Raw genomic sequence first — 57,671 nt, forward strand, 5'->3', positions numbered from 1 at the left:
CAGGCCGGAAAGATCCGCCTCCAGAATTTCGGGCGGGGTGAAGGCGGGCAGCGCCGCCGTCTGTTCGGCCCGCCACAGCCGTATCGCGACGCCCGGCTGCGTGCGCCCGGCGCGGCCCGCCCGCTGGTCGGCGGAAGCGCGCGACACGCGCACCGTCTCCAGCCGCGTCAGGCCGGAGGCGGGCTCGAACTTCGGCAGGCGGGAAAGGCCGCTGTCGATGACGACGCGCACGCCATCTATGGTGATCGACGTCTCGGCGATCGCGGTCGCCAGAACCACCTTGCGGCGGCCGGCGGGCGCGGGCCGGATCGCCGCGTCCTGCGCCTTGCCGTCGAGCTGCCCGTAGAGCGGCACGATGTCGACATCGCCGCCGACGCGGCCGTCCAGCCGCTCGGCTGTGCGGTCGATCTCGCGCTGGCCGGGCAAAAAGGCGAGCACGCTGCCGGTCTCCTCGGCCAAGGCGTCACGGATCGCCTTCGCCATGTCGTCCTCTATCGGCGTTCCGGCGGGTCGCTCACGATAGCGGATGTCGACCGGAAAGCTGCGGCCCTCGCTTTCGATCACCGGCGCGTCGCCGAGCAGCTTCGCCACCCGCGCCCCGTCCAGCGTCGCCGACATGACCAGCAGCCGCAAATCGGGTCTCAGCGCGCCCTGCACGTCGAGCGCCAGCGCCAGTCCGAAATCCCCGTCGAGCGAGCGCTCATGGAATTCGTCGAACAGCACGGCCGAAACGCCGGGCAGTTCGGGATCGTCGAGGATCATGCGGGCCAGAATGCCCTCGGTGACGACGAGGATTCTTGTCGCCGCCGACTGCCGGCTATCCATACGCATGGCGTAGCCGACCGTGCCGCCCGGCTCCTCGCCGAGAAGCTGCGCCATGCGGCGGGCGGCGGCGCGGGCGGCCAGCCGGCGCGGTTCGAGCAGGACGATTTTCCCGTCGCCGCGCCAGGGCTGGTCGAGCAGCGCCAACGGCACCAGCGTCGTCTTGCCGGCGCCGGGCGGGGCGACAAGCACGGCGCGCGGCCGTTCCGCCAGCGCGCCGGTCAGCGCGGGCAAAACAGCCGTGACCGGCAGATCGGGAAGAACGGTGACAGGCATCAGGTGGGCCGACTAGCAGGACCCGCGCCCGGCGGGCAAGCGGGCGTGAGCCCGGGACGTCTCAGTGAACCTCCACCCAGCGCCCTTCCTGAAAGGATTTGCCTGCCGCTGCGACGGTGCGTTCGATCAGGATGCCGTCGTCGAAGGTGATGCCGACGCTCTCTTCTCCCCGAATGCGGCCGATCAGCTGGCGGCATTCGATGACCTTCAGGTCGTTGAAGCCGAGATTGTGGCCCGGGGCGGGAATGAAGCGGTCATAGGGCGGGTGATGCGGGGCCGAGAGGATGGTGCGAAAGCCCTGCTCGGTCGGTCGGTCGGACGTGACGTAAAGCTGGAACTCGTTCATCCGCTCCTGATCGAATGTGATCGTTCCCCTGGAACCGAAGATCTGGATGGCGATGCGGCCCTTGCGCCCCCATGCCGTGCGGCTCGCGGCGATATAGCCCGACGCGCCGTTCTCCAGCCTGAGCAGTATGGTGACGAGGTCGTAGACCTCCACGTCGCGGTCGCCTTCCGGCGTCCTGCGCGTCGGATAGGGTTTCGACATGTCGCACATGACCTTCACCACCTTGCCGAACAGCATGGTGACGAAGGACAGCGGGTGGACGCCGAAATCGTCCAACGCTCCCCAGCCGTTCGCCGCCTCGTGGCGCTGCTGGAACGGCGCCTCGGGATCGGCCATGAAATCCTCGTCCATCTCGATGCGGACATGGTTGACCGCCCCGATCGCGCCTTCGTCCAGCAGCTTGCGTATATGACGGACGAGCGGATTCTGGATGTAATTGTAGCCGAGCACCGCAGCCTTGCCGGACGCTTTCGCCGCCGCCAGCATCCTTTCCGCATCGGCGAGGTTCGGCGCCATCGGCTTTTCGCACCAGACATGCTTGCCGGCCGCAAGCGCCGCCGTCGCCATTTCCAGATGGAACTTGTTCGGCGTGGTGATCGAGACAACGTCGACATCCGGGTCGGCGATCACCTGCCGCCAGTCGCCGGAGGCGCACTCGAAGCCGAATTCCGCGGCTTTCTTCCGCGCCAGTTCGTCGCCGGCCTCGCCGAGATGCAGGAGCCTGATCCGGGGCGTGTCGCCGAACACCGGGCCGACCGCGTTCCAGGCGAGCGCATGCGCCTTGCCCATGAAGCCGCTGCCGATCAGGCCGACGCCGATCGTGTCCTTAGCCATGCCGTCTCCCCCGCCGGCCGCAGTCCAGCCGTTGCCGGCCACGCAGCGGGCTCGGCAATCTGGGTCGATACAGCGGCGCAATCATTATTTCAGGATGGAACTTTCATTCCATTTCTGCTCTGGTGCGTCAAGGGATTTGATCGGGCGACCATCCATGCCGGAAACGGGCGACAGGCCTCCAAAGGATTTTCAGGCGCTGCGCGGCCTGATCGCCGAGCGGGCCGAAAGCCTGCCCAAGCGGCTGTCGCAGGTGGCGTCCTATGCGCTCGCGAATCCCGACGAGATCGCCTTCGGCACGGTGGCCAGCATCGCCGCCGAAGCGGCGGTGCAGCCTTCCACCCTCGTGCGCTTCGCCCACGCGCTCGGCTATTCAGGCTTTTCGGATCTGCAGGAGGTCTTCCGCTCCCGTCTGCGCGAACGCGTGCTGAATTACGACGAGCGCCTTGCCCGCATGCGCGAGCACGGCATCGCCGCCAGCAAGGCCGGCCTGCTGCTGGACGGGTTTCTGGAAGCGGCGGAGCGGTCCGTCGCGGACCTGCGCGGCAAGGTCGATCCCGAGCGGCTGGACAAGGCGGTCGGCATGCTCGCATCCGCCGAGACGATCTACCTGATAGGGCTGCGGCGTTCTTTTCCCGTCACGTCCTACATCAGCTATGCCATGGGCAAGTCCGGCATCCGCAACATCCTCGTGGATGGCGTGGCGGGGCTGGGCGCCGAGCAGGTCGGCTTCATCGGCAGGGGCGATGCCGTCATCGCCGTGAGTTTCGCGCCCTATGCCAGTCAGACCGTTTCGCTGGTCGATATTGCGGCGGCGCGGGGCGCGGGGATCGTCGCCGTCACGGACTCTGTCTTCTCGCCCATCGCCCCGCCGGCGGATGTCGTGCTCGAAGTGGTGGAAGCCAATTTCGAAGGATTCCGATCGCTGGCCGCGACCATGGCGCTGGCGATCAGCCTCACCGTTGCGGTCGCCGCGCGCCGTGGCGGCGAGCAAGCGCCGGCCTGATCGGGCCCAGGTTTCCGCCGCGTAACCGTTTTCGGGAAATTCCGCCTTTCCGGCGGCGCGCGGACGAAACATGCGTTGCGTAAAAGGCACACAGGGCACGAACCTCTCGAAATGCACCGAAATGCCTGGAAGAATTCGTATTTCGGTCATGATCGGCGGTGTTTTTGACCGAAGATTAACGCGGCGTTCACCCGATATTCACGACCGGCCCGCTATAGTCACACCCGATCGGAAGGGACATCCGACAGGGACGCCAGGACAGGGACAATGAGCATTTTCCTGCAATTCGCGCGCTATGCGTCGGCCATCCGCGAGTTTGTCGCGCCGAGCTATCGCCCGGAGCGCCACTATATGCGCGGGCCGGGACCCGCTTGCGCTCGCCGCGTCGGCGAGATCGTCACCTCGCGCGCATCCTTTCAGTGAGCGCCATCGCTCCGCCTCCGGCGTGGGCCGCAAAAAGCCGATAGCGAAAACATGAACGAGCGAACGTGGCGGGAACGTCGCGTCTGCTGTTCGTCGTGCCGTGCTTGTGGTCTCAAGCCAACGGCTCTGGCTTCATCGAAAGCTGCCCGAGGCCCACTTCTCCCGCCTCGGGAACGCAGCCGTCAATTGACAGCACCGATTTGGACTCGTTACCGTCCTGCGGATATAACGTCAGCAGTTTCCAGTCCGATTTCGGGAGAAGATGATGTCGCACAATCTGCAGTTCTATATCGACGGCGCCTGGGTTGATCCGGTCACGCCAAACGTTTTCGATGTCATCGATCCGTCGACCGAAGACGCGTTCGCCCAGATTTCGCTGGGTTCCAAGGCTGATGTCGACAAGGCGGTCGCCGCCGCCAAGCGCGCCTTCCGCACCTTCGGCTTCAGCACGGTCGAGGAGCGTCTCGACATCCTCAACCGCATCATCGAGGTCTACAAGAAGCGCAGCAACGACCTTGCGCTGGCCGTGTCGCGCGAGATGGGCGCGCCGCGCCAGTTCGCGCTGGAGAGCCAGGTCGGTATCGGCCTCGCCCACCTGACGCAGATGGCCAAGACGCTGAAGGAGTTCGAGTTCCGCCACGTCAAGGGCGACCATCTGATCGTCAAGGAGCCGATCGGCGTCGTCGGCCTGATCACGCCGTGGAACTGGCCGCTGAACCAGATCACCTGCAAGGTCGCGCCGGCGATCGCGGCGGGCTGCACCATGGTGCTGAAGCCGTCCGAGATCGCACCGCTCGACGGCATCATCTTCGCCGAGATCGTCGACGAGGCCGGCGTGCCGAAGGGCGTGTTCAACCTCGTCAACGGCGACGGCCCGACCGTGGGCGAGGCCATGTCCGCGCATCCTGACATCGACATGATGTCCTTCACCGGTTCGACCCGCGCCGGCATCCTTGTCGCCAAGGCGGCGGCCGACACGGTGAAGCGCGTGCATCAGGAACTCGGCGGCAAGTCCGCCAACATCCTGTTCGACGATGTCGACCTGCCGGCCGCCGTGACCAAGGGCGTCGCCGGCTGCTTCGGCAACAGCGGCCAGTCCTGCAACGCGCCGACGCGCATGTTCGTGCCGCGCGAACGCCACGACGAGGCGGCTTCGATCGCCAAGGAAGCGGCCGAGAAGTTCACCGTCGGCCCGGCCGACGGTCCGAACACCAGGCTCGGCCCGGTCGTGAGCGAAGTGCAGTTCAAGAAGATCCAGGACCTTATCGAGAGCGGCATCAAGGAAGGCGCGACGCTTCTCACCGGCGGCCCGGGCCGTCCGGCCGACCTCAACCGCGGCTACTACGTGCGCCCGACTGTCTTCGCCAATGTGACGCCGGACATGCGCATCGCCAAGGAGGAGATTTTCGGCCCTGTCCTGTCGATCATGCCCTATGACACGGTCGAGCAGGTGGTGGACGAGGCGAACAACACCGTCTACGGCCTCGCCTCCTATATCCAGACCAAGGACATGAAGAAGGCGCGCGAGGTCGCTTCCCGCATGCGTTCGGGCAATGTCTACATCAACTACCCGACCTGGGATGCCGGCCTGCCCTTCGGCGGCTACAAGCAATCGGGCAACGGCCGCGAATACGCCGAATACGGCCTTGAGGACTTCCTCGAGATCAAGGGCATCGCCGGCTATCAGGCCGCCGAATAGCCTGTCTGATACCATTTTAGAAGCCGGCCGTGGATGCCACGGCCGGCTTTGCTTTGTCTGGGCGATCGGTCGCGGCGGAGATGCTTTGCCTGCCGGCAAAAACCGACTATGACACGGTGAGCCATCGCTTCCCGAGAGCCGCGAGACGTATATGACCGAAATCCTTGAAACCCCCAAACTCGTGACCGTTTTCGGCGGTTCGGGCTTTGTCGGACGCCATGTCGTCCGCGCGCTCGCCAAGCGCGGCTACCGGGTTCGGGTGGCGGTGCGGCGTCCCGATCTCGCCGGCCACGTGCAGCCGCTCGGCAATGTCGGCCAGATCCAGGCCGTACAGGCGAATTTGCGTGTGCGCTGGTCTATCGACCGGGCGGTCGAAGGCGCCGATCACGTCATCAACCTCGTCGGCATCCTCTTCGAGGGTGGACGCCAGACCTTCAATGCCGTGCAGGATTTCGGTGCGCGGGCCGTGGCGGAATCCGCTCGCGCCACTGGCGTGCCGCTTACGCATATGTCGGCGCTCGGCGCCGACGCGGAATCCGAATCCGTCTACGCCCGCACCAAGGCGGCGGGCGAGCGGGCGGTGTTCGAAACCGTGCCTGACGCCGTGGTCCTGCGCCCTTCCATCATCTTCGGCCCGGAAGACGGCTTCTTCAACCGTTTCGCCGGCATGGCCCGCTACTCACCCGTCCTGCCGCTGATCGGCGGCGGGCAGACCCGCTTCCAGCCGGTCTTCGTCGGCGACGTCGCCGAGATCGTCGCGCGCTCGGTCGACGGCGTCGTTCCCGGCGGCCGGATCTACGAACTCGGAGGCCCCGAAATCTCGACCTTCCGCGAATTGCTGGAGGAGATGCTCGAAGTGATCGACCGCAAGCGGCTGCTGGTGCCGGTGCCGTGGTTCGCCGCCGAACTGCAGGGCTCCATCCTCGGCATGCTGCCGAACCCGTTGCTGACCCGCGATCAGGTGACGCTGCTCAGGACCGACAACGTCGTCTCCGACGCGGCGATCAGGGACGGGCGCACCTTTGCCGGCCTCGGCCTCTACCCGCAGTCGACGGAGGCGATCCTGCCGGCCTATCTCTGGCGCTTCCGTCCCGCCGGCCAGTTCACCCGCAAGACCGAGGCCTGACCGGTCTGGACACGCTTGCCGCCTTTCTTCCAGACGGCATCACGCCGGCGATAGCCGCGTTGCTCGTCGTGGCGAGCTTCTTCACCTCCGCGCTCACGGCGTCCTTCGGCGTCGGCGGCGGACTGGCGATGCTCGCCCTGATGGGCATCTTCATTCCGGTGGCCTCGCTCATCCCCGTGCATGGCGCCGTGCAGCTCGGCTCCAACAGCGGCAGGGCATGGCACCAGCGCGCCAACATCCGCATGGATATCGCGCTGCCCTTCCTGATCGGCAGCATCATCGGCGCGGTCGCCGGCGCGTTTGTCGTGGTGCAACTGCCCGACGCGCTGCTGAAGATCGTGCTCGGCGTCTTCATCATCCTGATCACCTGGGTGGCGATACCGGGCATCGGGCGGATCGGACGTTCCGGCCTCGCGCTGGTCAGTTCCGGCGTGGCGGTGCTCTCCATGATGGTCGGCGCGACAGGCCCCATCGTCGCCTCGGTGCTGGCGCAGTTCCTCGCCGGCGACCGCAAGGCGCTGGTGGCGACCTCGGCGGTGACCATGGTCGTGCAGCATGCGCTGAAGATCGTCGTCTTCGGCGTGCTCGGTTTCGTCTTCTGGCCGTGGATCTGGCTTGTCGCCGCGATGATCGCCAGCGGCTTTCTCGGCACGGTCTACGGCACGCGGCTGCTCGACCGGCTCGACGAGAAGAGCTTCAAGTTCTGGTTCCGCGTCGCCATCACGGTTCTGGCGCTAGACCTCCTGCGGCGCGGCATTCTGGGGCTCGGCTAAGGCCGGCGTTCAGCTCCAGACCAGCAGCGCGATCAGGCCGACCGCGCCGACGACGAGCCGCCACCAGCCGAACAGCGCGTAGCCGTGGCGGGAGACGTAGTCGAGCAGGTAGCGTACGACGATGATCGCCGCGACGAAGGCGGCGACGAAGCCGACCGCGATGATCGGAAAATCGGCCGCCGACAGCACCTCGCGGTTCTTGTAAAGGTCGTAGGCGAAGGCGCCGGCCATGGTCGGCATGGCGAGGAAGAACGAAAACTCCGCCGCCGCCCGCTTCTCTACGCCCATGAGCAGCGCGCCGACGATGGTCGAGCCCGAGCGCGACGTGCCGGGAATGAGCGCCAGGCACTGGAACAGGCCGATGCCGAGATAGACGGCGAAAGGAAACTCCTTGATGTCGCGATAGCGCTGCTGGAGCGGCATGCGGTCCACCACCAGCAGCACGACGCCGCCGAGGATCAGCATGATGCAGATCAGCATCGGCGTCTCGAACAGAACCGTCTTGATGAAGCCGTGCAGCAGCGCGCCGAGGACGGCGGCGGGCAGGAAGGCGATCAGCACGCCGAGCACGAAGCGCTTGGAGCGGCGGCTTGTCGGCAGCTTGACGAAGATGGTCCACAGCCGACGCAGGAAGACGCCGATGACGGCAAGGATGGCGCCGAGCTGGATCAGCACCTCGAAGGCCTTGCCAGTCGATTCGAAGCCGAGGAAATGCCCGGCCAGCAGGATGTGGCCGGTGGATGACACCGGTATGAATTCCGTCAGCCCTTCGAGCAGGCCGAGGAGCAGGGCTTCGACAATCGTCTGGCTTTCCATGAGAACTTCCGGATGGACGACGGGGCTTTGCTTGTCAGGGCGTTCAACTGACCCTATAGGTCGAAGCGCTTGCGCCGGGGAATCGGGGTGCGCAAAAGTTACAGGCGCGGCCCGGTCTTGGCCAGTGCCGACACAATCATTGCGGGATCATGCTAACCCTTTTCCACCATCCGATGTTCGCCGCCTGTCGCTTCGTCCGCCTCGCCTTCGGCGAGTACGGCGAGGAGCTGGCGCTGATCGAGGAGAAGCCGTGGACGCGGCGCAAGGAATTCCTGTCGCTCAACGCAGCCGGCACGCTGCCCGTGCTGCTGGCCGAGGGTGACGTGCCGATCGTCGGCGCCTCCGTCATCGCCGAATATCTGGACGAGACGCGCGGCGTGCTGAAACGCGACAAGCGCCTGTTCGTGGAGGGTCCGTTCGAGCGGGCCGAAATCCGCCGCATCTGCGACTGGTACCTGACAAAGACGGAAGGCGAGGTGACGCGCCACATCGTGCGCGAGCGCGTGCTGAAGCCGCACATGCCGGCCGACAATGGCGGCGGCTCTCCGGACGCGGCGGCGATCCGCGCGGCGCGCGCCAACATCAAGCAGCACATGAAATACACCAACTGGCTGGCGGGCACGCGCAACTGGCTGGCCGGCACGCGGCTGACTTATGCCGACCTTGCCGCCGCCGCGACGATCTCCGTGCTCGACTATCTCGGCGAGATCGACTGGCGCGACTATGCCGCGGCGCGCGAATGGTACACGCGCATCAAGTCGCGGCCGGCCTTCCGTCCGCTGCTGGCCGACCGCGTGCGCGGGCTGACGCCCGCCTCCCACTATGCGGACCTCGACTTCTGAGGCCCCGCCTAGGGCCGAAAAGCTCCGTGCGCTGATCGAACGCGAGGCCCGCGCCGCCGGCTTCGCGGCCGTCGCCGTCACCACCCCGGACGCCATACCGCAGGTGCCGGCCCGGCTGGCCGAGTTCGTCGCCGCGGGCATGCATGGCTCGATGGAATGGATAGCGGAAACGCTGGCGCGGCGCGCCGACCCGCGCGTGCTGTGGTCCGAGACGCGCTCGATCGTCGTGCTCGCCATGAACTACGGTCCCGACAGCGACCCGCGCGGGATTCTTGCGCGGCGCGACCGCGCGGCGATCTCGGTCTATGCGCAGAACCGCGACTATCACGACGTCGTCAAGGGCAGGCTGAAGGAGATCGCGGGAAAGATCGCGGCAAGGACCGGTGACGACGTCAAGGTGTTCGTGGACACCGCGCCGGTGATGGAGAAGCCGCTGGCGGAAGCCGCCGGCATCGGCTGGCAGGGCAAGCATACCAACCTCGTCAGCCGCGAATTCGGCTCGTGGCTGTTTCTCGGCACGATCTTCACAACGGCCGAGCTTCCGCCGGACGCGCCCGAACGCGATCATTGCGGCTCGTGCCGCGCCTGCCTCGACGCCTGCCCGACCGACGCCTTCCCGGCGCCCTACAGGCTCGATGCGCGGCGTTGCATCTCCTACCTCACCATCGAGAACAAGGGGCCGATCCCGCTCGAATTCCGCGAGAAGATCGGCAACCGCATCTATGGGTGCGACGATTGTCTCGCCGCCTGCCCGTGGAACAAGTTCGCGCAGGCAGCAAGCGAGGCCAAGCTCATGGCGCGCGACGACCTGCGCGCGCCGGCCATCGCGGAACTGCTCACGCTCGACGACGCGGCTTTCCGCCAGCGTTTCTCCGGCTCGCCGGTGAAGCGGATCGGCCGCGACCGCTTCATCCGTAACGTGCTGATTGCGGCAGGCAATTCCGGTTCGCCCGAACTCGTGGCGTGCTGCCGGGATCTGCTTGGCGATGCCTCGCCGCTCGTGCGCGGCGCGGCGGTCTGGGCGCTGTCGCGGCTTCTCGACTCGTCCGCGATGAAAAAGCTGCGCGCGCAAACAGATGCGCTGGAGGCCGATGATGGGGTATGCGCCGAATGGCGCATCGCAACCGGATAGGAAGGTCCCTTGCGGACTTAGCCGGGTTGAGTGCGAGGTTCGGCATCGAGGTGAAAGCGCCTAAACCATTTCCAGCAAAAGTGCGAAGCGGTTTGCGTCCGAAAATGCCGATAAAACAAAGAGATAAAGCGGCTTGACCGATTCCGTAAAAGCCGGAACCGCTCAGGTCAATGGATCAGGCCGAACACAACGGCGACGGCGAAACCGAACGACAGCGCGAAGGCGGCATAGCAAAAAAGATTGGCTGCGCCGATGCCGCGAGGCAGCGCGACACGGGCCGTTTCGGCAAGCTTGGGAGTGCTGGTCGTGTGGGTATAGGCCATGTCCTTACTCCATTGGCGGATCAATCTACAAAATCAGTAGACTTTGTCGATTGCTATTTTCGAGCCGATGCGAGAACCCGTTGCCCCGATTTGCGAGGCTGAAAGAACATGAATCCGCGACACATGGCCCAGCCCTGCGGCCGGAGCGTCGAAGCGACGAAAGCAGCCATCGGTTGTAGGCGGTTGCGCCCACCGACCGGCTGCGTATCTTCGCGTTGCGGGTCGAATCAGGCGTCACGCACAATCTGAACAGACGAGGCGGCCGGCGTGACGCGCAGCGCGAAAGACCTTGTTGCCAGCGCAATGCTGGCGCTTCTCGCCGTCCTCGCATGGCCTCTGGCGCCGTGGAGCGAAACCGAAATCCATCGGGTTGCGATCACCGCGACGGGAGCGAAGGACGCGCGATCCCAGGGTTCCGAGGTGTGGCTGACCGGACTGCCCGACGGGCTGGATTTTCCGGAGCTGCTCGCGGGCCGTCGACATCCGGCGGCTGGGAGATGCGCGACGGCGTGGCCGTCTCCTACCGTGGCCAGCCTTCCACGCTGCGTTTCGAAGGGCCTCTGCTCGGCGACGGTGCATTCACCTTCGTGCGTCACGGCTGGTCGGGCGAGGTTACGATCGAGATCAATGGCACGATGGTCACGGAGAACCTCTTCGACCCGGCGCCGGATGGCAAGCCATTGACGCTGGGCCTGGAACGTTTTCCGGCCGGAATCACGGTCGCGACCAGCCGCTGGCCGATGTTCCTGACAGCGTGGCTGGCGACGACCTTTGCGATTTTCCTCGCCCTCAAGGTGTTGGCGCGAATGCCGGCCGCCGCTCAGTATGAGGAGCGGTCGTCCTATGCGCGCGATACGCTCCGCCATCCGCTGCCGGCGCTGGCGATATTCGTCGTCGTCCTGCTCGGGACCTGGCCCGCGCAGATGTCGCCGGACTCCGTCAGCCAGTGGGGGCAGCTTGCCTCCGGCGCATACAACAACGCGCATCCCGTCCTGCACACGATCCTGATCGGCGGACCGGGTTACGTTCTCGGCTCTCCCGGCTGGTCGATTTTCCTGCAGATCGTGCTCCTGGCGCTCGCCTGCGGGGCGCTGGCGGCGGAAATCCGCCGCTGGAACGTGTTGCCTGCCGCCGTATGGATCGTCTCCTTCCTCGTGCCGTTGCTGCCGGCCGTACATCTCATCTCCACCGTGTTCTGGAAGGACGTGCCTTATTCGGCGGGGATCGCCGTGCTGACCGTCATGACGATGGCGCTGGCGCGAACCGGCGGCGCACTGGCCCGGCGTCCTGACTATGTGCTGGCCTTCGCACTGACACTGTTCCTTGTCGCAACGTTCCGCCACAACGGCATTCTCGTCGCAGCCGGGACGCTCGTGCTGATCGGCCTCGTCATGCGCCGCCGGGCAGGCAGGCGTCTTCTGGCGGCCGGCCTTGTCGCCGGCGTGGCGCTGCCGGTGCTCTGGTCGGCGGTCGTGCTGCCGGCAGTCGGGGTGGGCGGCGTGGGCCGGCACTATGGCGGCATCATCCCGCTGCACCTGCTCGGCGGCATGGTCGCGGCCGATGCCATCGGCGATCAGGATACGCTTGAGCGGCTCGACGCGATCCTGCCGATGGAGGAGTGGCGCGAGACCTATGATTGCCTGAACGTGGTGCCACTGTTCTGGGCGCCCGGCATCGACTACGGGAAGATCGACGCCAGCCTCTTCCTGCCGGCGCTCCGCGCGGCAATGGCTGCGCCGGATGTGGCGCTGGCCCATTTCCTGTGCGTCAACTCGTCGGTCTGGAGGCTGGCTCCGACGGAAGGCGCGGTCCACACGCTGGTGCCGCTTGGCATCTGGAAGGCCGAGCCGCCCCTGGATGCTCCCGGACTGGTGGAACAGCCGGTGATCCCGAAACTCAATGTCTGGCTGAAGGCCGAATTCGCCTGGACGACGGCGAGCACGCCGCGCTTTGTCCTGTTCTGGAGGCCGGCTTTCATGTTCCTGCTGCTGGCGGGCTGTCTCGCCATAGCAGTCTCGCGAAACCCTTCGGCCTGCCTGCCGCTGGCGCTCGCCTGCGCGCCGGCCTTGCTCAACACCCTGTCGATGATGCCACTGACCGGCTCACAGGATTTTCGCTATCAGCTTCCGATCTACATGATCGGCCCCTTCCTCATGGCTCTGGCGATCGGTGCAGGGCAAAACGCCGGCTTTCGCGTTGGTCCGACGCGTGAAAACGCATAACAACCCCTTATACATCGCATCACAACCGTTACGGCTTGCCTGCGTGCATTCTGTGACTATTAAGGTTGTACCGGACGCGCGGTGACCCGATGATCGGGCAATACGAGCGCCGCCGAACGTCGTGTCACGGAACGCATGTTGCCATTCCAGAAACCTGCCTCCAATCGCTTCCGGTCGACGGCCTGGGTCGTCATGCCGGCCTATCGGGAGGCGGCGGTGATCGGCGCGACGGTCCAGGCGCTTGCCCCCTATTTCGACAATATGCTCGTGGTCGACGACTGTTCGCCCGATGAAACCGCCCAGGCCGCACGCGATGCGGGAGCGATGGTCTGCCGCCATCCCGTCAATCTCGGGCAGGGGGCGTCCATCCAGACCGGCATCGAACTCGCGCTGGCGCGGGGTGCGGAACAGATCGTCACCTTCGACGCCGACGGGCAGCATCGGCCGGAGGATGCCGTGCGCATGCTGGAGACGCTCGACGCGCAGAAGGTCGACATCGTCCTCGGCTCCCGCTTCATCGGCCTTGCCGAAGGCATAAGCCGGCGGCGCCGCTGGCTGCTCAAGCTGGCCGTCGCCTATACCCGCCTCACGACCGGCCTGACGCTGACCGATACGCATAACGGGCTGCGGGTGATGACCGCGTCGGCGGCGCGGAGCCTGCGCATCCGGCACAATCGCATGGCGCATGCCTCCGAACTTCTCGGCCAGATCGCGCAGAAGAAGCTTCGCTATGTCGAGGCCCCCTGCACGATCGTCTACACGGACTACTCCCGCGCCAAGGGCCAGAGAATGTCGGGCGCCTTCGCGATCCTCTGGGATCTCGCCATCGGAAAGCTCTACAGATGATCAAGGTCGTCCTGTCGCTCGGGCTGTTCTTCCTGTTTTTCTATGCCTTCTCGCAGCGCAGGAAATCCTGGGCGGTTTCGGTGAGCATCGCGACCACCTCGCTGCTCGGCGTGGTGCTGGTGCTGTTCCCCGACCTGACGTCTTGGGCGGCGCACCGGCTTGGGGTGGGGCGCGGCGCGGATCTCGTGCTCTACTGCTTCGTGCTCATCACCTTTGCCGCGATCTTCAACCTGCATCTGCGCCTGCGCGCCGCGCAGGAGACGACGACGGCGCTGGCGCGCGCGCTCGCGGTGGCGACGGCCGATCGCGGACCGCCCGATGAAACAGCTTAACCGCGGCGGCGGCTGGCGATCGTGTAGCCGATCGCAAGCGCTGCAATGGCGAGCAGCGCCGCGGGCAGAAATGTCCCCGGCACGGAGAGCAGACTGTCGCGAAAGACGGCGGGAACGCTTTTCAACCGGATGACGAGATCCGGACTGGCGCCGGCCGCATAGAGATCGTAGTTTTTCGTCGATCCGTTGATGATGATCCTCATGTCGCCCGACCAGTCGTGGCGCACGAAGGAGAGCTTCGCTTCCGGCCCGACCTTGCCGCGCCAGTTCATGCGGGCCGGCTGGTTCTGATAGGACACGGCGGCGATGTCGCGCTTCTCCCATCCTTCCTTGGGCTTGGCCGTCCTGAGGAAATCGTCGACGGTGACGCCGGCCGGCCAGTCGACCAGCCTCACCCAAACCTCGGCATTCTTCGATTGCGGGTTCCTGGTGCCGAGAGCGGTGATCTCGATGTCCGCGTCGAAGCTTTCCAGGCCGAGGATCGGCTTCCAGCCGATCACCACCAGCAGGGAAGCCACCGCCGCCACGACAACATTGAGCACATGCCTCATCGGCGACACCCCCCGAATCCCCAAGTTTCACCTTGCTTCGGCGGAAGATGGTGTCAAGCACCGCGACAACCTGTGTATCAATTTCACTCAACTGCAGAGAGTGGGCGGGTGTGTCGGCGCTCGACGAACGCCCGGCTGACCGCCCGCTGTTCCGCGCCCGTGTTGACAAATAGGAATAATATCCTAGAATGGATTTTCATTCTGGAGATGTCAATGACCGCAACGCCTTCGCTCGAACTGCCCCACATCCTTCACTCCCAGGCCCAGAAGCACGTCACCCACAATGAGGCGCTTGAGCGGCTCGATGTCCTCACGCAGGCCGTGGCTCTCGGGCGCAGCGCGACGCCGCCGGTTGATCCGGAAGAGGGCGAATGCTGGATCGTCGCCGCGGAAGGCGGCGGCGCGTTCGCGGGGCATGACGGCTATATCGCCCGCTTTCGGGATGGCGGCTGGGAGTTCGTGGCGGCGCGTGCCGGCTGGCGTGTGTGGCTGGAGGACGAGGCGCTTCTGCTTGTCCATAGCGGCAGCGACTGGCGGCCCGCCGTGGGCGAACTGCCGATGCTCGGCATCGGCATGGCGGCAGATGCCGGTACGCGCCTCGCCGTCGCCAGCGACGCCTCGCTGTTCAGCCATGCCGGCGCCGGACACCAGCTCAAGCTCGACAAGGCCGGATCGGGCGATACGGCGTCGCTGCTCTTCCAGACAGGTCTGAGCGGCCGCGCCGAGATCGGCACGGTCGGGTCGGACGCGCTGTCGATGAAGGTGTCGTCGGACGGCGTGACATGGCGAACGGCGCTGCAGGTCGATCCCGACTCCGGACGCGTCGCCTTTCCCCAGGGCGGCGTGCGCGAGCTTCTCGCTGTGCCGCGCAGCTTTTATGTTCGCATCGATGGAGACGACGGCAATGACGGTCTGGCCGACGGCGCCGGCCATGCCTTCGCAACGATCCAGAGGGCCGTGGACGCCGCGCTCGCGCTCGACAGCGGATTGAGCGACATCGAAATCCTGGTGGCGCCGGGCACCTATGTCGGCGGCGTCAGCGTGGCCGGTGCGCTGCCGGGGCGCGGCAACCTCATCCTGCGCGGCGCCGGCGGCACGGCGGCGGATGTCGTCATATCGGCTCCCGGCCATGCCATCGCGCTCGACAACGGCGCGCGGCTCGACGTGCACAGGCTGACGATCACGGCCGGCTCGCGCGGCATCGACGTCGCCAACCGCTCGCGCCTGCGTTTCGCCGACATCGATTTCGACGTCTGCGGCGTTGCCCATGTCTTCGCGCTCGACGCGCGCGTCGTCGCCATCGGCGACTATCGCATCACGGGCGACGCGCCGTATCACGTCATCGCGCAGACGCGCGGACACATCACTCTTTCGTTCGCGACGATCACCATGCCGACCACGCTTAATTTCTCGGCGAACTTCGCATTCGCGCTGACGAAGGCGATCATCGAGGCCTTCTCCTGCGCCTTCGTGGGAAGCGCCACCGGCAGCCGCTTCTATGTCGGCGTCGCCGCGATCATCTATACGGCGGGCGGCGCGGGCTACCTGCCCGGCGACAGCGCGGGCAGCGTCGACAGCGCATCGTTCGGCGCATACATCTGATCCGGGCGTCCATCCTTGGCTGCTTCCGTTCCAGTCCATCCCCCTGCCCGCCGGCGTGAACCGGCCGGCAGGGGTTGTCATTTCCGAAGTCAGTTTCTAGACCCGTCCGGGACGGGCGCCACGCGCTTCGTTTTGGCGGCAGAGATGTCGGGATGTCCGCCCTCGCGTGGCTCGTCGCGTGATGGAATCCGGCAGAAGAAGCAGAGGGCTGATGCGGCAGCACAATATCGAGAAAATCAGCTTCATGGGCCAAAGCTTCCTGATGGCGGCGGTGGTCAGTAGCTGGGGTGTCGACGATGTCGTCGTCGGCAGTATCAAGCAGGGCGAGTATGTCGAGCTGGATGCGCTCGTCTGGTGGCTCGCCATGCTGAACCGCGAGGCGCCTTCGCTCTATCTCGACGTCGGCTCCTACAGCGGCCTCTACGCGATGATCGCCGCGGCGCATCGCCCGGCGCATCGCACCGCCGCCATCGAGGCCTCCGTGCTGACGCATGGGCGGCTTGTCCAGAACATCCTGCTCAACGATTTCGATCTGCGCGTCGTGCCGTGCCATGCGGCGGTCAGCGACCGCACGGAGATCGTCCATCTCGGCCATGCCTTCGGCGCGCTGTCGATGGCTTCGGGCGAATCGCTGGAGCCGGACTATGCGACCGACTATCTGGAGCCGGTGGCCAGCACGAGCCTTGACGCTCTCCTCCTGCAAGCCGGTCCTGAACGGCTGGGCACGGTTGCCGCGACGTCGGCGGGCATACTTCCCGTCACCGCGATCGGCGGCATGAAGATCGATGTCGAGGGGGTCGAGATCGCCGTGCTGCGCGGAGCGGCGGAGGTGCTGCGCCGCTTCCGGCCGCCCCTCATCGTGGAAATCCTGGGCGCGGAAAAGCTTGCCTCATGCCGTGAGATCCTGTCGGATGCCGGCTATCTGATGCTGGCCGAGTGCCCGCATCTCAACTACGTCTTCTGCCACGAAGCCGATGCGGACATGCTGCGGCGCTCGCACGAACAGGTGAGCGCGGGCGAGGTCCCGGCGATCGGCTGCGAAACGATCCTGTCCTTCAGCCGGTAGCGTCACCGTCTCCGCCGCAGGGCGGCCCGCAGCGGTCGCCTCAGCCATGGCCTCGCTTTTTCCATGGCGCGCGCCGCGCCGAGCGCCAGTCTCACGCTCGTCGCATCGGACAGCACGCGCAACTGATCTTCCGCGTGGAGAGCGCGCTGCCGCCAGCTCTCCAGATCGCCGCTCTGGTGGTAAACCTCGTCGAGCTGCCGCCGCAAATCCCCCGCTTCCGCCTTCGACGCCTCGATCAGGGAGGCGGCGATCGGGCCGGTGGCGGAAAGCAGCTCGCCGTCGCCGAGGAACGCCAGACTCGCGCGGGCATCGATGCCCTCGACGGCAAGGTTCCGGCGCACAGTCTCGAACGTATCCCGGCGCTGCTGCTCGGAGTGCGCGTAGTGGTCGAAATGCACGCGGCCGATCGCCTGCACGCCCGGCTCGTCCGTGACGAGGAATCGTCGGCCCGAGAATGCAGCCCGCAGCATGACGTCCCACAGCCATTCCGCCGTCAGCACCTCGTTGGGCGGAAACGCTTCGAGCAGCGAGCGCCGCGCGACGACGCAGCCCGACGTCATGCGGTTGACGAACAGCCCGTAATGGATGCTGGCGCCCATCGGCAGCCAGTGTTCCGCAGTGCGGAACACGTCATGCTCGGACACAACGCGCACCATCGGAAGAACAGCGTCATGGGAAGGCTGCGCCGCCAGCGCGGCGATGGCGGTTTTCAGAAATCCCGGGAGCAGCTCGAAGCCGGCGGGGATGATCGCAACGATGTCGCCCGATGTTTCCTCAATGCCTTCGAGAAGCAATCCGCCGACGCCCAGATTGCCATCGCGGCGTATCACCTTGATCCGGTCGGGCGCCTCGCGGCGCAGATCCTCCAGCGCGTCCAGCACCAGATCGGACCCCGGCTCGCCATTCCCGTGGCTGACCACGGCCAGTTCCACGTCTTCGTCGTCCGACAACACGCTGTCGACGGTGGCATGAAGCAGCCCGCCCTCGAAGCGATGCGGCACCACCACCGATGCGGTCAAAGCCGTCGCCGTGACCGGAGTTCCGGGCACGACGGTTTCCCAGTACGGTTTCTCGGTCGCGACCGCCTCGACCGGCCGGATCGACGCCGTCGCCGATGGTTCGGAAAAGATGCGCTCCAGCGTCTCGTGGAGCCGCAGAGACGTGCCGTCGAATTTCAGGCAGTTGACGCCGTCGATCCACGGCGTGCCTTCGCCGAAGGCGGGATTTCTCGCATTGAGCACCACGATGGCGCCCGCAAGGCTGGCCTCGTAGGCGGCGAAGCAGTAGGTCTCAAAGGCACCGGGGAAGACGGCGACGCTGTCGCGGATGATTTCCTCGCGCAGAGACCTGTCGGACGGCCCGCCGAAGACCACGCGATCGCGCAGGCCTTGCGGGAAAGCCAGCTCGCTCAGATATCTGACGCCCGGGTCGACGTCGAATGCGAGGAAGCGGACGGCGCCCTGATAGAAGCGGTTTTGCGACAGCAGCCGGGAGGCGGCGCGCGCGAAGATTTCCGGGCGCTTGATCGACTGGAACTTGCTGGTGAACACGATGGGCGTTGCGAATGTCGGACGGCTCGTCCGATCCGCGCGACGCACGACCGCCACCGGAGGGCTCTCGATCCGAAAGTTCTCCCGCCAGCTGTCCGGGAAAGCGAAATGCTTCTGGAACGCGTCGGCCACCGTTGACAGATGGGCGATCTTCAGATCGGCATCGAGCAGCGCCTGCCGCTCGAGATCGGCGATGACGAGGTTTTCGCCCGACCAGCTCCTGGTCTCGTGGTCGCGCAGGACGCTTTCGGTGGCGTGAAGGCGCACCGAGAGCACCGTCTGCTGGAAGGAGCGGCCGAGCCGCTTCGCATTCAGGCTGAAATAGGCGGCGCCGCACCAGTCCACGAACTCGATGACGTCGAAGCGGCCGGTCTCGCGCTCAAGCTTTTCCAGCGCGCACATCAGCAAATACGAGCGCCATTGCGCCACCGAGATCATGTCGGCGCGACGCAGACTGCGGCCGTGCAGGATCTCCTCGTCCGGGCTCTCCAGCGAGATCGCGTGCAGGACGACGCGCGGATAGATGCGGCGGAAAAGATCCCTGTCGGGCATGGTCGCGCCGCAGAACAGCACTTCGAAATCGGCTCCGCGGTCTTCGTAGGTTTCCAGCGTGTTGGCCAGCCACGTACCGATGCCGCCGCCGGTGAACGGGGCGAGTTCGAAGGTGACGAAGCAGACGCGCCGTCTTGTCACCGCGCACCCTTGAGGAACTCGCCGTAGCGCGCGACGGCGGTTTCGATCACCGTTCGGCGATAATCGGCGACGATGTCGGAGAGTTCGCCCGCTGGCACTTGCGCGACGGCTTCCAGCCGCTCCCTGATCGCGACGGGATCGAGCGGCGATTCCACCGTCAGCAGGTGCGAAAAGGCATGGTCGCCGCCGAAATCCAGATCGAGCTGGCCGCGCAGCACCGGCGTGCCGACCGCGATCGCCTCGAGTTCGATCATCGGATGGCAGTCGACCGTCGTGACGTTGAGCGCCAGATCGGCGCCGAAGAGCGTGACGAGGTGCTGGCGGCGCGTGCCATAGGGGAGAGTGTCAAGCTTCGCGCCGAGCGGGGCGGGCAGCGAGGCGGCGGCATAGCTCAGCACCCTGCCGACGCAGGTGCTGGAACTGGCCGCGACGAGGTTGGCATACATGTTTTTCCACTGGTTGTTCCAGCCAGCGAAGATGCAGGTCAGCGGAAGGCTCGACATGGCGGGCGCCAGCCGCTTCACGTCGACTGATGGCGGCAGATTCGGCGTCAGGTAAGTGACGGCTTTCGGATGCAGGAGATGCATGCCGCGCCGCAGCAGGCTGATTCGGTCGAAGACGCCATTGGTCGCCAGATCGAGGAAACGGCTCGCCAGCGCGTGCTCCTCGTCCGAAGACCAGGCGGCAAGCGTGCCGTGCCAGACGCCGACAATGGTGAGTTCCGGCATGGCGATGCGGAGCGCCTGAAGGAAATCCAGCACGGACGACGAAGCGCCGTGACAGACCACGGTTTCGATGCGCGCGGCCTGCAGCCTCTGGAAGACGCGCCTCAGTTCCGGAGCGGTCCAGGCAGCCTGCTTGCCGATTGCGAGCTTCATGCCCGGAAACGATCCGGCGGCAGCGCGAATCCCCACCCATTCCTGCGTGAAGACGCTCAATGTCCGGGCGAAGGCGGGATGGTCCGGCTGCGCGAACGCACGGTCGCGGGGCGCGTCGAAAACCCACTGGGGTTCCGTGAAATCTCCTTCGGGACGTGTGAAATAATGGCGGCGCTGCTCGATTGCCGTCTCCGAGGCGGCAAGGATGGCTCTGAACCTCTCGCCCAGCGAGCCCGCCTGAACGCCCTGCCTCCTGCTGCGATGCATTTCCTCCAGCCCGAATAATGCTCCATTGGCCGCGACCCGAATCTCGGCCAAGAATCGCCTATAGCCAATGGATTTGCGCCATGTCCATGCGCGAAAACCTATGGTTTTCCGTCGCATGCACAGACTGCTGCGGAAACGTCGCGCCTGCTTCGGCCGCGTCATTGACAAACGTATTCCAACGACTAAAGCAAATCACATACTGTAACGAGCGGCCGGCGCGACGAGATGCCATTGGTCTCCGTGATTACGCGCACCAGGAACCGTCCGGACCTGCTCAGGCGCGCCGCCAGGAGTCTGGCGCAGCAGACGTTCCGCGACCTTCAGTGGATCGTGGCCGACGATTCGACGGATGCAGCCGCGGTCGAACCGGCGCTGGCGGAGGCGCGGCGATCGGGTCTCGCGGTGCGGCTCTGCCGTGTCGCGAATCCGGCCGGGATGGAGAGCGCCTCGAATCAGGGTCTCGCCCTCGCCGACACGCCTTACGTGACCTTTCTCGATGACGACGACACATGGGAGCTCTCCTTTCTGGCGGAGACCGTGTCCTTCCTGGAGGCGCGCGGCACGTTTGCCGGGGTCTGCACGCAGACCTCGGTCGTCGAGGAGACGGCCGATCGTGATCCGACGGCATTGCGCAAATACGTCATGAACGAGGATCTGGAATCGATCCAGATCGCCGACATGATGGTGTTCAACCATCTCACGACCAACTCGCTTCTCTACCGGCGCGCGGTGCACGACAGGCTCGGTCCCTATCGCGAGGATCTGCCGGTGATGGGAGACTGGGAGTTCGGCATTCGGCTAGTGACGGCTTACGATATCGGCGTCATCGCCAAACCGCTGGCGAACTATCATCGCCGGATCGGCGCCGGTGACGCGCCGGCCGCCTACGCCAACACGGTGACGTCGCTGCCCGGCCTGCATGCCGAGACGGATGCGCGCCTGCGCAACGAGCTCTTGCGCAAGGAATGGGCCGAGGGCCGGATCGGCCCGGGGCATCTCATGGCGCTGGCCCGCATCCAGCTGCGCGCGGATCGCCTGAACCAGTTCCACTTCCACGACATCCGGGCTGCGCTCGACCGGCATCTCGGGCCGCCGCCTTCCCGCGACATCGAGACGACGGATCGACCGGTCTCTCGCTCGCCAACCTCGCCGCGCCGATTGCTGCGGCGGCTGCTGGGTTGCGATGGCTGAACTGGCTGCGCCCTGCATCGGTGGCCATGGCATGGACGCGTCGGACAGCACCGCCTCCTCCCGCTCCGCGAACATACATGCCGTGGTGGTGGCATATCGCCGCTATGACCGCCTGGCTACCGCCTTCCGGTCGCTGGAGCGCCAGCAGCCGCCGGTGGCGCGCGTGATCCTTGTCGACAACACGCCGCCTGCCGAACGACGGCGCGTCGAAACGACGCTTCCCGTCCGTCGGCTGCCGAACGAGCGCAATCTGAACGGCGCGGGCGGTTATGCGATGGGCATCCTCGCCGCCCTCGGGGCCGGCGCCGATCATATCCTGCTGCTCGACGATGACGGCCAGCTTGTCGGTGCCGACTATATCCGCGATGCGCTGGCGGAACTCTCTGCCACCGGCGCCGATCTCGTCGCGCCGCTTCCCGTGGACGAGGAAGATTCGGACCAGCTCTGCTTTCCCTATCCCGTTGCCGGCGGTCGCACCTATGACGTCGCCGAGATGGAGCGTGTCGGCCGCGTCGAAGGTTTCGGCCATCTTTTCAACGGTTGCGTCGTGCCTGCAGCGACCTTTCTCCGCTTCGGCCTGCCCGACATACGTTTGTGCCTGCGCGGCGACGAGGTGGACTTCCTCCATCGCATGCTCCGCAATGGCGGGCGCGTTGTGACGAGCGCCCGCATCAAGGTGGCCCATCCATCCGGCAAGCCGGAGACGCACAGTGTTCTCTGGGACAGCCTGATGGCCATTGATCCCGGCACTGAGGCCAAGCGGTATCTGACGTTCCGCAACCGCGGCTATATCTTCTGGCACCATCGCCGCTACGTCACGCTGGCGGCCGACATCGTGCGCTATTTCCTCTATTTCGTGGTCCTGAAACGCGATTGGAAGGCCTATCGGAATTGGGTCCGGCTGACGATCGAAGGCGCAAGGAGCCGGCTCGGTCCGCCGGAAAGCGCCGTCTGATGCCGTGGCGCGTCGGTATCGCGGGCAGTTTGCGATCAGCCGGTTTCGTCCGGGAAGAATAGGATATCGAATCCTGTTGAAACGCAGCCATACCCTGAGTGCATTGAGCGAGGTGGTCGCGCTTTCCGGGCGGTTCGAGGTCGTCAGCTTCGACCTGTTCGATACGCTGCTGACGCGCCGGACATTGTCGTTCGAGGAAATCCGCCAGCTTTCGAGCGCGCGGCTGATGCGCCATCTCGACCGGCGGCTGTTCGGGACGCCCGAAACCGTCTCGGATCGGCGTCACCATGCGGCGAACGTGCTGCGCGACTCGGTCGCGCTGGCAACGCGCGAGCCTCCCCTTCAAGCGATCGTCGAGCGCCTGCTGGCCACGGGCGGCGGCATGGACGAGGACGAGCGCCGCCGTCTCGCCGAGGATGCGGTCGCCTTCGAGCTCGCGCTCGAACGGGAAGCGCTGGTCGCGCACGCGGATGCCGGGACCGTGCTCGCGGCGCTCAGGCGGGCCGGCAAGCGTGTCGTAGCGCTGTCGGACATGTATTTTTCGCCGGCGGACATGAACACGCTGCTTGAGGCGAAAGGCCTGCGCCATTTCTTCGATGAGGTTTTCATCTCGACCGGCATCGGCGAGACGAAGCACGAAGGCCGCGTTTTCGACGTCGTCCGCCGACGGCTCGGCGTCTCGCCGTACCGCATCCTGCATGTCGGCGACAATACTGTGTCGGATGTCGGCAACGCTGTCGCGGCGGGGTGGTCGGCGGCACGAATCGGCAATCATTTTCCGCCGGTCCCGCATCCGGAGCCGCTCGACGGCGAGGCGCTGCTGGTCGATCTCGCCAGCGACATCATGGCGGCGTTCCTGATGGCGGTGATGATGCGCGCCCGTATGAAGGCGGCGCGGCGCGTCTTCTTCCTCAGCCGCGACGCCACCGTGATGCGTCGCCTCTGGGAGCGGGTGCGGCAGGCCAATCCGTATCTCGCGGCGGAATTCGATGGCATCGAGGTGAAGGAACTCTGCGTCAGCCGATCCGCGACGCATGTCCTGTCGATGCCGTGGAGCAGGGATTTCCTGCGGGAGGCGGTGGGACGCGTCGGCTGGCTGGCCGGGCGGAAGATGAGCTGCAGCGACGTGGCCGACCACTATGGCGTTCCCTTGCCGTCGACCCTGAAACATGCGGATCGCTGTTTGCCGACATCGGACCTTGCCGAGGCGATGGAACAGGCCGGGCTGACGGAGGCTCTGAGGGCCGCCATTCTGGAACGGCAGGATATGGCGCTCGCCTATCTGCTCCAGGAAGGCGCCATTGGCGACGGGCCGGTGGTCTTCGGCGACATCGGCTATTCGGGCACCATCGCCATCTACATTTCGGACTACCTGCTCCGCGAAAGGCCGGATCTGCTTGCCCGGACCCGGATCGACATGATGATGGTCGCGTCCAACAGCTTTCTGGCGCGGAACCGGGCGCTGGCGTGGCCGGCGGCAAGCATCGAGCCGGGCGTGGTGTTCCGGCACGACGGCCTGCCGGCGATCCTCTCGGACAATTTCGCCTGGCTGGAATGCCTGTTCCGCGACGCGACGCGGGGCCGGTTGCGCGGTTACCGCCGCGATGGCGAACGCATCGAACCGGTCTTCGACGCCGCGACGGGTATCGCCGACGATCTGCGCGCACGCTTCGAGGCGGAAGCAGTGCGCAAGCTTTCGACCGGCCTGTCCGCGCTCGGATACGGCGCGCCGGCACGCATCGACAGGATCGCGGCCGCTGCCATGGCCCATTTCGCCCGCCCCTCCATGCCGCTGGTGGATGCGGCTTCGCGCCTCGTGCAGGAGGCCGGCGGGCTCAGCCTCTCGTCGCATCCGCTTGTCGAGAAGGTGCCGGGAGCCGCCGTGCCGGCGCGGCTGCGGCGCTGGAAGGTCGAGGACTACTGGATTTCCGGCTGTCTTGTCGCCTCCGGGCAGTCTCGCCTGATCGACGGCTACGGATTTTTGAAATCCGGCAACAGCCTTTTGCGCAACGCCGCCGGATTGCCGCGCCGCATTGCGCGCCGGATGCTTCGCTGATGCGCGCCCTGATCTACAACTGGGTGCAATTCGACGTCGCCGGCGAAGGCGGCGGCATCAGCGTCTATCTGCGTCAGACGATCCCGGCGCTGGTCGAGCGCCACGGCTGGCAGGTGACCGTGCTCAGCTCCGGCCACGCCTACGATGCCTTCAACCGCCGCTGCCGCCATCGGCGGACGCGCAACGCGCTCGAACAGCTCGGCGTGCGCAGCTTCGAGATCGTCAACAGCCCGGTGAAGGCGCCGGCGCACGACTCCTTCAGCCTCATCGACGCCTGCCTCGACGATCGGACGGTGGCGTCCGCATTCGTCGCCATGATGCAGGAGACCGGCCCCTACGACATCGTCGTGCTGCACAATGTCGAGGGCATCAGCACGCTCACGCTGGAATGGATCAAGCAACATACCGGCGCGGCGCTGGTGCTCTTCCTGCACAATTATCACCTGGTCTGCCCGCAGATCGAATTGTTGCGCGATTTCCGCGATCATTGCGAGAACGACCACGAGGGACGCGACTGCGTCGGCTGCTTCGGCCATGTCGTCGACGCGCGCAAGGCGAAGATGGCGCGGGCGGTGATCGACGTCATGGACCGGACCCGCGTCAGCGGCACGGTCGCCGAACGTATCGTCCGCTCGACCGCGGCGCATGGCTACGGCTGGACGAGGGACGTCGCCGGCTCGTTGCGGGATATGGCGCGGCGGAAGGCGCCAGGCAACTTGGCTCCCCGCTGGCGTCGGTCGATGGATGCGCTCGACCGGAAAAGCGTCGGCATCGAGCTCTGGTCGCGCGCTTTCAGTCGCTGGCGGCCGGAAAACGCCGCCCGCGTCAACGCCTATGCGGATGCCGTCATCACCGTTTCCGACCGTGAGCGGGATCAGCTTGCCGCGCGGGGGATCGCTGCCGCGCTGATGACGACCGTCCACCCCGGCTTCGATTTCCATGTCATGGCGGCCGAGCGTCGGCGGCGCTACGAGGCGAAGAAGCGGAATGACGGTACGTTGCGGCTCGGCTTTCTCGGATACGCCATTCCGTCCAAAGGTCTGGAACTGCTGATCGAAGCGCTGGCGGATGCCGGCCCGTGGGCGCGCGAGATGGAACTCTGGATCGTCTGCCGGCACGACGAACGTCTTCACCGGCGGCTCGCGCGCCTTGGCGACCGTCTGGCCGCCATACGATGGATCGACGGATACAGCCGCGAAGAACTGCCGGAAATCCTGGCCGGGATCGATCTCGGCATCATTCCGTCGATCTGCTTCGAGACCTACAGCATCACCGCCTACGAGTTCACCATGGCCGGCGTGCCGGTCGTGATGTCGGACAGCGTCGGTTTCGAGGAACTGGTCGACAAGCCGGATTTCCGCTTCCGCCGTGGCGACAGGGCAGCGCTTCGAGATACGCTCCAACGTCTCGTCGCGGATCGCCGGCGGATCGCCGAATACTGGGAGGGGGCCGACCGCATCCCGTCGCTGGACGACCATCTCGCGCGCTTTCTGGCCGTGGTGGAAACCGCGCGGAGCCGCGCCGGGCAGGACGCGTCGGCATGACGCCCGATCTCGTCGTCGTCGGTTGCGGCTTTTTCGGCGCAACCATCGCCGAACGCGCGGCATGCGGGCTCGGCCTGAAGGTGCTTGTGCTGGAGCGGCGGTCCCATATCGGCGGCAACGCCTATTCCGAGATCGACGGGGAGACCGGCATCGAGGTGCACCGCTACGGGCCGCACCTGTTCCACACGTCGAATACGGCGGTGTGGGACTATCTTCGGCGTTTCACCGCCTTCACATCCTATCGCCACGCGGTGTTCGCGACGCATCGCGGCGCCATCTATCCGATGCCGATCAATCTCGACACGATCTGCCGCTTCTTCGGCCGGACGATGACGCCCGCCGAGGCGCGGGCGCTGCTGCGGGAACAGACGGCGGAACTCGGCGGCAGGCGGCCTGCAAATCTCGAAGAAAAGGCGATCTCCCTCGTCGGGAGACCGCTCTATGAAGCCTTGATCCGCGACTATACGTGGAAGCAGTGGCAAACGGACCCGCGCGCCTTGCCCGAACACATCATCAACCGGCTACCGCTGCGCTTCACCTTCGAGAACCGCTACTTCGATGACACCCACGAAGGATTGCCGGCGGACGGCTACACGAAAATGTTCGGGAGGATGCTGGACCATCCTGGCATCGAGGTGAGGCTCGGCGCGGATTATCTCGAAATGCGCGGCGCGCTCCCTGCCCAGATTCCCGTCGTCTATACCGGGCCGATCGACCGCTTCTTCGACGGCTCGGCGGGAAAGCTCAGATGGCGCACCGTCGACTTCGCGCGGAAGGTCGTGGGCACGCCTGACTTCCAGGGCTGCGCGGTGATGAATTTTTCGGATCGCGACGTGCCGTTCACGCGGTCGGTCGAATACCGGCACCTGCATCCCGAACGGCGCTACACGTCGGACCGGACGGTGGTGGTGCGCGAATTTCCGCGCGAGGCCGGTGCAGGCGACGAGTCATTCTATCCGGTCGGAAGCGCGGAAGATCGTGAAACCTATGCGCGTTACCGCACGATGGCCGCCGAAGTGCCTAACGTCATCTTCGGCGGCCGGCTCGGCACCTATCGCTACATCGACATGCATCAGGCCGTGGCGAGCGCGCTCAAGGTCTACGAGCGCGACCTGGCGCCGTATTTCCGGAGCGGGAGGCGCTCGCCGCTCAAGAAACAGGACGGCGGCATGTAACGCTCGGTCGCGGCGCGAGAAACCGCCGAGAATACGTCAACTGCCGAGGATCGCGCCGCGGATCGTCTCGATATTGTGCCGCATCATGTCGACATAGGTCGCCGCCGGCCCGTTCTCGTCCGACAATGCGTCGGAGAACAGCTCGCCGCCCACCTTGAGGCCGGTTTCGGAGGCGATCTGGTTGATCAGATTGGCGTTGGTGATGTTCTCCACGAAGATTGCCGCCGCCTTGTCCTCGCGCACCTGCCTGATCAGCGCGGCGACATCCGCCGCCGAAGCCTCGGCGTCGGTGGACACGCCTTCCGGCGCGATGAATTTCAGCCCGTAGGCATGCTCGAAATAGCCGAAGGCATCGTGCGAGGTGATGATGGTGCGCTTGTCTGCGGGAATCGCGGCGACATCCGCCCTGATCTCCGCATCGAGCGATGCGAGCTTCTGGTTGTAGGCGTCGGCATTGGCCTTGTAGGCGTCGCATCCGGCCGCATCGGCGGCGCAGAAGGCGGTGGCGATGTTGGTCACGTAGATCTGCGCGTTGGCGACCGATTGCCACGCATGCGGATCGAAGGCCCCGTGATGATGGCCGTGATCGTGTCCGGCCCCGGCCTCCTTCTCGTCATGCGCATCGTCATGGCCGCCTTCATGGGCTTCCTCGCCATGATGATGTTCCTCCTCGGATTTGAGAAGCTCTATACCCTTGCTCACCTCGACGACCGGCGCCTTGCTGCCGCTCGCCTCGACAAGGCGCGGCAGGAAACCTTCGAACTGCGCGCCGTTGACGAGCACGATCGCGGCGGACGACAGCGCGGCGGCATCCGCCGGGCGCGGCTCATAGACATGGGCGTCGCCGTTCGGCCCGACCAGCGTAGTGATCTCGACGCGGTCGCCGCCGACATTTTTGGCAAGGTCGCCGATGATCGAGAAGCTCGCCACGACCTTGAGCGGTTCGGCGGCCGTCGCTGCGGTCAGGCTCAGGACGCTGGCAAAGGCGGCAAAGGCAAGGGTCTTCAGCATGGTTCGATCCTTCATGCGGTTCTGTGGGAGGTGCGCCGGACGCGCGCGGCGAGCGCGCCGCGAGCCCCGGCAAGGATGGAGAACAGGTAGATCACGCCGGCCGACAGGATGATCGCCGGACCGGACGGCAAAGCGGCATGGTACGACAGCAGCAGGCCGGACACGCAGGACGCCATGCCTATGGCCACCGCCAGCAGGCACATGGTCTCGACGCGCGTCGTCCAGAAACGGGCGGCGGCGGCGGGCAGCATCATCAGGCCGACGGCGAGCAGCGTGCCCAGCGCCTGGAAGCCGCCGACGAGATTGAGCACTACCAGAGCCAGAAAGACAAAATGCACCGGCGGACCGAGACCGGAGACCGAGCGCAGGAAGAGCGGATCGAGGCATTCGGCCACCAGCGCGCGCCAGAAGATCGCCAGCAGCACGAGGGTAAGCACCGCGATCCCGCCGATCAGCACAAGCGCGTCGTCGTTAAGGGCAAGCACCGTTCCGAACAGCACATGCATCAGGTCGACGCTCGATCCGCGCAGCGACACGATCATGACGCCGAGCGCCAGCGAGATGAGGTAGAAGGCGGCCATGGAGGCGTCCTCCTTCTGCACCGTCAGCCGTGACACCGCGCCCGCGCCGAGCGCCACGATGACGCCGGCCACGAGCCCGCCGACTGTCATCGGCACGACCTGCAATCCGAACAGCAGGAAACCGACCGCCGCACCCGGAAGGATGGCGTGCGCCATGGCGTCGCCCGCCAGGCTCATGCGCCGTAGCATCAGGAAGACGCCGACCGGGCATGCGCCGAGCGCCAGCATCAGCGAGCCGAGCAGCGCGCGCTGCATGAACTCGAATTCGGCGAAGGGGCCGACGATCCAGTCGTAGAGCGCGATCATGACGCAGCGCCCGCCCGGTATCCCGCGTTGTCGTGCCCGTGGGAATGCGATCCGTCATGCGCATGATCGTGACCGCCATGCTCGTGATCGTGATGATCGTCAGGAGCGCACCACGGCGCATTGTCGTCCCAAGCCTCGTGGAACTGCCGCGCCTTGAGCAGATTGGCCGGAGCGAGCGCCGCTCGCGCGTCCCCCCACGCCACCGGTCCCCGCGCCAGAAGCAGCGCTTCGGGAAAGTTCTCGCGGACGAGGTCGAGGTCGTGCACCACGACCAGAATGGTGCGCTTCTCGCCGTGCCAGCGCTTGATGAGAGCGACGAGGTCGCCCACCGTTCTGGCGTCGACGGCGTTGAAGGGCTCGTCGAGCAGGATCAGGTCCGCGTCCTGCACCAGCACGCGGGCGAACAGCGCGCGCTGCAACTGGCCACCCGACAACGTGTCCAGCGGGCGTTTCTCGAAGCCTTCGAGGCCGACGGCGGAAATCGCCTCCCCGACGGCGCGCCGGTCTTCCGGCCGGTGACGACCGAGCAGCCCGCGCCGCGGCCACAATCCCAGCGAGACGAGGTCGACGACGCGCGCCGGAAACGACCGGTCGAGTTCCGATTGCTGCGGCAGATAGGCGATGCGCAGGCCGCGAGTCACCGCGCAGGAACCGGACATCGGCTTCAATATGCCGACGATGCCTTTCATCAGCGTCGATTTGCCGGACCCGTTGGCGCCGACCACGGCGGTCAGCGAGCCGCGCTTCACCGGGCCGTTGAGGTGGTGAACCGCCGGATGGCTGTTGTAGCCGAGCGTCAAATCGCGGAATGTCACTGCGGCATCGGTCATCTGCAATCCACGGCAAGGTGACGCCGTTGCTTGAGCGCCAGCGTGCGTTATGTTATTACATTAAGCGTCGAGCACGACGCAAGATGGATTCTGGCCGGAACGGAAAAATGGGCGAAACACGCGAACTCACCAGAAACCAAGCTCTCGTCCTCGGCGCGCTGTCCCGCACCGAGGGTCCGCTCAGCGCCTATGCGCTGCTCGACCAGTTGCGCGAGCATGGCTTCCGCGCGCCGTTGCAGGTCTACCGGGCGCTCGACAAGCTGGTCGAACTGGGGCTGGTGCACCGGCTGGAGAGCATCAATTCCTTCGTCGCCTGCGCCCATCCTCACGACCATTCGCATGGCCTCATCGCCTTTGCGATCTGCGACCGCTGCGGCGGCGTCGACGAATTTTCCGATGCAGTGGTCGAGGAGAGACTCAGGGGATGGTCGCGAGACCATGCCTTTCATCTGGAGAAGACGACGATCGAGATGCGCGGCACCTGCGCCAATTGCGGCACGCACTGAAGGTGCTGCGACCTATTATGGCGAGGCCTCGAACGTCCGCCCCCTGAAGACCAGTTCCTCGTCGATCGAGAACATGCTCTGGTGGAGCATCGAGGCCGCGCCGATCGCCGGTCCCTCGATGCCGAGCGTCGACTGTTCCAGTCGCGGCAGGGGATGGTTCGGCAGGAGATGCCGCCGCAGCGAAGCCTCGACCTGTTCCGTGGCGTAGGCGAACAGGGATGCGACCGGACCGCCGAGGACGATGGTTTCCGGATTGAGGACGCTGGTGAGCGTCGCCAGTCCGCGCCCGAGAAACGCGCCCCAGTCGGCGACGGTGGAGAGCGCCGAGGCGTCGCCGCCCTCGACGGCTCTCAGAAACTCCTCGAAGCTGGCCGCTGTTCCACCATGGAAGCGGTGGCGGGCCAGCACGGCGTCGCGCCCGACGAAGCTTTCGAGCGAACCGGGAACGGTGGCGAGCGCCGCAAAGCCGCCCTCGCCGGCATAGATGTGGCCGATCTCGCCGGCATAGCCGTGATGGCCGCGCAGGATGCGGCCGCTGCTCACCAGCCCGCCGCCGACGCCGGCATCGAGGAACATGTAGAGCGCTTCCCGGGGCGCGGCCTCGCCGCCGCGATAAAGCTCGGCCACGGCGAAGGCGTTGCCGTCGTTTTCGAGCACGATCGCCGGCAGTTCCGGGAGCCGCTCGCGCAGCATTTCCAGCACCGGCACGTCGTACCAGCCGAGGATCGGCGCCCGCATCAGCCTGCCGTCGCGCGTGAGCAGGCCGGGCAGGATCACGCTCATGCCGCGCACGGCGTCGGGGGCAGGGAGCCTGTCCATCACCGTCCGCACCAGATCCACTAGCGCGTCAACGATGGCTGGCGGCGTCATGCTTCGCATCTCCAGCATCCGCGTCTCGCGGGCGATGACGGAGGCGTCGAGGCCGATGGCGATGACGGTCTCATGGCCGACGCCGATATCCGCGCCGATGAAGACGGCGTGATGCGTGTTGAGGCGCAAATCCGTCCCGGGTCGCCCCGTGCGGCTGCCGCGGTCCTGCGGCTCATTCGTGTCTTCCGCGACCAGCCCGGCGCCGACCAGATCGGCAACGATGCTGCTCGCCGTGGAGCGGGTGAGGCCGAGACGCCGCGCGAGCTCCGCGCGGCTCATCGGGCCGCCGCGGAACAGCGCTTCCAGTGCGCGCGTCTCGTTGATGTGCCGGACGGCTTGCGGCATCGACATGAAAAAAGCTCCCCGCCGGCACGCCGGCACCCGGGACAGTAAAGCCGTTCACGGTTCCGTGGAAACGCCCTGTCCCGACGCGCGTCCAGACGCCGCAGACGGGTCAGCCGCCCACCATCAGCTTGACGACCTCGTCATGATTGGTCTCGGCGATGCGGCGCTCGCCGGCGAGAACGCCGCGCCGCAGCACGACGATCCGGTCGGACACGGCGAAGATGTCCTGCAGATTGTGCGAGATGAAGATGACACCCCGGCCCTGCGCCTTGAGCTGGTGGATGAGCTGGATGACCTTGCGCTGCTCGGGCACGCCGAGCGCGGCGGTCGGCTCATCCATGATCAGGATCTGCGCGTTCCAGAACACGGCCCGGCCGATGGCGACCGCCTGCCGCTGGCCGCCCGAAAAATTGCTGACCGGCGCATCGAGACGGCTGACATGGAAGTCGAGCAGGCTCATCGTCTGCTTCGCGGCCTCGGCCATCCTGCGGCGGTCGAGCACGGGCAGGAAGCCGAAGAGCTTCCGCATCGGCTCGCGGCCGAGGAAGATGTTGGCGCCGATCGACAGATTGTCGGCCAGCGCGAGATCCTGATAGATCGTCTCGATTCCCTGATCCCGCGCCTCCTGCGGCGTCGAGAACGAAACGGGCTCGCCCTTCAGAAGGATTTCGCCGCCGGACGGCTTGTAGACGCCCGAGATCGCCTTGATCAGCGTCGTCTTGCCGGCGCCGTTGTCGCCCGCGAGCGCGACGACCTCGCCGGCATGGACGGACATCGACAGTTCCTTCAGCGCCTGCACGGCGCCGAAATTCTTCGACAGGTGCCGCACTTCGAGCAGCGGCCCGGCGGCGCTCGACTCACTCATCGACGCGGCCTCCCGAGAAGCGGCGCTGCGCCTGGTCGATCAGCACGGAGATGATGATGACCACGCCGACGCTGATGAACTGCCAGAACGGTTCCACGTTGACGAAGACCAGCCCGTACTGGATCACGGCGATGACGAAGGCTCCGGCCACGGTGCCGAGGATGGTGCCGGAACCGCCGAACAGGCTCGCGCCGCCGATCACCACGGCCGCCACGCAGTCGAGCAGCAGGGGTTCGCCGGCCTGTGCGGCGCCGGCATTGAAGCGGGCCGAATAGAGCACGCCGGCGACGCCCGCGCAGACCGCCGAGAGGATGTAGAGGCGAAGCTGGTGGGCCTTGATGTCTATGCCGGCCCGCCGCGCCGCCTGCACGTTCGCGCCAATGGCGTAGTTGTGCTGGCCGAAGCGCGTCTGGCTGAGCAGGTAGTGCAGGATGAGCACGACCGCGGCGGTGATCAGCACGATATAGGGGATGCCGAGCACGCGGCCGTTGCCGAGCGTCGAGAAGAAGCTGTTGCCGCTGATCGGCACCACCGTGCCGCCGGCCAGCAGGAAGGCGACGCCGCGCGCCACGCCGAACATGCCGAGCGTGCCGATGAAGGGCGGGACGCGTAGGCGCGAGACGAGCAGGCCGTTGACGATGCCGGGAATCGCCGCCATCGCGACCGCAACGAGAGCGCCCAAGAGCACGGCCAGCGGCAGGGGCATGCCGGGGCTCGCCCAGTTGATGACATGGGCCGCGACGACCGCCGCCAGTCCCATGATGAAGCCGAGCGACAGGTCGATGCCGCCGGAAATGATGACGAAGGTCTGGCCCATGGCGAGCAGCAGCGGCGCCACGGCGAAGATGGCGATCGACTGCAGGTTGAACGGGTTCAGGATGAAGGTGCCGCCGAAGGAGATGCGCGCCCATATCTCGAAGCCGACGACCAGGCCGGCGAGGAACAGCCAGGCCCTGAGATCGGCGATGCGCTGGATGATGGTCTTGGCGCGGTCGGCATGATCGGCCTGAGGCGCGACATGCCCGCTATCCGGGGCCTGCGTGTCTGAAGTCATGCGATCATCCCGTCGGCCGCGCGCCGGGTTGAGCGGCGCCGTGGAAACTGCCCTTGCAAGGAAGTATCTCCCGGCAGCCGCAGCGCCGGGAGATGCGAAAGGGAGCGATTACTCCGAGTAGATGTACTTGGCGACGTTCGGATCGCCGACATTCGACTTGTCGATCACGGTGAAGCCCGTGCCGATCAGCGTCGGGATCGACTGGCCGGTCAGGTGGGCATAGGCGGAGACGACGCCGTAATAGCCGATCTCGGCCGGATGCTGGGCGATCGCCACGTCGACGAGACCCGTGTTGATGCTGTCGACGATCGAGGCGGGCGCGTCGAATGCGACGACCTTGATGGTGCCTGTCTGGCCCGCCTGCTGCACACCGTTGGCCGACCCGATGGCCGAGAACAGGTTCGCGCCGAACACGCCCTTCAAATCCGAATTGCGGGCGAACACGGCCTGCAGCAGCGAGGCCGCCTTGTTGGCGTCGTTCTCGTTGAACTGCGTCTCCAGGACCTCGACCTTGGGGAAGTTCTCCTTCATCTCGAGTTTGAAGCCTTCCTCGCGCTGATCGGTGGTGGAGATGCCCGGCTTGACGTTGGAGACGAACACCTTGCCCTCGCCGCCGATGGCGTTGGCCAGCGCCCGCGCCGCCATGCGGCCGCCGAGCACGTTGTCGGAAGCGATATAGGAGAGCGGGAAGTCGGCGTCGCCGGCTCCGGTCTGGTATTTGCCGTTGCCGATGAAGGTGTCGACGGTGATGACCGGGATGCCGGCGTCCTTTGCCTTCGTCAGCGGCGCGACGAGCTGGTTCGTGTCGGTGGGCGCGATCAGGATCGCATCCGGCTTGCGGGCGATCACGGCGTCGAGCACCGGCACCTGCACAGTCGGGTTGAACTCGGGGCCGCCCTGGAAGACAAGCTCGACGCCAAGCGCGTCGGCGGCCGCCTGCGCGCCCTTGCGCATGGTGATGTAGAAGGCGTCGGTGGTCAGGCCCGGGATCAGGGCAACGGTGTATTTCTTGTCCTGCGCCACGGCGCCGGTGACCATCGCGGCCGCGCCGATGGCGAGCGCGGCGATTGCGGTAACGAACTTCCTCATGAACGAACTCCTCCTCGATCTGACATGGGAACCGCGATGGTCGCGGCGCACGGTTTCCGCCTTGCGGCGGCATTGCAAAGGGGGGTACCCGCGGGCGATCAGCACTCCTCCCAAATCGCCTGTCGCGGGTCATGGCAGGTGCGGCGGCATGGTCTCCTCCCGGTGCCGTCGCATCTGACGCTTGGCATGCTATAGGCGAGTTCCGATTTTGTATAGGATGCGAACATACATTTTTCGGTTGCGCCGGAGTGGCCTTGCGAGTGCCGGCGGGGCGAGTGTATGCCTCTTCCCGCGCTCCGCATGGATGAGCGGAGAGGCGCCGGCTGGAGGAGACTGCTGATGCCCGAACATGATTTCGTGTCGGCTGCGACCGGTTCGTGGCGAACGCTTCCATCGCATCGCCGCTGGCTTGAAGAACAAGCCGACGGCCTCTTCGATTTCTTCCAGTATCGCGCGTTCAATCCGGAAGGCGGCTTCTTCGACCTCGACCCGGCCGGCCGGCCGCTGGACCCGCAGAATCCGGTGCGGCCGATCCACACGACGGCGCGCATGGTGCATTGCTTCGTCATCGGCAGCCTGCTCGGCCGGGCCGGTTCCGACCGCATCATCGACCACGGCCTGAAATACATCTGGGAACGGCACCGGGACGCCACGCATGGCGGCTATTTCTGGTCGATGGACAATGACGGGCCGAAGGACCCGACCAAGCAGGGCTACGGCCATGCCTTCGTGCTGCTCGCCGCGTCGGGCGGCAAGCTGGTCGGCCATCCGCTCGCCGAAAAGATGCTGGCCGACATCACCGAGGTGCTGGAGAGCCGGTTCTGGGAAGACGGTTTCGGCGCGATCGCGGAGGAGTTCAACGCCGACTGGACGCCTTTCGCCAACTATCGCGGCCAGAATTCCAACATGCATCTGACCGAAGCGCTGATGGCGGCCTTCGAGGCGACGGGCGACCGCCGGTATCTCGACAAGGCCGAGCGCATCGCGGACCTCGTCATCCGGCGGCACGCCGGGGCGAACGGCTTTCGCGTGGCCGAGCATTTCGACGAGGAATGGAACCTCGACAAGGATTATCGCGCCGTCAACGAGATGTTCCGGCCTTCGGGCACGACGCCCGGGCATTCGCTGGAATGGGCGCGACTCATCCTCCAGCTCTGGGTTCTCGGCGGCAAGCATCACGACTGGATGCCGCATGCGGCGTCCGAGCTCTTCCGCCAGTCCGTTGAACTCGGCTGGGACCGGGAGAAGGGCGGCTTCTTCTACACGCTCGACTGGAACGGACGGCCGGCGATGCGGCACAAGCTCTGGTGGCCGGCCTGCGAGGCGGCGGGCGCCGCGAGCTTCCTGACCGAGCATCAGCCGAGCCTCTACCACGAGGAATGGTATCGGCGGGTGTGGAACTACATCGCCGACCATCATCTCGACCGCCAGCATGGCGGCTGGATCGAGCAGCTCGACGAGGATCTGAAGTCGTCCTACACCATCTTCGCCGGCAAGGCCGACATCTACCATGCCCTGCAGGCCTGTCTGATACCGCTCTATCCCTCGACCGGCAGCCTGACCAAGGTCATCCGGGAAAAGGCGACCGCATAGGTCATGAGGACGCTCCCGGCCGCTTGGCTGTCGCCGCTATGAACGCGTCGAGTTCCGCGAAAGTGGACGCGCCCTCCATCGGCCCTCTCACCGTGACGGTGCGCGCGCCGGCTGCATTCGCATAGCGCAGGGAATCCTCGACTGACTTCCCCAGTCGGCGGCAGACAAGGAACGCAGCGCCAAAACAGTCGCCGGCGCCGGTCGGATCGATCTCCTCCACGGCGAAGCCCGGCATATCGGTCCGGCCGTTGCGGTCGAAATGGCTGGCGCCCTCGGCTCCGCGCTTCAGCACGATTTCCCTGACGCCGGCATCGAGCAGCCGCTCGACGGCCCGCGTCTCATCACTCTCGCCGGTGACGAGTTGCAGCTCCTCTCCCGAGGGCAGCAGGTAATGCGTGGCCGCCAGCACCATGTCGAATGCCGCCTTCGCATCGCCGGCGGTCAGCATTTCCTTGCGGATGTTCGGATCGAACGAGACTGTGCCGCCGCGCGCCTTGATCGCGGGCAGGGCATTCCGCACCATGCCGAAGACCGCCGGCACCGGCAGCCCCGACCCCATGATATGCAGATGGCCGGCGGCCGCGAGAACCGCCTCGGCCTCTGGTGTCGCGGCGATCCGGCCGGCCGCGCTGTCGCGCATGTTGAAGACGAAATCGCGTCCGCCATCCGGGCGATAGCGGACGAAGGCGCTGCCGGTCGCCGCACCCGGATGGATCGCGACGGCTGAGACGTCGACGCCGTCGCGATTCAGGCGTTCGAGGTTGAGGAAGCCAAAATCGTCATCGCCGACCGCCGAGACGATGGCGGCCGGATGACCGAGCCTGCCGACTTGGTCGATGAAGATCGCGGGAGCGCCGCTGGGATAAGGACCTGTCAGCGGCTGCGCCTCGCGGAACCCTTCGCCCCGCGTGGTGGCCATGATTTCCACCAGGATCTCGCCGATCGTGACTATGGCGCCGTCGTTCATGCCGCGCTCCTGACCTCTCGATAGCGTCTTCGCCGCTTCCGCGGACAACGGCAAGCCCCGTCGGAGACAAACTGCAACAACCCGCAACCATGCCTGGCGGGCTGACGCGCGGCCGGGCCTGTGCTATCGCAGCCGCCGGACCCGGATCATCGGATGGGAGAACGGGCCTGACGAGCAGTGGGCGGAAGGAAATTCGGCAGATGAATCAGATCGATCTCAACGGGCAGGTGGCGGTCGTCACGGGCGGCGCGCAGGGCCTCGGCTTTGCCATGGCGAAACGCATCGTCGCGTCCGGCGCGAAGGTGTCGCTGTGGGACATGGATGCGAAGCTGCTCGACGAAGCGGTTGCCGAGCTCGGCTCCGCCGCGCGCTCGCAGGTGGTCAACGTGACTGACGCGGGAGCCATTGTCGAGGCGCACGGGAAGACTGAGGCCGATCTCGGACCGGTGTCGATCCTCGTCAATTCCGCCGGCGTGGCCGGCGCCAACCACCAGACCGACGTCTATCCGCTGGACGAATGGCGGCGCGTCATCGACATCAATCTGAACGGCACCTTCTATGTGAACCGGGCAGTGGTGCCCTCGATGAAGGAGCGCAATTACGGCCGCATCGTCAACATTGCTTCGATCGCCGGCAAGGAAGGCAACCCGAACGCCAGCGCCTATTCCGCCTCCAAGGCCGGCGTGATCGGCCTCACCAAATCGCTCGGCAAGGAGCTTGCAGGCTACAACATCGCCGTCAACGCCATCACCCCGGCCGCCGCGCGCACCCGCATCTTCGACCAGATCACCCAGCAGCATATCGACTACATGCTGTCGAAAATCCCGCGCGGGCGCTTCCTCGAAGTGGACGAGGCTGCCAATATGGTCGCCTGGCTGGTCTCGGCCGAAAACAGCTTCACGACCGCTTCCGTCTTCGACCTCTCGGGCGGCCGCGCGACCTACTGACGGAGGATATCTTGGCTCACGATGCACCTGCCGGCGACGGCAAGCCGACAAAGCTCGTCATACGCAACATCGGACTGATGCTCTCGGGCGCGCTCGAAAAGCCGATCCTCGATGCCGATACCATCGTCTGCGACAATGACCGCATCACCGCTGTCGGCCGATTCAAGGATCTCGATACGGAAGGCGCGACGACCGTGGTCGACGCAAGGGGCTCGGCCATCGCGCCGGGCCTGATCGACAGTCACGTGCATCCGGTCGCGGGCGACTGGACGCCGCGCCAGAGCCAGCTTTCCTGGATCGACTCAACCCTGCATGGCGGCGTCACCACCATGATCTCGGCCGGCGAGGTGCACACGCCGGGGCGGCCGCGCGACATCGTCGGGTTGAAGGCGCACGCCATCACTTCGCAGCGCATGTTCGCCGCTTTCCGGCCCTCCGGCGTGAAGGTCCATGCCGGCGCGCCGGTGATCGAGCACGGCATGGTGGAGGACGATTTCAAGGAACTCGCCACAGCCGGCGTCAGGTTGCTCGGCGAAGTCGGCCTCGGCTCGGTGAAGGATGCCGACACGGCGCGCCAGATGGTCGGCTGGGCGCGCAAATACGGCATCCAGAGCACCATCCATACCGGCGGTCCCTCCATTCCGGGCTCGGGCCTCATCGACAAGGATGTCGTGCTGGCGGCCGACACCGACGTCGTCGGCCATATCAATGGCGGCCACACCGCCCTGCCGGACGACCAGATCCGCTGCATCTGCGAGGGCTGCAAGCGCGGGCTCGAACTCGTCCACAACGGCAACGAGCGCGCAGCCCTTTACACGTTGCGCATCGCGAAGGAACTCGGCGAGCTGGAGCGCGTCATCCTCGGTACGGACGGGCCGGCGGGATCGGGCGTCCAGCCGCTCGGCATCATCCGGATGATCGCGCTGCTGTCGTCGCTGGGCGACGTGCCGGCCGAAATCGCCTTCTGCTTCGCCACCGGAAACACGGCGCGCATGCGCAGCCTCGATTGCGGACTGATCGAGCCGGGCCGGGCCGCGGATTTCGTTCTGCTCGACAAGGCGCAGCATTCGGCCGGGAAAAACCTGCTGCACAGCGTCGAGCTCGGCGACATTCCGGGCATCGGCATGACCATCATCGACGGCATCGTGCGAACGCACCGCTCGCGCAACACGCCGCCGTCTAGCGTCATGCCCGAGCTGTTCGGGCATTGAGCGAGCGGCGGCGGGCAATGTTCGGCTTGGCGGACGCCTTCGGCGTTCGCCAACGAACCATTCAGAAATTGACCTGATCGCCGCCCTTGAGCGCCAGCATCTCGCGCGCTTCGGCGGGGGTCGCGATCTCCAGCCCGAGATCCTCAATGAGTTTGCGCACGATCGTCACCTGCTCGGCGTTGCTCCTGGCCAGCCGGCCCTTGCCGGCCCATAGCGAATCCTCTAGGCCGACCCGCACATTGCCGCCCAGCAGCACCGATTGCAGCGCGATCTGCATCTGCATGCGCCCGGCGCCCAGAACCGACCATCGATAGTCGTCACCGAAGAGCCGGTCGGCGGTGCGCTTCATATGGGTGACGTCGTCGGGATGCTGACCGATGCCGCCGAGGATGCCGAACACGCTCTGGATGAAGAAGGGCGGCTTGATCAGCCCGCGATCCACGAAATGCGCGCAGGTGTAGAGGTGGCCGATGTCGTAGCACTCGATCTCGAAGCGCGTGCCGTTGTCGGCGCAGCGCGTCAGGATCGCCTCGATGTCCTCGAAGGTGTTGCGGAAGATGCGGCTCTTCGACCCCTCCAGATACGGCCGCTCCCAGTCATGCGCGAAATCCTTGAAGCGGTTGAGCATGGGGAAAAGGCCGAAATTCATCGTGCCCATGTTCAGCGACGCGACCTCCGGGCGGAAATGCAGCGCGGGCTGAAGCCTTTCCTCGATCGTCATGGTCGAGGCGCCGCCCGTGGTGATGTTCAGCACCGCGTCGACACGCTGCTTGATGACGCCGAGAAAGGAGCGGAACGCCTCCAGCGACTGGTCCGGCTCGCCGCTGTCCGGCTTGCGCGCATGGAGATGGATGACGGCCGCGCCCGCCTCGGCCGCGCCGATCGCCGCGTCCGCGATCTCCTGCGCGGTAATCGGCAGGTGCGGAGACATGGACGGCGTATGGATCGAGCCGGTGACGGCACAGGTGATGATGACTTTGCGCGGCTTGCTCGCCAAGGCGTCCTCCCTCCGGATTCGCCGTCAGGATAATGCGGCTACGCCGCCTGCGCGAGCCTTTCGCCGGCCATGCGGTAGGAAATCGATTCGGCCAGATGCAAGCGGCTGACTGTCTCGGCGCCATCGAGATCGGCGAGCGTGCGCGCCACCTTCAGCACACGGTGATAGGCGCGCGCGGAGAGGCCCAGCCGGTCGCTGGCGTCGCTGAGCAGCGCCATGCCGGCGGCGTCGGGCCGGGCGATATCCTCGACCAGCGCGGTGGGGCAGGCGGCATTGGTCGTTCCCGATACGCCCAGCCGCTCGAACCGCCCCTGTTGGATCGACCGGGCGCGGGCCACGCGCTCCGCCACGGCCGCGCTCGATTCCGAACGGCCCGGCCGGATGAGATCGCCGGCGCTGACGGCGGGCACCTCGATCCGGAGATCGATACGGTCGAGGAACGGGCCGGACAGACGCGCCTGATAGTCCGCCTTGCAGCGCTCTCCGCGCGCGCAGCGATAGCCGGGTTCCCCCGCCATGCCGCAGCGGCAGGGATTCATCGCCGCGACGAGCTGGATGCGCGCCGGATAGGCGATGCGGTGATTGGCCCGCGCAATGACGCATTCGCCGGATTCCAGCGGCTGACGCAGCGAGTCGAGCACCTGCGGCGTGAACTCCGGCAACTCGTCAAGGAAAAGCACCCCATGATGCGCAAGCGACATCTCGCCGGGGCGCACGCGGAGTCCGCCGCCGACCATCGCCGCCATGGAGGCGGAGTGATGCGGCGCGCGGAAGGGACGCCTGTCGGTCAGCCTGCCGCCAGCCAGTTCGCCTGCCATCGAGGCGATCATCGAGACTTCCAGAAGCTCTTTCGGTTGCAGCGGCGGCAGGATCGACGGCAGACGCTGCGCCAGCATGGATTTGCCCGCGCCCGGAGGACCGACCATCAACAGGTTGTGGCCGCCGGCAGCGGCCACCTCCAATGCGCGCCGCGCCGTTTCCTGACCCTTGATGTCGGCGAGGTCGGGCAGGTTCCCGGCCGGCGCCTGCACGGCAGCCGCAGGCCGCGAAAGTACCTGCGTGCCGCGGAAATGGTTGGCCATGGCGATCAGGCTGCGCGGCGCGAGAATATCGACATCGGCACCGGCCCAGGCCGCTTCCGGCCCGCAGCCATGCGGGCAGATCAGGCCCTTGCCCATGGCGTTGGCGCTAATCGCAGCCGGCAGGGCGCCGGCCACAGGCGCGATCATGCCGTCCAGCGACAGCTCGCCGAGAACCACATAGCCGGACAGCGCATCGCCCGGAATGGCGCCAAGAGCGGCCATCAGGCCGAGCGCAATGGGCAGATCGTAGTGGCTGCGTATGCGCCATTGAGGATGTGTATCCGTAGGCAGAGAAACCACTCGCTCTGTTCCCAACCACCGCCACAATAGAGAACGGCGCCTCCGTTGGAGGCGCCGTCCTAACCCTTTGCGGTCATCGGCTTCCCAGCCTGTACCGCTTCGAGATTAAAGCAGATTGCTGCCGTGCAGGCTAGTCTTATAACCCTTTTCCAAATATCCTCGGGGGGTGCGGGGGGCAGACGGCCCCCCGCTTGGCGGGGGCACTGCATTTGATCGCCGTTCAGATCGAGTTCGACGCGGCCTGAGGAGCCATCGTTTCCGGAAAGAGGTGGTGCGAGCCTGTCGGATCGACCGGCAGCTTCGTTCCACGTTAAGAGCGGCCTTGCTTTCTAACTGGCTCGTGGCGACGAACCGCCGGGCGTGCGACGGCAGAGGCAGGTATGCGAAGCCCCGGGCCGCCTTCATCGCTAGCCGCGAGGAACTTCACTCTGCGAGCCTCAAGCGCCGCCTGTACCCGCGCGATGGACTCCTCTGACACACTCTGAGGCTTCTCGATCCGGACAAGCGTACGTTTACTAACGCCTGCCTCTCGGGCGAGGTCCTCGTGAGATATGTCGAGCGCCACTCGGGCGGCGCGCAGTAGTTGGTAAGGAGCCTTCATGGGCTTCTTCTAGCCTTTGCCGCAGCCCGTCTCCAGTCCTAGACGCTGCCTCCGAGAATGTTCGTCAGCCGGCAGAAAAATCGCCGTGGGCGTCTGGACGCCCTCGGTTGGGACGCCTTATGCCTTCGGCCAGAGATGACGAGAATCAAGGATTCGCGCCGGCGGACGGCGCCGCAAGGCGGAGGGGACATCCATGATGAAGTTCAACCCCGGCGAACGAGAACAGGGAGAGCGTTTCGAGTACGAGTTCGGGCGGCTGTCTGCGCTGTTGGCGGACATGACTGCCGTTCGCGGCGGGGTCTCCCCTGAGAATCTTACCGACGGAGAACCTCCGTTCCTCGACGGGTGGGTCATGGCTAACAGGCCGATCCCCTGTCTCGTCGGACTGTCCTCCGGGCATCCGCGTCTCTTCGGCACCAGAAGGCCGATCGCGACCTCGGATCTGTGGCTTATGTCGGCGGACAACTCGTGGGCCCGCTCCCTGTCGCGGTGGTATCGCCTTGGCCGCCCGGCCGGACACGCGGGCAACCATTCGTGATGGACTCGGCGATGGACGACACCTCGCGCGCCTGGCAGGTCTTCAAGCGCCGGGAGAAGGCAGTCCGAGGCGGAGTACGTCTGCCGACCGAGGAAGAACTGCTACGCGGCATGCCCTTCTTCCGGGACGATCTCCGGGAAGACATGCGGGAATATGGCGATCGACTCGCTCGGCGGCTGAGGAAGCGTCACCGTTCCGACCTTCAGCCTGTCGTCGCCTGCCTGGAAGAACTCACTGTAGAACAAAGCCTCGACAGCCTTCTGGCTTTCGCGGCGTCCCTGGATCGTATCAAGGACAAGTCTGGGCTCCCTGTGCGTGCCGCACAGCTGCGATGCCTCATGTATCAGGCTGGTTTCGGTTCAGTCGATGCAGCCGCTGCCATTGCCGGCGAGATGGCGATGCTGGCGATGAAGGACGCTGACACGGGTAGCTACAAGCCGAGGATGCTGTGGCGCGCTTTGGCCTGGTCGGCATTCTCTCGCGACATGGCCGAGCAGCAGCGGTATGCGCGCTACCACTCCAATGCGAGAGGACTGGAGTTCCAGCACGACCTGCAGAGCTACTCCTACCTCTTCAAGAACGCGATCATGCGAGCGAAGCCTGGCGACAAGAATGAGCCGTCTGCTTCGAAACAAGCGCCCTCAGGCACTGAGCGCGAGCAACCGTCACACCCCGGTGAGGTACCGTCCGACGGCAGGATCATCGTGTTGCGGGAGGTTGGCAATGCATCTTCCAAGGGTCACGACGTTGCCAAGGCGTTCGAGAAAATTGCTGGTCGCCCGCTGCCTGTCCCGGCGCTACCGGACCTCGCTGGTGTCCGGGCAATCCTTGCCGCGGAGTTTCCTTACGCCACGTCTCTCGTCGACCAGCTTCGAATGGGCCTCATCGGACGCAGCTATTTGCATATGCGCCCGACGATCTTCCTCGGGCCACCCGGCTGCGGGAAGTCCCGCTTCGCGCGAAGGCTCGCCGAAGAACTCCGCGCTCCCTACGAGCTGATCCCGTGCGGGGGCATGAGCGACAGCGCGCTCGGCGGAGCGGCACGGCGTTGGTCAACCGGGGAACCCAGCCTACCCATGCTTGCCGTGCGGCGACACGAGTGTGCCGGCCCCGTCATCATCCTCGATGAGATCGAGAAGGTTGGGACGGGACGCAATAACGGCAATCCACATGACGTGCTGCTGGGCCTGCTCGAGCAGGAAACTTCAAGCCGGTGGCATGATCCATACATCCAGGCGAGTTGCGACCTGTCCCACCTGACCTGGCTGATGACCGCAAACGACGTGTCAACAATGTCCCCGATCCTGCGGGATCGTTGCCGGGTCCTTCGCTTCCCCGAGCCTGGCCCCGAGCATCTGCCAAGCCTCGCGATCCGCATCATGGAGCGGCTTTACGTCGAACGGGGCCAAAGTCCGCGCTGGGCGACCGCGCTGGAAGGATTCGAGCTCGACGCGGCCGCCTCGGCGTGGGGCGGCGGTTCCATCCGGACACTCGAGCGCATCGTTGAGCAGCTTGTCGAGGCGAGGGAACGCGAGAGGCCGCTGCAATGATGGCCGGGCGGACAGCTGCAGCCTGCGCACCCCGGCCGCTCGATTCCTTCTGTCCGCCGTCACACCGAGGAAAGGAAGCCGCATGACCGCCCGTCCGAAGCACCAGGCCCACAGGCCGGCACGCAGCGAGTCCCTGGTCAGGCGGCTGGCGATCCATGAGGCCAGCCACGCGGTGACCCGTCTCTGCCTCGCCCTCGACACTGTCACCGAAATTACCATCGAGGCGCCGCATGGCGGTTACGTCAACGCTCGCACCGACGTGTACCCCGAGAACACGAGCAAGGTTCTCTCGGCCCACCTTTGCCTGATGCTCACAGGTCGAGCCGGGGAAGAGGTGTTCCTCGAGAGCGTCGGCGCCAACAACAATGGCGAGTCGGTCGGAAGCGACATCGAGGTCGCCACGAAGCTTGCCTACGACATGGAGACGTCGATGGGGGTGGGGCAGAAGATGCCGCTGCTCTTCCGTCGCTGCAAGGATTGGGCACATCATCTGGCCACTAACGCCGAACTCGCCGCGGATGTGAACAGGCGCCTGGAGAACGCCTACGAGGAGGCACTGAGCCTCGTCAGGAAGCAGGCTGCGGCCATCGACTACGTTTACGGCGAGCTGATCCAGCACGGCACCTTGACGGGGCCCACGCTCGAGGCAGTTCTGGGCGAGGCCAGAAAGCTGATCGAGCCGTGAGAATCTGGGTACTTTCAGATCTGCACCTGGAAGTCGCCGATCTCACCGAGCCGCTCGAGCCGCCGGACGCTGATGTCTGCGTCATGGCCGGGGACCTGTGCCGCGGCATCGACAACGGTGTTCGCTGGTTGGCCGAACACATCGCCCCCGCCATGCCGTGCGTCTACGTGGCAGGGAACCACGAGTTCTATAAAGGGTCGATCAAGGAGGGACTCCAGGCTGGCCGCGCTGCGGCGAGCGAGACCACCGGCGTCCATTTCCTTGAGAACGATGCCATCACCCTCGGCGGAGTGCGATTCCTTGGGGCCACCCTGTGGACCGACTTCCGGCTCGACGGCGCCCCGGAATCTGCCATGGACCATGCGCGCCGAAGGATGAACGACTATCGCCAGATTGCCTGGCAGAAGATTCCTTGGCAGCGGTTCCTCCCCGTTCACGCACTGCGGCTGCACCAGGATTCGAAGGCCTTTCTGGCACGGGATTTGGCATCGAATCCCTTACCGACGGTCGTGGTGACGCATCATCTGCCGCACCCGCGTTCAGTGCCGGAACGCTTCCGCGGGGACCCGACGACCGCCGCGTATGCGTCCGATCTGTCACGCCTCATCGAGGAAGGCGCACCCGGCCTTTGGGTACACGGCCATGCGCACAACAGCTGCGACTATGTCGTCGGGACTACCCGGATCAACTCGAATCCTAAAGGATACGCGGACGAGAACGCCGCGTTCGCCCGAAAGTTGGTCGTTCAGATCGGGCTTTAGGCGGGGCTGTCTCGAAGCCCCGCTACGAGCGTCTGGAGAGTGCCCCCATTTCGGGCGTTCAGGCAGCCTTGCTCACTCCCGAAAACGGACGACGCGGCCTAACCGGTGGGGATTGTCTCGAACGACCATGCCATCATCCGCACTGTCTGGCCTGCTGCCGGTTTCGTGGACACCGAGATAAGGTGTTTGACGGAACTGGAGAGTGGGAATGCAGAGAAGGAAGTTCAGCCGCGAGTTCAAACTTGAGGCGGTGAGGTTGGTGAAGGATCGAGGCGTTGCTGTTGCGCAGGCTGCCCGTGATCTGGATCTCCACGAGAACGTGCTGCGCAAGTGGGTCAGGGAGTTCGCTGCCGATCGACAGCATGCGTTTCCCGGCCATGGTCAGATGAAGCCAGAGCAGCAGGAGATCGACCGGCTGCGCAAGGAAGTGGCGAAGCTGAAGGCGGAACGCGACATCCTAAAAAAGGCCGCAGCCTACTTCGCGAGGGAAGCGATATGAGATTCGCCTTCATCGCGAAGCACCGTTCGATCTGGCCGGTGGCATGGCTGTGCAGTGCGCTGGACGTCTCCCGCTCGGGCTTCCATGCCTGGCTCAACCGCAGCCCCAGCGCCCGGTCGCGGCGCGACGAGGTGCTCATTCCCCGGATCGACCGCAGCTTCAAGAGCAGCGACCGAACCTATGGCGCCCGTCGTGTCTGGCATGACGTGCTGGCCGAAGGCTTCTCCTGCGGCCTTCATCGTGTCGAAAGGCTCATGCGGGAGAACGGGCTGCGTGCTCGGCCCCGACGCCGTGGATTGCCGAAGGATACGGGCGAGCGAGCCTCCGTGTCGGACAACCTGCTTGACCGCGCATTCGAGGCATCGGCGCCGAACCAGAAGTGGATCGCCGACTTCACCTACATCTGGACCGCCGAGGGATGGCTCTACGTTGCCGCCGTCGTCGACCTGTTCTCCCGCCGTGTCGTGGGTTGGGCGATGAAGGCAGAGATGACGGCCCAGCTCGTGACCGACGCCCTCATCATGGCGATCTGGCGCCGAGGCAAACCCGACAGCCTGCTCCATCACTCGGACCAGGGATCGCAATATACAAGCGAGCAGTTCCAGCGCCTGATGGCCGACCATGGCATCACCTGTTCGATGAGCCGGTCGGGCAACGTCTGGGACAATGCCGCGATGGAGAGCTTCTTCTCGTCGCTGAAAACCGAGCGGACAGCCCGCAAGGTCTACAGGAAAAGGGACGACGCAAGGGCAGATGTGTTCGATTACATCGAGCGCTTCTACAACCCCCGACGGAGGCACTCGACACTGGGCTACCTGAGTCCTGTCGAGTTCGAGGAGAAAGCTATGTTAGCTTAACCTCGTGTCCGAAAAACCGGCAGCAGGCCAAAGCTCCCGGTCCTTATCCTGCGTCCACCTAACCATCCTGCGGCACTCGGGGCAAAAGTGCCAATGCGGGAAGCGCATAACTGCGACCGATTCCGTCGGCGTCTTCAGCTGGCGTGGCCTAAGCCAATCTGTGAGCGAGCCAACCTCGATTTTCTGGAGATTATAGCCTTTCGCCCAACTACCCGTGCCGCGAACAAAGAATGACTGCCCGTCGATCTCGCAAAGCGATCCAATGCCAAAGGGGCTTATGAGCTGCGCGCTACGAATTGTTGGCTTAGGCAATTCCCATGTCCTCCAGCGTGATTTCCTTGTCGACGTGTCGCATCGATTGCAGCGTGTGCCAGCCTGCCCCGTCGATCTTCTTGTTCCCGTAGCGCACGAGTAGGTGAGGACGCTGTTGTCCGCTGGCGAAGGTGTACTGCAGCCCCTCAATGGAGTGAGCCCACCCAGCCCACTCGGATACCTTCTCGGCCAGCTTCGCCGAAATGCGTTTTCGCTCTTCTGCTTCGTTCGGTGCGTCGTAGGCTTTCAACAGGCGCTTTTCGAGATGATCGATGGCTACGGCGACCAAGGGCTCGGCCGGATTAAATTTCCCTGCAGCCGAGTTTCGCCTCAACTTCGTTCTATGTCGCACTACGGTTACCAGCGCGGCGTGCAGCCCCCTCTCTATCGCGGGCAAAGCCCCAGGGGTCACGCTTGTCGGCTCGACGAAGCTGTAAAAGCGCTCGTGGTAGTCGCGAAAGGACTCGTAGTGCGAACGGTCCCTCGGCTTGCTGGGGGAATAGGCGGCCACTACGAGACCGGGAACCGTGCCGCGCCCGACACGGCTCGTTGCCTGGATGTACTCGGCGCTTAGCTTGGGCTGACCGTTCACCATCATCATGCCAAGGCGATCGATGTCGACCCCGACGGAGATGATATTGGTACACGGCACCACGTCGATTGCGGGCTGGTCTGGCCTATGGCGCCGCGCCAGCAATTGCCTAGCTCTCGGAACGGGCGTTTCCGCGTGGGCCTTCAACTCGAGGATTTGGAAATTGGACGGCCGCTCCACCGTCTCGTCCGACGCGTACACCTTCATGCGGGTCGGGATCTCGTCTCGCGTCGCGTTGACGATGCGACCAAGTTCTCGCTTGCTGTTGTGATAGGCGACGAGCGTCCAGTATCCATCTGCTTCGTCTGAAGTGAGCTGACCTTTATCAACGAGTTCGAACGATGACTGGAGAAGGGTTGCCATGGTCCAGGAGGCAGCCACCGTTGATCGTAGCCCCTGCGCCATGACACCCGCGTACAGCCTGGATCTTTCCTTGTTGCCTGAATCGAGTTTCGAGAAAAAGGAATCCTCCGCGCGCAACCCGGGCGATGGGAATACCATCGAGGGCCTACCGTAGATCCTGCGGCACTGGACCGACGCGTTCCTGATGGTCGCCGTGGAAGCAATCACTTTAGGGGTCTTTCCACCTGCCGCCATCAAGGTTTCGAAAGCCGCCTCGTAAATGCCTGCCAAGGTGCCCAGCGGACCCGAGATCAGGTGCAGCTCGTCCTGAATAACGAGCGAGGGCGACGACCAACCCGTCCCGAGTCCTAGCAAGGTTCCGCCGTTTTCCTTCCAGGGGATCATCGCGAACTTGTCGATGGTCCCCAGCAGGAACGACGGGGGCGCGCGAAACAACTGTTCGTCTATGAAATAGACGGGAAGGCGTTCGTGAAAGGCGCAATCGTCCTCCGGGCACCGCGTCGTGAAACTGTTTGCGGTTGCCAAGAAACCGTAGAAGGACTCGTCTGGGGTGCCGTCCGGCCTCGCCTTCTTCTCCTCCGGGACAAGCAGTGTTCCACACGATGGGCAGCTCTCGATAGGAAAGGGATTGGCATCACGGGGCTGGCTAGAATCGAGTAGCTCCTGCGTCGGCGTGAGAGCTCCATCCTTGTCGCCCGCGAAGGAATTGGGGCTAACGTCGCCTCCAACGAACAAGCCGATCGAGAATTCCTCCTCGCCAACTGACGGATCGCCGGCTTGTCTCAATTCCCGCCTGATCATCTCCATAGCGCAGATTACGCCGGCAGTGCGCTGGAACTGGTCAGCGGTCAGGAATCGGTAAGTGTAGCGGTTTATAACCCCCGTCCCGCCACCGGATTTCCCATCGACGATCCGCCTCCGGAAGAGTTCGAACGCTGAGACGAACAGGTATGCCTCGGTCTTACCACCACCCGTCGCGAACCATATGACGTCCACAAGTTCCCGGTCGGTGAGCTCCTCGCCCGCGAGAGAAGGGAGCACGAGGAGGAAAAAGGCCAGCTGGAACGGACGCCATTGCGCGGGGTTGGCAAAATATTCAATCGGGCCCGTCTCGGCCTTTCCAAGCTCGAAAGGCCCCTGCAGCCCGTCCTCGCGGCCACGGCCCGAAGCACGTGCCGCGTGTGACATGGACATTAGCATTGCGCGGTTGGCGAGCTTGAAGCAGCGGGCGATATCAGCATCGCGTTCCAGGATGTCGATGCCTTGCTTCATTCGCGCTGCACTGCGCTCGCACCGTCCTATCATCCTCGAGGCGTCATCCTCCAGATCGCCATCAACCGGTATCGCGGATTGGGAAGCTATCCACTCCTCATAGAACTCGACTAGGTCCCTGAGGCGGCCGATCAACTCGGGGCCGGCCAGATCTCCACTGGCCAAAGAGGCAATTTTGAACAACTCGTCGTCATCAAAGGTGACCTGTTCGCCGTCTCTCGTGATTGAGAGATTATCGAACACCGGTCGCCATACGTGGGCTGTGGGAAGCGCCTCGGTTTTTACCCATTGGCAGCGACCCTTCTCGAGTTTCCAGTCGGTGGCAACACCGTGGCCGACGGCGTAAGGACGTTGCTCGCCGTATATGACGCGGAGTTCCCGCTCCTCATCGGAAGGGGGGACGTACCGCGCGGCGGGATACTTGAGGATTTGCCCATCAACGGGTTCGGCGCAAATCGACACTTGGTAAAGCGTATCCTCGCTAGCTCTCGCGTTCTTCGCCTCGCGAATGTTGGACAAGCTCACCGTCAGGAGGATTTCGCCAGTCGACAGTCTTCGAGAAAGTACCTCTAATGTCGCATGGTTCTCTAGGACTAGGCTTGCGTCCGATCCGTCTGCGCCAACGTGCTTGGTTGACGACTCCAACTGGCGGCGCTGCCACCGCGCCGTCGCCCTGTTTCGTCCCTTCGCGGCCTTCTTCTCGTTCGCGACCGGGCGGGCATCGGAATTGGTCGTCGTCCCCTCTGCCGAACCGGATTTCGAAACATCCCCATTGGCGAAAAAGGGTTCTTCAATTGCCGTGCCAGACTCGACCGGGACATAGATGGCTGCCTCGACTGTGACCTTCACGGTGCCGCCAGATGAAATACAAAGCGACATACCCATGGAGGCCGGGAGCATTGCGTTGGACATGCTGAGCGGGTCTTCGGCATCTTCGTCGGCAGCGTCCTCGGCCTCATCGCCACCAAGGTCGGGAGCGGCCCGTGCGGCGCGAGGAAAGAGCATTCCCTGCATGTAGGCCAAGCTCATGCGGCCTTCGATGATCTCGTCATCATGACTCCCGCTTGGCCCGGGTTTCCCTAGGCCGGGACCGATCAACCTATTTCGAGTTTCCCCGAGGATCTTCTCCCTGCCAAGCATTTGGATCTCCTTGCCCCCTAGTTTGCGAAGCGCTTCTTGCCGTCAGTTCAGCCACGGAGCCACGCGTTGTCACGAGCGCTAAGACATGGTTCGCTCGCGAGATTGCCTTGTAGGCGCTGGACGCAAACCCGTGCTCTCCGCCCAACCCGGCCACGCAGACTAGTGGTCGCTCCAAACCCTTGAAGTCTTCGATTGTCGCTATCAGGACACAGTCCCGCGGCTTGCCGCCTAAGGCACGTTGGCTCAAAGCTTCTGACCGCACATTGTTGGCAGAGAGAAGCTCGATGGCTTTCTCGATGTCTCTTTTACTCGGCACCAGCATGGCGATCGAATTTCGCGGCAGTTGATTGTCGTCGCTCAACCACTTTCGAACCGCCGACGCCGCCCGGGGGAGAACTTCGCTCTCCATCTGGACCAGTTGGAGGTCGACGACGCCGCTATCGGCCTTGCTACTCGGCTTGCCAACATCTGCGCCCGCCAAGTTTTTGATGGCCTCGACGATCTTTCCCGCATTGCGGATGTTGTTCTTCAGGTTCGACACCACGCCCTGGGACTTCAAGTAGTCGAAGCAATCGTGGTCCAATGGAAAGCTGGGAGATACCTGATAGTTGGGGTCGCCGAACCACCGCCAGCGTCCATTCTCCCACCCCCCCGCCACCACCTTGTCGATCAGGTCGATGCATTCGAGTGAACAAAGGTCCTGCCCCTCATCGACGATCAGGACATCCCAGATTGCCTCTTTCTCGACGTACCTGGGAATTTCGTCGAAGGCTGCGATCGTAACTCCGTCGGGGAAGCCCTGATTCCCCAGGAAGCTGGCAAGGTAATTGCTCCGGGTTAGAAACAGAACGGAACGCCCCTCCGCCGCCTCGTAACGAGCACATGCAGCGGCAACGAAGGTTTTTCCAGTACCCGCACCACCCGCAACGAGGATCCGCTCATTTTCGGAAATCGCATCAAATTTCTCGTATTGCTCGGTAGTGAACTGGTAGAGCCTCTGCTCGACCTCGCGGAGCTGGCTATTTAGCGAGGGGACACGTTCGAAGTTCGGCCGCAAGGAATCCGATATTGCTTTCACCAATTCGGGGGGGAGCTCGACCGACTTCTTCTGCTTCGATGCCCAGTGGTCATAGGTCCTCGCCAAGAACGTCTTGAAAGTGTTGTGGCCCTTGCAATCTTCTTCGTAGGCGGTGATCTCGTCTGGATGCTCAGGCAAGAGCGTCGCGCCATCGCTGGCAAGGCGCGGGATATCAGTGAAAACAACTGCCCAGCCCCTGGGGACGCCATTCAGTTCCCGGTAGAACTTGGGATAGAGATAGTTTTTCTCTAGGGAAAAGTATGCGGATTTCGCTTGCTCTGCCGGACCTTCTTTCTTCCGGTTAATTTCGTTCTTTCGGTTTGTAAACTCCCAGATCCCGTCCTTGCAGGCAACGCGCCCCCCCTTGACTTCGAGGAGCAGAATTCCACGCCGTCCAACCAGGAAGAAATCGGCCTCTCCCCACCGCTTGTACTCGTGGTGGCCAATGTTGAGGGAATGGAGGGCTACGTCGTAGGAACTGAACCCCACTTCGGCCAGATATCCGAACACCCTCCTTTCCGCGACGGAGTCGCAGTCTAAGATTTGCGCAGGAATCAGTCTCATGCCCCGCCCCGGGATGCTTTCCAGTCGCCTGTTTCAATGGCGAACTTGGACAAAGGACTGGTAGCCTGACCAAAGTTACTATGCAATGTCGAGTTCGCCGATTGCATCCCCAAAGAGCCCCTTGTCTTGAGCTGAGCCAAGTACCCTCCGGTCAAACGAATCCTAAATCCAAAACCCGTCGGTCTGCCACCGGCCCCCTAGCGGTCGGCGAATAGTTCATTTGCTTCCGGCGAAGCAGGCCGAGTGACGACCTCAAGTACTCCGTCCGGCAGTGGTCGCTGCAGCGCCTTCGCGTCGTTCCAGGGCGCGGTCAGCCAGTGCTCCACCTCGTCGGGTGTTGTCAGCAGAACTGGCATGGCCTTGCTATGGACCGCGCCGACGACGTCGTTCGGCTCAGTTGTCAGGAAAGCGAACAGGTCGTCCTTCGTCAGGCCGTCCTTCACCTTCCGGACGCTCTCCCATCCTGGCACCCACAGCCCAGCGAAGAACTTCAGTGGACGCGTGGCGTCGAGTGCGAACCAGGCATTCGGCGTCGGGCCACCGTCGACCTTGCTGGCCGGATCGGGTTCGGCGAAGGAGGTGACGGGAACCACGCACCTGTGCTCGACGCCGAGCCACCGTCCCCAATGGCGTGAGGATGTGTTACGGACGTTCGTGGTGCCCTTGTCCGGCTCCATGCGCAGCAGCTCCTTGAAGTCGAACGGAGTGCCTTTCGCCTTCAGCTTGTCTGCACGCTTCTGCGTTGCCTGCATCAGCGCGAAGGACGATGACGGCAGGCCCCATCGCGTCCGGACCGCCTCGCGCCGCCCGGACAGCCCATTGCGGATGATTGGCGCCGTGCGGTCGGGCCACACATCGATGGACGGCTCGAGGTTTCCGAGCAGATCGTCGAAGGAACTGGCCAGCGCGCGGAGCGCCTCCTGGTTCGTCGAAATGTTATAGAGGTTGCACATGGTCCGCGAGACTAGCCTCGCATCCGGCGTTGGCAAGGAGGCGCCGCCATCGGACTAGCGGAAGTTCTTTGCGCGGACCCGCAGCCGATCGATGTGCAGGTCCGGAATGTAGATGTCCCTCGGCTTGGCAGCGCCGCGAGGGTGGGGCGTAGGACTCCCGTGATGGAACTCGTCGCCGCGGCCGCGCGGGAGGGGGAACGGTGCGTCGCGCCTTCCAATCCCCGCCAGCGCTTCCGACATGTCCGTCAGGTGGTGGGCGACGAGATGCACGACTTCGCCCTCGCGCTGGATGCGTCCACGCACCGCGAACATTGTCGAACCTAGGACCACGCGTCGGAACTTCTCGAACATCTTCGGCCACACCACGAGGTTCGCGATTCCAGTCTCGTCCTCGATCGTGATGAACATGACGCCCTTGGCGCTGGCCGGCCGCTGCCGGACGAGGACGAGTCCTGCAGCCTCCAGCCAGCGGCCGTCGCGCGCGCATCGTTTCCAGGCAGGTTACGATGAGGCGCCGGGTAAGATCGGTCCTCAGAAAGGATACGGGATGCTGGCGCAGAGACAGCCCGGTGTGGCCGTAGTCGGAGCCGACCTCGCTGCCGTCGCTCATCCGGCGTAGCATCGTAGCAGGCTCTACCTGTTCCGGAACGGTCTCCTGCTCGCGCGCGGAGGCGGCCGCGAACAGCGGCAGAGGCTCGTCCCGAAGTCCCTTGATGGCCCAGAGCGCCTCGCGCCGCGACATGCCGAAAGAGTGCCGGAAGGCGTCCGCCTCCGCGAGTTGCTCCAGGACGTGGGACGGGACGCCAGCCCGCCGCCACATATCGTCGATGGAGGAAAAGGATTCGTCGCCGCGAACGGCCGCGATGCGGGCGGCGTGGCCATTCGCGAGTCCTTTGACCATGCGCATGCCCAGCCGGACGGCGAAGCGGCCGTCGTCCATTTCCTCGAGGGTGCAGTCCCAGCGGGAGGCGTTGACGCACACCGGACGGACCTCGACGCCGTGCTCGATGGCATCGCGGACGATCTGGGCAGGTGCGTAGAAGCCCATGGGCTGCGAGTTGAGCAGAGCTGCGCAGAACACGTCGGGATGCCAGCATTTGAGCCAGGCCGAGGCGTATGCGATCAGGGCAAAGGATGCCGCGTGGCTTTCCGGGAACCCGTAGGAGCCGAATCCTTCCAACTGGGAAAAGGTCTTCTCGGCGAAGTCGCGATCGTAGCCGCGCTCGACCATGCCCTCGATCAGCTTGTCCTTGAAACGGCTCACCCCGCCGGTGAACTTGAAGGTGGCCATCGACTTGCGCAGCATGTCGGCTTCGCCGGGTGTGAATCCGGCACACTCGATGGCGACACGCATGGCCTGTTCCTGGAAGAGTGGCACGCCGAGCGTCTTGCCCAGCACCTTCTCCAGTTCCGGCTTCGGAAAGACCACCGGCTCACGGCCTTCGCGGCGGCGGAGATAGGGATGGACCATGTCGCCCTGGATTGGCCCCGGCCGGACAATGGCGACCTGCACGACGAGGTCGTAGTAGGTGCGCGGCTTCAGCCGGGACAGCATCGACATCTGCGCCCGGGATTCGATCTGGAATGTGCCGAGCGTGTCCGCCTTCCCGGCACAGCCGGGAATAGGCGGTGCGGTCCGTCGGGTAGACCAGGATCGACATGCCGTCGGAGAGGTCGAGCCGGCAGCCCACGACCAGTCGAATCCCTGTCGCCTTCGCCGCCTCATGCGCACACACTTTCCCCCAAGGGAGTTCCGGTCGACGATGCTCAACGCCGCGATCCCGCATGCGTGAGCCTGGGCGAACAGTTCCTCCGCCGACGAGGCGCCACGAAGGAAGCTGAAATGAGAGGTGACCTGAAGCTCCGCATAGCGCAATGCAATGGACTCCTGCTCTGCCGGCGTATGTTCTTAGTTTGTTCTGTGGACGGTGTCGATTCTCCCCGTCCATGGCCGGAAGGGGGTGGATTCCTGCCCGTCCGGTTCTGAGCGGTGGAGTCGGAAAAGCGGCCATTCTGGTGGCCGCCCCACTTCGACCGCAACGCGCCACAACGCCGGTCGTCCACAACGTTCGCCTTCAAACCTAATAGCAGTCAGACTTCTTCTTGACCCGGCACGTCCAGAACGCCCTGTGGCCCTCGTCGGGAATTGCAGGCTGAAAACTGAATGGGCAGCATCCTCGCCGCCGCTCGCGTCACGCGAACACAAAGCTCGGCGCGTTCGTGGTTTAAACCCAAGACTTCCGCAGTTGATACGGATAGACATAGCGTTCGCCGACGATCAGCAGAAGGATTGGCTCAACAGCCAACACACAGGTGGAAAACTTTGGAGCTCCCCGCGACGAAGCTGCGACGGTCGATAGGGCCGTTTCAGCTCACGCTCTACGGCCTCGGTAGCATGCTCGGCTCCGGCATCTATGGCCTGATCGGACAGGCCGCCGGGCTGGCAGGCAATACAGTCTGGCTGGCCTTCGTGGTGGCCATGGTTGCGGCATTGCTGACGGCGCTGTCCTATGCCTCGCTCGGGTCGCGCTATCCGCGAGCGGGTGGTGCCGCCTTCGTCACCGAGCGTGCCTTCGGCATGCCGCTCCTGAGCTTCGTCGTCGGCCTCTCTGTCGTCGCCTCGGGGCTGACGTCCATCGCGACTCAATCGCAGGTCTTTGCCGTCAATCTCGCCTCGGTCACCGGAATGGCGATGCTGCCGATCTGGGCGATCGCAATCGGATTCCTGCTCGTCCTGACCGGGCTGGTGCTGCGAGGTATTCGTGAGGCGATGTGGGTGAACGTCACCTGCACGCTGATCGAGGCGGCGGGGCTTCTCTTGGTGATCGCGGTCGGCATTCCTTACTGGGGCTCGGTCGATCTGCTGGAGACCCCGGGGCGGCCCGGCAACGACGTCCTGATCGTGCTGGTCTTCCAGGGCGCGGTGCTGACCTTCTTCGCCTTTATCGGGTTCGAGGACATCCTCAACGTCGCCGAGGAATGCCGCGATCCGCAGCGCACGATTCCCGTGGCGCTGGTAAGCGCGATGGTCGTGGGCGCCTCGATCTATGTGGCTGTCGCCATCTCGGCCATCTCGGTCGTGCCGTGGCAGGAACTCACCGAAGCTCCGGGCCCTCTGACCGAAGTCATGCGCAGGGCCGCACCCGCCATCCCGGTTGCTGTGTTCGCTGGCATCACCCTTTTCGCCGTCGCGAACACGGCGCTCGTCAACTACGTCACCAGTTCGCGCATGATCTATGGCATGGCGCGGCAGGGCCTTCTTCCCGCCGCCCTGGGCAAGGTTCAGTCCCGGACACAGACACCCTATCTGGCAACGCTCGCTCTCCTTGTGCTGCTTCTCCCCCTGGCGTTCTTCGGCAGCATCGCCCAGCTCGCGTCGGCTTCGGTGCTGATGCTGCTTGTGGTGTTCGCGATCGTCAACGGCGCGCTCGTGGCCCTACAGGGCCGGGTCGGCGAGGCGAAGGGTAGGTTCGAGGTGCCGCGTTGGGTGCCTGCGCTGGGAACGATCATCTGTCTCGTCCTGATTTCGGTCAGGCTGACCAGCAGCGACTGGCAGGCGCCCGCGCTCGCCGGAACGATGCTGGTGGGCATGCTGACACTCTATGCCGCCCAGACAGGTCTGGCGGCGCGCCGGACATGAGCGTCCATCTTCTGCGCTTCAAGCGTAGTGACTGCCGAGAGGAAACCGGACGGCTTCTCCATCCGTCAGGGCCACGATCTCTCCCTCGCCGAGCGGCTCCCAGATGTCATCGCTCAGCGGCACGCTGGCGACGAGGGTGACGAAATGATCCTAGCCCTCGATCGATATGCCGGGTGCCATGCCGTCACTGGAATCCAGCGAGCAGTATCGGCGCAGCAATACCAGCCCTGGAGGCCCGACCTTTCGGGTGCTTCCGTTCTTGCGGCGGCCGCCGTGAGCGAAAAGGGTGTCGCCGTCCGAGTAGAGAAAGTTCGCGGTGCCCAGCACCCTCAGTTCCGCCGCGCACGAAGCGAGCACCGCCATGCGTAA

Annotated in this window: 46 protein-coding genes and 3 pseudogenes (2 of these 49 running past the window's edge); 27 read left to right on the top strand and 22 right to left on the bottom strand. The window is 65.0% G+C overall.

The window, feature by feature from the left end; translation table 11 throughout:
• Together hrpB and M9955_07875 are read right to left on the bottom strand one after the other, a co-directional pair.
• Positions 1-1,098 carry the beginning of an ATP-dependent helicase HrpB gene (gene hrpB / locus M9955_07870; protein ID MCO5081562.1) on the bottom strand. The gene continues 1,371 nt to the left of window position 1, outside the view, so 1,098 of the gene's 2,469 nt are visible here — the first part of the coding sequence; it begins with the start codon at positions 1,096-1,098; the stop codon falls past the left edge of the window.
• Between the two features lie 61 nt (positions 1,099-1,159).
• Positions 1,160-2,278 carry a Gfo/Idh/MocA family oxidoreductase gene (locus M9955_07875; protein ID MCO5081563.1) on the bottom strand — a complete coding sequence of 373 codons (1,119 nt, stop codon included), beginning with the start codon at positions 2,276-2,278 and terminating at the stop codon, positions 1,160-1,162.
• A 154-nt stretch (positions 2,279-2,432) separates the two neighbouring features.
• On the opposite strand from M9955_07875, the gene M9955_07880 reads away from it, so the two are divergent.
• The 5 genes from M9955_07880 (at position 2,433) to M9955_07900 (ending at position 7,302) form a co-directional block, all read left to right on the top strand.
• Entirely contained in the window at positions 2,433-3,281 is an 849-nt protein-coding gene (locus M9955_07880) for a MurR/RpiR family transcriptional regulator (protein MCO5081564.1), read from the top strand.
• A gap of 267 nt (positions 3,282-3,548) precedes the next feature.
• Complete coding sequence (locus M9955_07885; protein MCO5081565.1) at positions 3,549-3,704, top strand: hypothetical protein; 156 nt, start codon at positions 3,549-3,551, stop codon at positions 3,702-3,704.
• A 265-nt stretch (positions 3,705-3,969) separates the two neighbouring features.
• The gene (locus tag M9955_07890) at positions 3,970-5,403 is read left to right on the top strand and encodes an aldehyde dehydrogenase family protein (protein ID MCO5081566.1); all 1,434 of its coding nucleotides are present in this window, start codon (positions 3,970-3,972) and stop codon (positions 5,401-5,403) included.
• Positions 5,404-5,554: 151 nt separating this feature from the next.
• Positions 5,555-6,529: a complex I NDUFA9 subunit family protein gene (locus tag M9955_07895; GenBank protein MCO5081567.1), complete on the top strand. Its 975-nt coding sequence runs from the start codon at positions 5,555-5,557 to the stop codon at positions 6,527-6,529.
• Positions 6,530-6,579: 50 nt separating this feature from the next.
• Positions 6,580-7,302 (top strand): sulfite exporter TauE/SafE family protein, encoded by a 723-nt coding sequence (locus M9955_07900; GenBank protein ID MCO5081568.1) that lies wholly within the window; start codon positions 6,580-6,582, stop codon positions 7,300-7,302.
• 9 nt (positions 7,303-7,311) lie between these two features.
• Here the strand turns inward: M9955_07900 and M9955_07905 are convergent, their stop codons facing one another.
• Positions 7,312-8,118: an undecaprenyl-diphosphate phosphatase gene (locus tag M9955_07905; GenBank protein ID MCO5081569.1), complete on the bottom strand. Its 807-nt coding sequence runs from the start codon at positions 8,116-8,118 to the stop codon at positions 7,312-7,314.
• Between the two features lie 149 nt (positions 8,119-8,267).
• On the opposite strand from M9955_07905, the gene M9955_07910 reads away from it, so the two are divergent.
• Both M9955_07910 and queG read left to right on the top strand, forming a co-directional pair.
• Positions 8,268-8,960, top strand: a complete 693-nt coding sequence (locus M9955_07910) for a glutathione S-transferase family protein (GenBank protein MCO5081570.1) — start codon at positions 8,268-8,270, stop codon at positions 8,958-8,960.
• Positions 8,941-10,092 carry a tRNA epoxyqueuosine(34) reductase QueG gene (queG, locus tag M9955_07915; GenBank protein MCO5081571.1) on the top strand — a complete coding sequence of 384 codons (1,152 nt, stop codon included), beginning with the start codon at positions 8,941-8,943 and terminating at the stop codon, positions 10,090-10,092. Before M9955_07910 ends, queG begins: the two co-directional genes overlap by 20 nt.
• A gap of 167 nt (positions 10,093-10,259) precedes the next feature.
• Here queG and M9955_07920 read toward each other — a convergent pair whose 3' ends face one another.
• Positions 10,260-10,415, bottom strand: coding sequence for a hypothetical protein (locus tag M9955_07920; protein MCO5081572.1), 156 nt, complete (start codon positions 10,413-10,415; stop codon positions 10,260-10,262).
• 497 nt (positions 10,416-10,912) lie between these two features.
• On the opposite strand from M9955_07920, the gene M9955_07925 reads away from it, so the two are divergent.
• The 3 genes from M9955_07925 to M9955_07935 all read left to right on the top strand — a co-directional run bounded on the left by M9955_07925 (position 10,913) and on the right by M9955_07935 (position 13,815).
• Positions 10,913-12,637 carry a hypothetical protein gene (locus tag M9955_07925; protein ID MCO5081573.1) on the top strand — a complete coding sequence of 575 codons (1,725 nt, stop codon included), beginning with the start codon at positions 10,913-10,915 and terminating at the stop codon, positions 12,635-12,637.
• Positions 12,638-12,775: 138 nt separating this feature from the next.
• The gene (locus M9955_07930; GenBank protein MCO5081574.1) at positions 12,776-13,483 is read left to right on the top strand and encodes a glycosyltransferase family 2 protein; all 708 of its coding nucleotides are present in this window, start codon (positions 12,776-12,778) and stop codon (positions 13,481-13,483) included.
• A complete protein-coding gene (locus M9955_07935; protein ID MCO5081575.1) occupies positions 13,480-13,815 on the top strand; it encodes a DUF2304 domain-containing protein in 336 nt (111 codons plus the stop codon). The genes M9955_07930 and M9955_07935 overlap by 4 nt, the downstream gene beginning before the upstream one ends.
• Here M9955_07935 and M9955_07940 read toward each other — a convergent pair.
• Entirely contained in the window at positions 13,812-14,375 is a 564-nt protein-coding gene (locus M9955_07940) for a hypothetical protein (protein MCO5081576.1), read from the bottom strand. The two genes, M9955_07935 and M9955_07940, sit on opposite strands and share 4 nt — an antisense overlap.
• Before the next feature lie 204 nt (positions 14,376-14,579).
• Between M9955_07940 and M9955_07945 the strand changes: the two genes are divergently transcribed.
• Complete coding sequence (locus M9955_07945; protein MCO5081577.1) at positions 14,580-15,968, top strand: DUF2793 domain-containing protein; 1,389 nt, start codon at positions 14,580-14,582, stop codon at positions 15,966-15,968.
• 211 nt (positions 15,969-16,179) lie between these two features.
• On the top strand, positions 16,180-17,034 hold the full coding sequence (locus tag M9955_07950) for an FkbM family methyltransferase (GenBank protein ID MCO5081578.1): 855 nt from the start codon (positions 16,180-16,182) through the stop codon (positions 17,032-17,034).
• A gap of 2 nt (positions 17,035-17,036) precedes the next feature.
• Here the strand turns inward: M9955_07950 and M9955_07955 are convergent, their stop codons facing one another.
• Together M9955_07955 and M9955_07960 are read right to left on the bottom strand one after the other, a co-directional pair.
• Positions 17,037-19,277 (bottom strand): glycosyltransferase, encoded by a 2,241-nt coding sequence (locus M9955_07955; GenBank protein MCO5081579.1) that lies wholly within the window; start codon positions 19,275-19,277, stop codon positions 17,037-17,039.
• Entirely contained in the window at positions 19,274-20,422 is a 1,149-nt protein-coding gene (locus M9955_07960) for a hypothetical protein (GenBank protein ID MCO5081580.1), read from the bottom strand. The genes M9955_07955 and M9955_07960 overlap by 4 nt, the downstream gene beginning before the upstream one ends.
• A gap of 225 nt (positions 20,423-20,647) precedes the next feature.
• Between M9955_07960 and M9955_07965 the strand changes: the two genes are divergently transcribed.
• The 5 genes from M9955_07965 (at position 20,648) to glf (ending at position 27,343) form a co-directional block, all read left to right on the top strand.
• Positions 20,648-21,613: a glycosyltransferase family 2 protein gene (locus M9955_07965; GenBank protein MCO5081581.1), complete on the top strand. Its 966-nt coding sequence runs from the start codon at positions 20,648-20,650 to the stop codon at positions 21,611-21,613.
• Positions 21,606-22,568, top strand: a complete 963-nt coding sequence (locus M9955_07970; GenBank protein MCO5081582.1) for a glycosyltransferase — start codon at positions 21,606-21,608, stop codon at positions 22,566-22,568. The genes M9955_07965 and M9955_07970 overlap by 8 nt, the downstream gene beginning before the upstream one ends.
• Before the next feature lie 76 nt (positions 22,569-22,644).
• On the top strand, positions 22,645-24,624 hold the full coding sequence (locus M9955_07975) for an HAD family hydrolase (GenBank protein ID MCO5081583.1): 1,980 nt from the start codon (positions 22,645-22,647) through the stop codon (positions 24,622-24,624).
• A complete protein-coding gene (locus M9955_07980) occupies positions 24,624-26,168 on the top strand; it encodes a glycosyltransferase family 4 protein (protein MCO5081584.1) in 1,545 nt (514 codons plus the stop codon). Before M9955_07975 ends, M9955_07980 begins: the two co-directional genes overlap by 1 nt.
• Positions 26,165-27,343, top strand: a complete 1,179-nt coding sequence (gene glf, locus M9955_07985; GenBank protein MCO5081585.1) for a UDP-galactopyranose mutase — start codon at positions 26,165-26,167, stop codon at positions 27,341-27,343. Before M9955_07980 ends, glf begins: the two co-directional genes overlap by 4 nt.
• A gap of 36 nt (positions 27,344-27,379) precedes the next feature.
• Here the strand turns inward: glf and aztC are convergent, their stop codons facing one another.
• The 3 genes from aztC to M9955_08000 are packed head-to-tail and all read right to left on the bottom strand — an operon-like array spanning position 27,380 to position 30,071.
• Complete coding sequence (gene aztC, locus M9955_07990) at positions 27,380-28,354, bottom strand: zinc ABC transporter substrate-binding protein AztC (protein MCO5081586.1); 975 nt, start codon at positions 28,352-28,354, stop codon at positions 27,380-27,382.
• A gap of 11 nt (positions 28,355-28,365) precedes the next feature.
• Positions 28,366-29,241 carry a zinc ABC transporter permease AztB gene (gene aztB / locus M9955_07995; protein ID MCO5081587.1) on the bottom strand — a complete coding sequence of 292 codons (876 nt, stop codon included), beginning with the start codon at positions 29,239-29,241 and terminating at the stop codon, positions 28,366-28,368.
• Positions 29,238-30,071, bottom strand: coding sequence for a metal ABC transporter ATP-binding protein (locus M9955_08000; GenBank protein ID MCO5081588.1), 834 nt, complete (start codon positions 30,069-30,071; stop codon positions 29,238-29,240). Before M9955_08000 ends, aztB begins: the two co-directional genes overlap by 4 nt.
• 107 nt (positions 30,072-30,178) lie before the next feature.
• Between M9955_08000 and M9955_08005 the strand changes: the two genes are divergently transcribed.
• The gene (locus M9955_08005) at positions 30,179-30,577 is read left to right on the top strand and encodes a transcriptional repressor (protein MCO5081589.1); all 399 of its coding nucleotides are present in this window, start codon (positions 30,179-30,181) and stop codon (positions 30,575-30,577) included.
• A gap of 15 nt (positions 30,578-30,592) precedes the next feature.
• On the opposite strand, the gene M9955_08010 is transcribed toward M9955_08005, so the two are convergent.
• The 4 genes from M9955_08010 to M9955_08025 form a co-directional block, all read right to left on the bottom strand.
• Positions 30,593-31,798: an ROK family transcriptional regulator gene (locus M9955_08010; GenBank protein MCO5081590.1), complete on the bottom strand. Its 1,206-nt coding sequence runs from the start codon at positions 31,796-31,798 to the stop codon at positions 30,593-30,595.
• Between the two features lie 103 nt (positions 31,799-31,901).
• The gene (locus M9955_08015) at positions 31,902-32,657 is read right to left on the bottom strand and encodes an ATP-binding cassette domain-containing protein (GenBank protein MCO5081591.1); all 756 of its coding nucleotides are present in this window, start codon (positions 32,655-32,657) and stop codon (positions 31,902-31,904) included.
• Positions 32,650-33,711, bottom strand: a complete 1,062-nt coding sequence (locus tag M9955_08020) for a ribose ABC transporter (GenBank protein ID MCO5081592.1) — start codon at positions 33,709-33,711, stop codon at positions 32,650-32,652. Before M9955_08020 ends, M9955_08015 begins: the two co-directional genes overlap by 8 nt.
• Before the next feature lie 108 nt (positions 33,712-33,819).
• Positions 33,820-34,800 (bottom strand): ABC transporter substrate-binding protein, encoded by a 981-nt coding sequence (locus M9955_08025; protein ID MCO5081593.1) that lies wholly within the window; start codon positions 34,798-34,800, stop codon positions 33,820-33,822.
• A gap of 339 nt (positions 34,801-35,139) precedes the next feature.
• Between M9955_08025 and M9955_08030 the strand changes: the two genes are divergently transcribed.
• Complete coding sequence (locus tag M9955_08030; GenBank protein ID MCO5081594.1) at positions 35,140-36,393, top strand: AGE family epimerase/isomerase; 1,254 nt, start codon at positions 35,140-35,142, stop codon at positions 36,391-36,393.
• Between the two features lies 1 nt (position 36,394).
• Here M9955_08030 and M9955_08035 read toward each other — a convergent pair whose 3' ends face one another.
• Positions 36,395-37,360 (bottom strand): sugar kinase, encoded by a 966-nt coding sequence (locus tag M9955_08035; GenBank protein MCO5081595.1) that lies wholly within the window; start codon positions 37,358-37,360, stop codon positions 36,395-36,397.
• A 200-nt stretch (positions 37,361-37,560) separates the two neighbouring features.
• Between M9955_08035 and M9955_08040 the strand changes: the two genes are divergently transcribed.
• Complete coding sequence (locus M9955_08040; GenBank protein MCO5081596.1) at positions 37,561-38,307, top strand: SDR family oxidoreductase; 747 nt, start codon at positions 37,561-37,563, stop codon at positions 38,305-38,307.
• Positions 38,308-38,318: 11 nt separating this feature from the next.
• Positions 38,319-39,518 (top strand): amidohydrolase family protein, encoded by a 1,200-nt coding sequence (locus tag M9955_08045; protein ID MCO5081597.1) that lies wholly within the window; start codon positions 38,319-38,321, stop codon positions 39,516-39,518.
• A gap of 61 nt (positions 39,519-39,579) precedes the next feature.
• Here M9955_08045 and M9955_08050 read toward each other — a convergent pair whose 3' ends face one another.
• Both M9955_08050 and M9955_08055 read right to left on the bottom strand, forming a co-directional pair.
• On the bottom strand, positions 39,580-40,449 hold the full coding sequence (locus M9955_08050) for a 3-keto-5-aminohexanoate cleavage protein (protein MCO5081598.1): 870 nt from the start codon (positions 40,447-40,449) through the stop codon (positions 39,580-39,582).
• Between the two features lie 104 nt (positions 40,450-40,553).
• A pseudogene (locus M9955_08055) lies at positions 40,554-41,852 on the bottom strand (YifB family Mg chelatase-like AAA ATPase).
• An 839-nt stretch (positions 41,853-42,691) separates the two neighbouring features.
• Here M9955_08055 and M9955_08060 point away from each other — a divergent pair.
• The 5 genes from M9955_08060 (at position 42,692) to M9955_08080 (ending at position 47,388) form a co-directional block, all read left to right on the top strand.
• Complete coding sequence (locus M9955_08060; GenBank protein MCO5081599.1) at positions 42,692-43,036, top strand: hypothetical protein; 345 nt, start codon at positions 42,692-42,694, stop codon at positions 43,034-43,036.
• Positions 43,037-43,047: 11 nt separating this feature from the next.
• Positions 43,048-44,586 (top strand): AAA family ATPase, encoded by a 1,539-nt coding sequence (locus tag M9955_08065; GenBank protein MCO5081600.1) that lies wholly within the window; start codon positions 43,048-43,050, stop codon positions 44,584-44,586.
• 82 nt (positions 44,587-44,668) lie between these two features.
• Entirely contained in the window at positions 44,669-45,271 is a 603-nt protein-coding gene (locus M9955_08070; protein ID MCO5081601.1) for a hypothetical protein, read from the top strand.
• Positions 45,268-46,032 (top strand): metallophosphoesterase, encoded by a 765-nt coding sequence (locus tag M9955_08075; GenBank protein ID MCO5081602.1) that lies wholly within the window; start codon positions 45,268-45,270, stop codon positions 46,030-46,032. Before M9955_08070 ends, M9955_08075 begins: the two co-directional genes overlap by 4 nt.
• 208 nt (positions 46,033-46,240) lie before the next feature.
• Positions 46,241-47,388 (top strand): IS3 family transposase gene (locus M9955_08080; GenBank protein MCO5081603.1). Its coding sequence is split into 2 segments (ribosomal slippage): positions 46,241-46,490 and positions 46,490-47,388, totalling 1,149 coding nucleotides; the frame shifts between segments, so codons are not numbered across the junction.
• 304 nt (positions 47,389-47,692) lie between these two features.
• On the opposite strand, the gene M9955_08085 is transcribed toward M9955_08080, so the two are convergent.
• From M9955_08085 to M9955_08100, 4 genes and pseudogenes are all read right to left on the bottom strand, one after another.
• The gene (locus tag M9955_08085) at positions 47,693-51,067 is read right to left on the bottom strand and encodes a hypothetical protein (protein MCO5081604.1); all 3,375 of its coding nucleotides are present in this window, start codon (positions 51,065-51,067) and stop codon (positions 47,693-47,695) included.
• A complete protein-coding gene (locus tag M9955_08090) occupies positions 51,027-52,709 on the bottom strand; it encodes an NERD domain-containing protein/DEAD/DEAH box helicase (protein ID MCO5081605.1) in 1,683 nt (560 codons plus the stop codon). Before M9955_08090 ends, M9955_08085 begins: the two co-directional genes overlap by 41 nt.
• Before the next feature lie 197 nt (positions 52,710-52,906).
• On the bottom strand, positions 52,907-53,662 hold the full coding sequence (locus M9955_08095; protein MCO5081606.1) for an SOS response-associated peptidase: 756 nt from the start codon (positions 53,660-53,662) through the stop codon (positions 52,907-52,909).
• Between the two features lie 54 nt (positions 53,663-53,716).
• A pseudogene (locus tag M9955_08100) lies at positions 53,717-55,286 on the bottom strand (OB-fold nucleic acid binding domain-containing protein).
• 699 nt (positions 55,287-55,985) lie between these two features.
• On the opposite strand from M9955_08100, the gene M9955_08105 reads away from it, so the two are divergent.
• The gene (locus M9955_08105) at positions 55,986-57,302 is read left to right on the top strand and encodes an APC family permease (GenBank protein MCO5081607.1); all 1,317 of its coding nucleotides are present in this window, start codon (positions 55,986-55,988) and stop codon (positions 57,300-57,302) included.
• Positions 57,303-57,452: 150 nt separating this feature from the next.
• On the opposite strand, the pseudogene M9955_08110 reads toward M9955_08105, so the two are convergent.
• Positions 57,453-57,671 (bottom strand): annotated as a pseudogene (locus tag M9955_08110) (class II glutamine amidotransferase) (it continues 357 nt past the right edge of the window).

This window comes from Rhizobiaceae bacterium (genome assembly GCA_023953845.1).
Classification (GTDB): domain Bacteria; phylum Pseudomonadota; class Alphaproteobacteria; order Rhizobiales; family Rhizobiaceae; genus Arvimicrobium.

What these genes read in the sequence shown, in the direction of transcription:
- aztC (MCO5081586.1), bottom strand. Translation starts at nt 28,354, where the DNA reads ATGCTGAAGACCCTTGCCTTTGCCGCCTTTGCCAGCGTCCTGAGCCTG.
- aztB (MCO5081587.1), bottom strand. Translation starts at nt 29,241, where the DNA reads ATGATCGCGCTCTACGACTGGATCGTCGGCCCCTTCGCCGAATTCGAG.
- M9955_07980 (MCO5081584.1), top strand. Translation starts at nt 24,624, where the DNA reads ATGCGCGCCCTGATCTACAACTGGGTGCAATTCGACGTCGCCGGCGAA.
- M9955_07920 (MCO5081572.1), bottom strand. Translation starts at nt 10,415, where the DNA reads ATGGCCTATACCCACACGACCAGCACTCCCAAGCTTGCCGAAACGGCC.
- M9955_08060 (MCO5081599.1), top strand. Translation starts at nt 42,692, where the DNA reads ATGATGAAGTTCAACCCCGGCGAACGAGAACAGGGAGAGCGTTTCGAG.
- M9955_07960 (MCO5081580.1), bottom strand. Translation starts at nt 20,422, where the DNA reads ATGCATCGCAGCAGGAGGCAGGGCGTTCAGGCGGGCTCGCTGGGCGAG.
- M9955_08000 (MCO5081588.1), bottom strand. Translation starts at nt 30,071, where the DNA reads ATGACCGATGCCGCAGTGACATTCCGCGATTTGACGCTCGGCTACAAC.
- M9955_07905 (MCO5081569.1), bottom strand. Translation starts at nt 8,118, where the DNA reads ATGGAAAGCCAGACGATTGTCGAAGCCCTGCTCCTCGGCCTGCTCGAA.
- M9955_08035 (MCO5081595.1), bottom strand. Translation starts at nt 37,360, where the DNA reads ATGAACGACGGCGCCATAGTCACGATCGGCGAGATCCTGGTGGAAATC.
- queG (MCO5081571.1), top strand. Translation starts at nt 8,941, where the DNA reads ATGCGGACCTCGACTTCTGAGGCCCCGCCTAGGGCCGAAAAGCTCCGT.
- M9955_08050 (MCO5081598.1), bottom strand. Translation starts at nt 40,449, where the DNA reads ATGTCTCCGCACCTGCCGATTACCGCGCAGGAGATCGCGGACGCGGCG.
- M9955_07910 (MCO5081570.1), top strand. Translation starts at nt 8,268, where the DNA reads ATGCTAACCCTTTTCCACCATCCGATGTTCGCCGCCTGTCGCTTCGTC.
- M9955_07895 (MCO5081567.1), top strand. Translation starts at nt 5,555, where the DNA reads ATGACCGAAATCCTTGAAACCCCCAAACTCGTGACCGTTTTCGGCGGT.
- M9955_08025 (MCO5081593.1), bottom strand. Translation starts at nt 34,800, where the DNA reads ATGAGGAAGTTCGTTACCGCAATCGCCGCGCTCGCCATCGGCGCGGCC.
- M9955_07875 (MCO5081563.1), bottom strand. Translation starts at nt 2,278, where the DNA reads ATGGCTAAGGACACGATCGGCGTCGGCCTGATCGGCAGCGGCTTCATG.
- M9955_07925 (MCO5081573.1), top strand. Translation starts at nt 10,913, where the DNA reads ATGCGCGACGGCGTGGCCGTCTCCTACCGTGGCCAGCCTTCCACGCTG.
- M9955_08040 (MCO5081596.1), top strand. Translation starts at nt 37,561, where the DNA reads ATGAATCAGATCGATCTCAACGGGCAGGTGGCGGTCGTCACGGGCGGC.
- M9955_08020 (MCO5081592.1), bottom strand. Translation starts at nt 33,711, where the DNA reads ATGACTTCAGACACGCAGGCCCCGGATAGCGGGCATGTCGCGCCTCAG.
- M9955_07880 (MCO5081564.1), top strand. Translation starts at nt 2,433, where the DNA reads ATGCCGGAAACGGGCGACAGGCCTCCAAAGGATTTTCAGGCGCTGCGC.
- M9955_07945 (MCO5081577.1), top strand. Translation starts at nt 14,580, where the DNA reads ATGACCGCAACGCCTTCGCTCGAACTGCCCCACATCCTTCACTCCCAG.
- glf (MCO5081585.1), top strand. Translation starts at nt 26,165, where the DNA reads ATGACGCCCGATCTCGTCGTCGTCGGTTGCGGCTTTTTCGGCGCAACC.
- M9955_08085 (MCO5081604.1), bottom strand. Translation starts at nt 51,067, where the DNA reads ATGCTTGGCAGGGAGAAGATCCTCGGGGAAACTCGAAATAGGTTGATC.
- M9955_08070 (MCO5081601.1), top strand. Translation starts at nt 44,669, where the DNA reads ATGACCGCCCGTCCGAAGCACCAGGCCCACAGGCCGGCACGCAGCGAG.
- M9955_08090 (MCO5081605.1), bottom strand. Translation starts at nt 52,709, where the DNA reads ATGAGACTGATTCCTGCGCAAATCTTAGACTGCGACTCCGTCGCGGAA.
- M9955_08015 (MCO5081591.1), bottom strand. Translation starts at nt 32,657, where the DNA reads ATGAGTGAGTCGAGCGCCGCCGGGCCGCTGCTCGAAGTGCGGCACCTG.
- M9955_07890 (MCO5081566.1), top strand. Translation starts at nt 3,970, where the DNA reads ATGTCGCACAATCTGCAGTTCTATATCGACGGCGCCTGGGTTGATCCG.
- M9955_08005 (MCO5081589.1), top strand. Translation starts at nt 30,179, where the DNA reads ATGGGCGAAACACGCGAACTCACCAGAAACCAAGCTCTCGTCCTCGGC.
- M9955_07970 (MCO5081582.1), top strand. Translation starts at nt 21,606, where the DNA reads ATGGCTGAACTGGCTGCGCCCTGCATCGGTGGCCATGGCATGGACGCG.
- M9955_08030 (MCO5081594.1), top strand. Translation starts at nt 35,140, where the DNA reads ATGCCCGAACATGATTTCGTGTCGGCTGCGACCGGTTCGTGGCGAACG.
- M9955_07950 (MCO5081578.1), top strand. Translation starts at nt 16,180, where the DNA reads ATGCGGCAGCACAATATCGAGAAAATCAGCTTCATGGGCCAAAGCTTC.
- M9955_07885 (MCO5081565.1), top strand. Translation starts at nt 3,549, where the DNA reads ATGAGCATTTTCCTGCAATTCGCGCGCTATGCGTCGGCCATCCGCGAG.
- M9955_08095 (MCO5081606.1), bottom strand. Translation starts at nt 53,662, where the DNA reads ATGTGCAACCTCTATAACATTTCGACGAACCAGGAGGCGCTCCGCGCG.
- M9955_07965 (MCO5081581.1), top strand. Translation starts at nt 20,648, where the DNA reads ATGCCATTGGTCTCCGTGATTACGCGCACCAGGAACCGTCCGGACCTG.
- M9955_08010 (MCO5081590.1), bottom strand. Translation starts at nt 31,798, where the DNA reads ATGTCGATGCCGCAAGCCGTCCGGCACATCAACGAGACGCGCGCACTG.
- M9955_07935 (MCO5081575.1), top strand. Translation starts at nt 13,480, where the DNA reads ATGATCAAGGTCGTCCTGTCGCTCGGGCTGTTCTTCCTGTTTTTCTAT.
- M9955_08065 (MCO5081600.1), top strand. Translation starts at nt 43,048, where the DNA reads ATGGACGACACCTCGCGCGCCTGGCAGGTCTTCAAGCGCCGGGAGAAG.